This is a genomic window from Arsenophonus endosymbiont of Crataerina pallida, assembly GCF_964020125.1.
Lineage (GTDB): Bacteria > Pseudomonadota > Gammaproteobacteria > Enterobacterales > Enterobacteriaceae > Arsenophonus > Arsenophonus nilaparvatae.
Map to the genome: position 1 here is coordinate 858,647 of NZ_OZ026540.1, position 55,639 is coordinate 914,285.

A 55,639-nucleotide genomic window follows, 5' to 3' on the forward strand; every position below is an offset into this window, starting at 1 on the left:
TCTTGTTCACTTATTTGTGTTAGCTGTTCTATGTTCTCAGGATCTAATTGGTTGTGGATTATGGCAGGTAAATTAAAATAGCGATACTATTCGGCTGGCGTTTTTCCTGCCAGCAAAAGACTTTCCAGTAACATGCCAATAGTGATAATGTCATCCAGCAGCATTTGATCAAGGTTAGATAAAAATTTCATACTGAAACCTCCGCAAATTTTTTAAAGACCAAAATGGAGTAAGAGAACCCCCAACCAATAGCAAAAGCCGAGAATAAATAAACGATTTCCATTACCTCTGTCCTCCTGCTATAAATCCAAGACCGAAACATAAGACAATTCCAATCTCGAAAATCAGGTTATATACTTCCGGTAACCCTACTGTTGCCATAGCGATTACCTATTCTGCTAAATCAAGGAACATTTCAACGTTATACCCAAGTGTCATTTACCCTGTTTTTTTATCAGGATATCTAAAGGAACGCTCATAACCTGAAATACGACAAACCAGTTCATTGATTTCTGAGTCAATCACACCCACACGTCGTTTAGAACGAATTTTGACTATAGGCGGTTTAGAATAAGGGTCAGGCGCAGGTAAAATAACAGTGGTATAAACGTGTCCATCATCAGAAGTACTGACACGGGTCACTTTTCCACTAATCACCGTTTGATATAAGGGCAATGCAGCCATAATGGTTCACCTTTCTTGATTTAAGCATTTGCAACTTGTTTAAATGGATAAATAGTATTTTGACGTTCAAAAACACTCACTGGCTCGACATACCAGTCAGGACGTTGTTGAGAAAAATCGATATGGATAACTTTATAAAAAGGAATGACGTTAGATTTATCGCCCGTGAGATTTTGTAATTGTGATTTACTGATACCAACATCAGTTAATAAAGTTAAGTAACGCCAAAACGTCACTCGACTCATGGAATTAAGGACATTGTAAAATCCTTCATTGACTAAACGGCGATAAAAACCGAATATCCGTTGGGCTTTGGCATAGGAAATGTTGCCTTTTGGCGTGGTAGAATAATAATGAGATTTTAATCGTTCAAAAATATGTTCATCATCATAAATATTCATTTCCATTCCCCTCAATGCCGTCAGCAAATCATCAAAACTTTTCATCCACAGATCGTAAATTAAATTAGCCCCACCACGTTCATATTGTTGTTGATAAAGACAAAGTGCCGAAAAATTAACCGGAATCGAGTTATCTTTTAAAAAACGTTTTTTTAATCGCCCTTCTAATCTCAACAGGTTATTGGCAAAATCAATCAGGCGTTTATCATTTAAAATGGCATACTGATTAAGCAACACGTCATCATTAGGATTAGCCAGCAATTTTCTTTGTATTTCACCCAAACGTTTTGCCAGTTCAAGCGCTTTATAATAAATGCACAGTTCCCTGAGTTTAGAACCACGATTAAAATAAACGGTTGATTCATGATCATTGGATTTTGTCGCTTTGGTTTGTCCATGACTGATATTTTTGAAATAAGCGATCACCTGTTTACAAATACTTTCCGTCGGTAATCTCACTGATAACGTTGTATGAAGCTCAGAAACTTCGGTATTCGTTACATCTAACAAATTAAAAAGATGTGGCATGGAAGCCGCTAAATTAGTGATTAACTCCAAACCACATAATGCAATATTGGTTGAACCAAATACGTTATGCCCCTGTAAGAGCTTGGCAGGTGAAGCCTTAAGATTGACTCGCGGGAAAATCAAATGAGTTCCCTGATAAATCTTCATGCCCAAACTGGCAAAATGCGTTGGTAACGATTCAAAAGGATGCGCTAATCCCTGAACAGATAAATCCCCTTTTATTTCAAATTCCACATCACGAGCAGACAAGCGAATACCACTTAATTTAGCAATCTGTATAAAATCGATAGATCCTCCTCCATGCTCCCTATCACGAGATGTTCTAGTTACATACTCGTCTTTGAATGGAATTTGGAGTTCAAGATGGCAATCATACAAAGCAAATAACACTAAACGAACATGAAATACCGTTAATAATCCCGTCAATGACGCTGGCTCAAATTTCATTCTGGCTTCCGTTATCGTCTGTCTCACCACTTTATACGCCACTGAACGCAACACCGAGATTTCTTTTTGCGGAATACCAAAAGCAAATAACAATGCCGTTTCAAACTGAACTGGCGTTAATTCAGGAAAAAGATTGCGTAACTCTGGATATTGAGTAGGATCGAACACAGTCATATAGACCTCCTATTAGGTTTATGTGATAGCTGTATAGTCAGATTGTACGTCTGGCTATACAGCGCTAAAAAACAACTTAACGCATAACAAACAACATGTAATACAACAAAACCGACGTTTTATTCTCTTACCGACTACGTCGGTTCGCCTCTTCAGACAGGCCGCGTTCCTCGCTAATGCTGTGGTACGCGGCCTGCCTTCATCGTTGAACCTTCTTCACCTGTAAAATCACTAAAATATCGGTTTTATTATTTTCTGTCGAAGCACCCGTGAACCAGCCCTTCGGCAAAAATGAAAATCCGGTATCGGCTTCTGTTACTTTATTTTCAGCCAAACCACCTAATAAGATAATATCGCCATCAGCAACGCTCACTTGCGTATTGACCTGACGTTTAATCAACGTTGGACTGTTATTCACGCCCGTCTCTGTTTTAGCAAAATTTGACAATTGCTGGTCAATGGTTAAATCAACACCGTTTTGTCGAATTTGCGGACGTACATTCAGAATAACACCACTAGAACGATATTCTATCGACTGAACAGGCTTATTATCAGCATAACTCACCTTACCTAACACAGGCACATCTGAGCCGACAGAAAATGATGCTTGCGCCCCATTTTTTACCCGTAGTCTGGGCGAGCTCACCACATGAAAACGGCTATCAGTACGGAACAATTCATATAACGCATCTAATGAACCTAAATTAAAGCGAACAAAATTGTCAAATCCTGCCTCTTTACCGATACCAACATTAAATTTACCGGAAACCAATTTGGCAGCCAATGCCAAGCCTGACCCATTACGCTCAGCGGTTTGTACCTCAAAGACATAGGCAGAAACCACCACTTCATCCGTTACAATATCGATTTTAGGTAACAATACTTTTAATCGCGCAATATCGGCTTTAGTACCATAATAAACCAGTACATTTGCCAGCAATACGCCATTGAGCCGATAAATTTTGTTGCGACGGATTTTGATGTAATTTTTCCATAGTGACTGAATTAATAGCCGATTCATGGCCAGGAGGACTTTTGTGCGTTATCCGGTTACCGCCAAAAAATTGATAAAGAAAATAGACGGAAGCAATGACCAGCAACAACAATCCTGATGTTAATAACCAAAATTTAGATTGACTAAAAAGACTCTGTCGCTTATCCACTACCTGTTCTTGACCATGCCCCCCTTCATAAGCGTGATAAAGCGGAAAGATAGCCTTGTCATAACTGCACTGATAGGATGAAGTACGGTTATTTTTAAACAGTTTAATCCCTGAATAAACATCGACCCGATAGCGATTTCGTAACCCTAACGCCACCAGTTTGGTCATTCTGTAAGTAGTCTCAATCCTATCTTTGATAAACCGCGGTAAATTGACCACCGACTGATTTAATACCACCAAATCACAGGTGATACCTTTTGTATTTACAAAATGGCCATGTTCGGCAATAAATGAGCGGTGTTGTTGCGGAATTTTATCGTTTTCCCAAATGCGCCAGGCTTCATCAACGCAAATCAAATCGCCAGCCTGACAAAAAGTCTCTTCTGCGATACCCGTTTCTGTTTTAAATGGAAAAAAATTGGCCTCTTTAACCTGTTCATTATCAACGCAGATAATCTTGCCTAATTGATGCACATCCGCTTTTTTCTTCTCTAAACAATAAGTGGTAATTTTCGCTACCGAAATGCCATAGATATTCGTTACAATTCGGCGACCTTTCATAAAAGCCGGAATAATCACGTTACAAACCACTTCGTAGGATTTACCGCTTCTTGGAATCCCCACATAGGCTGAAATCGCCATATATCACCCTATCACCGGAATCCGTCGCACAATAAAACGGGTCAGATAAGCCGAAATCACAATCTTAATCCCCGTTATCACAGCAAACAGATTCATGAAATACCAGACATTATCAGGAAGTTGACCAATCAACTCCGGCAAATTCGTTGACGTGGGTAGTAAAGCTAATAAAACAGGGACAAATTCGGTGACCACTAAAAACAGCGCCGAAAACACAATAAATTTAATTGCCAGCGTTCTAAAAACGAACCCTAATAAAAAATTAAATGCGGACACAATCAAGGCATACATCACTTAATCCCCTTAAGAAGACAATACAATCCGTAACCCCATAAATGACCAGATAATCATTGAAAACAGGGTCAACAAATCACGAATGCTTTCAAACAAGGTGCAATGAGCATCAATGACAAAACGCTGCTCAAACACTTCAAAAGTCGCTACCGGACATGACGCTGCCCGTTCTGGTAAATTAAAATTTTTCAAAAAAGGAAAGAGATGCTGTAATGGCGATAATACCGATTCTGCCGTCGGTGAATCTAAATCCGGCTCATTATTATCAGGATGCGATAAATCGGTTCCCTGACCATTACCTTTTGAACCAGAAGATTGCCCAAAATTTGAAGAAGCACCCGAAGATGAACTGACACCCGATTGACTTGTTCCTGATGAGGCAAAATATTAGTCGTACTCCCTAAACGACTAGAACCCGCTTCACTGTTAGAACTTCCCGTATCAGAATGACCGATATTATTTATGCCAGTACTACCAGAGGATTTAGTTGAATCTGTATGTGTTTTAGGACGCTCACCACGATAAGAACAGTTATGAACCTCCGTAAAACCACTCTTCCAAATACAATCATTTAACTTACCCGTATCAAAAGCCTCATAAACTGCACGAGATGTACTCGGCTTATACCCTACTGATGTACGTACATATAAACAACCATATTTTTGGAGATAATTATTCCCCATAAAATTAAAGGTATTATAAAATTTATGAGGCTCTTTACGAATAACAGAATTGCCCGAATCGTCATAACTCGTCACATTTTCATACGTTGGATAGACAATGTCAGCACATTCTCTTTCGCTTGGTGAAATAAAATCAGATTGACCAAAAACCGGATTATAAACTTGCTGTGTAGACGGAAAATTAGAAGGTGATTCTAAAACTTTATTGACATTTGGCAATTGCCCCAAAATTTTATTATCACTTTTTTCTTTTTCATCATCTCCTCCATTTCCATCTTCTACCGTTTTTCCTGTTGGATTCCATTTAGCATGACAAGTGCCCTCCTTTTCACTACAAAGCAATAAATCATCATCAGCAATATATTCACAACCATCAACATTAGCATAATAATTACTACCCACTTTTTTTGTATGAAACGAACCCGATAGCGAACTTTTATTCATACAAACTTCTTCCGGCGTTTGTAAATCCTTATTATTATTTTCAGTACCAGAAACAGTTCTTTTAATCTCACCAACAACACGGGCTTTTAATCAAAAACTATCACCGTAAGAATCAACAATTTTCTCAGTTGGCGAACCATCATAAGAACACTCGCTAACCTCAAGTTTAAACTGCGAACTAGGCCACATCTGTTGAAAAGTAGATTGCATATGGTCAAAAAGATCCTGAGCAGATTGTTTAGCTTTACTACAAGCTTCCTGCTGCATAGTGGAATTAATATATTCAACGCGTTTAAATGTTCCGTCTTCTCCCTTAACATCCTTTGATTTAGAAATAACAGAATGATCAAACGTATTTTTATACTCAGTTTTCCACGTTTCAGCATAAGAATAAGACGTTAAAAACAACAATATCAATCCAACCCTTGTATGACTGCCCAGGCGCATAACAGCCCCACAAAAAACACAGGAAATAAAATCCGATTGTCAGCATCGATATAAAGGGGCATTAATTTGCCCCTCTCCTTGTTACGCACCGCGAACCATACGTAAAACCCACTTAACGCCTGCCATACCTGCATAAACGGCAATAAGACCGCCTGCAACGGCTAAAATACCGGTCATGACAGAGTTAAAGTTAAGCGAATTAGTTAACGTACTGTAGTCAACAGTTGCACCACCTGCAGGTGGATTAGCAAGCACCCATCCAGAACTAAAAGCACCGAATAAACCAATACCTATACTTAAATATAAAGTGCGGAGATTAAGTTTGTTAAAAAACTTATTTAAACCTAATTTAATCAACATAAAGAAATCTCCGTACTGCGTTCAGTGGCTTATAAAGTGGTGAGACAGACGATAACAGAAGCGAGAATGAAATTTGAGCCAGCGTCATTAACTGGATTATTAACGGTATTTCATGTTCGTTTAGTGTTATTTGCTTTGTATGATTGCCAGCAACGCATTTGTAAGACATAAAAAAGCGGATTAGTCTAGGTGCGTTAAACGCACCTAGGGTATTTTATTCGATGAGATAATATCGATTTGGTATTAGGTCATAACTTCTAAAATTAATCGTAAATACCGCCACTTCTGATTTTGAGTCGCATCACACCAGATATCAGGGAAACCCGCTACTTTATGGCGGGTTTTTTTATGCTTTAAAATGTCCGTCAGGACATGTAAGGCGGCAGATTGCAATCACAAAGATAACCGAATGGAAAACCGCCGAAGCCAGGGGGGGACTTATCGGGTAGCAAGGAACCCCCGCGTTAGCGTTCCTGCCAAGCCATCTTTTTACGATAAATAAAGCGACTCAGCAGTTTGAGGGTCGAAGACAAGCGAATTGTTTAGCGATGATTGATTTTTTATTTGCTTTTGTTTGTTGTTTAATTTTACAAAAAATCAATAAAATTATTATTTGTAGATAAGCTTCGGTAAAATGCCATTAAGGTTCGCATAATGCACTCTATGTTAAAGACGAACCTTGCCCATTCCGGCTGGCGACATTTTGCCGGAATGGGCAAGAACCCTTTTGTAATTTTGTTGCAAAATAGGACTTTCAATGCCAGAGATTTTGGCTAATGGTAATAATAAATCATGTAATGGCCCCTTTATATCCTTATAAATAACATATCGGTGTTGTTGATCAACTTTGATACATGGCGATTGTAAGCTGCCATTTTTAAACTCAGGAATACATTGTTGATTAATAGTTTGCCATAACTTATTTTTAAATAGGCAAAATAAATTAATATTGATAAGAGTAAAGCAAAAAATATCTTGAGCAGTAATTTGATAGTTTTTTTCATAAAAAATCCTATTATAAAAATTTTCCTTGAAAGCATTTTAGAATGACTGATTTAGTGGCTATCTGCGTTTTTTACTCAGCTAGTATAAGGTATGTGTAAGTTTATTCTATCTATTTGTTAATTTAATGTTCTAAATGTTTTTCTTTTTTGACGGAATATAACTTTATTGAGTAGTTCGCATGTTTAAAAGATATCTCTTGACTCTTTTTATGTGAGGTTTTTTACTTACGTCTAATTAGAATCAAGATAACAAAAGAAGGTTAATAATGATAATTTTTATCACTGGCGTTGCTGCGGGTTCCGGCAAAGCAATAACGAAAAAATTCATTGCTAATGGCCACATTGTAATTGGTACAGGTCGACGGGAAACAAGGTTAAAAAAATTGCAGCAACAGCTAGGAAAAAATTTTCACCCTATCCTGCTAGATATAAGGGATAAGCAAGCTATTAATGATGTAGTGAACAACTTAAATTTCAAAAAAATTGATGTACTGGTAAATAATGCCGGGCTGGCTTTAGGCTTAGATACGGCTGAAATGGCTGATACAGATGACTGGGATATTATGATTGATACCAATGTGAAAGGATTAGTTCATATGACCCGCGCAATATTACCAGGAATGGTGGCGGCCAACCATGGTCATATCATCAACATTGGTTCTATTGCGGCTAACTGGCCATACAAGCATTTGTTAAATTTTATCCCGCCATTAATTTAACCAGCAGAGAACCATTATATAAGGCATCTTTAATAATAGCGGTTGCCAATATTGTTCCTTCATTATTAAATTTAGTTGCTACTAGGGATACATTATTTTGGTAACAGGGTAAGGATTTTTGTCGAATTTGTTTGCTAATGACAGGAAATAGCTGATTTTTTACCTCGTTTAGCGGTGAGCCAATTAAAATTAATTGGGGATTGAAAATATTAACCATTACAGCAAGGGTATTACCGATTTGTCGCCCTATTTTTTCAAGAATATCAACAGCAATTGGATCTTGTAGATTAATAGCCTGACAAAAATCATTAATAGAGATTTTTTCTTTATTAAGGCTAGAATCGGGATATTGTTTAGCGATGGATTGCGCTTTTTTTAATATTTGTGGGATCGCAATATGGGTTTCCAAACAGCCTTGATTACCACAATAGCAATCTAAACCCGCAAAATTGATATTAATATGACCAATTTCAATCGCATGACTATTACCTAAAGCTAGAATACTCCCTTTGGTAATGATACAAGCGTTAATATGATCATCAATCACAATTTGAATAATGTTTTTTGTATACTTAGATGCACCGGAAAAAAATTCACTCATAGTCCAGGCAGTAGTACAGCTTTGTAAATAAATAGGTAAACCAATGCGAGCTTCTAATCGTTCTTTTAGTGGAAAATTTTTAATATTGTAATACGGTGAGCTAACTATAATGCCGTCGATTAAATTAATAATAGCATTAGTAATTACACTAATTGCTACCAACCGCTCTAAACAGCCTTGATAACAGGTAAAAAAATACTCTATTTTTGTTAATAACTGCTCGTTAAATGAATGATTATCGTTGGCAATTAGCTCGGTAATATCTTCATGTAAAAGTTTATTATTGAGTTCATATAGCGATAAAATTAATGAACCCTTATTAATTCTAACACATAAAAATTGCCAACCTTGGCTAACAATTTCTAAGCCAGTTATTGGTCTTCCCCTAAAACCTAAATCAGGAAATTCAACCTCCTTTATTAAGTGTGAATTGATAAGTTCTCTGGTAATTTTTGTGATACTCGCTGGCGCTAGTTGAGCTTTTTTTGCCAAGGAAATTCTAGAAATAGATCCAAGTTGATCGATAAGTCGATAGACAAGCTTTAAGTTGATCTGTTTTATTTGATCAGTATGCCCTACTTGCTCATTCATATAAATTTCACTCAATTTATTAAAACCAACTGCAATTATGAAGAGCATTTTTTTTATATGTGAATTTGGGCTTATATTTTGTGATCTGGAGTGCAGTTATAAAAAAAACATCTTATAGAAACGGCTATTGATAGCAATTATCTTAATCGTGTGTAGTGCTATTTTGGGCTGCAATTTATGGCATAAAGTATAAGTTTTTATGCCATAAATAAATATTATTCTAATAAAAACCTACAGCTTTCCACCATAATAGACCAATTGTAAGGAAAATAGCCTGATTGACTAAACTAATAATAAAGCCAACCTTCCACCATACACCTGTTGGTACGTAACCTGCGCCAAAAAGAATAGGTCCACGAGCATGAGAATATTGAGTTAAAGAGCAATAAAGGCTGCTAGAAAAGGCAAGCATCAATGCCGTTGGAACAGTAGGAATACCTAAATTGATACCGACTCCTAAGAAGACGGCATATAGTGCAGCTATTTGAGCATTACCGCTGGCAAAGAAATAGTGAATATAAAGATAGTCGGCATTAAGCATTAATAAAATAATAACCCAATTAGTATCTTGCATGCTATGACTAAGACTGTCACCAATAAGATTGCCGAACCAAGTTGTAAATCCCAGAATTTTTAGTTCATTGGCCATCATTAATAGCGCAGCGAACCAGATAAGAGTATCCCAAGCATCTTTTTCTTTTTTTACATCTTCCCAAGTTAATACCCCGGTAAGTAGTAATACAGATAAACCAGTAAAAGAAGCGGTTGTGGGATCAATTCCTAATATATCACCAAATATCCATAGTATAAGTAGCAGCAATACCGTAGCTAACATTAACCATTCATTACGTGTCACTGGCCCCATTTTTTTTAATTCATCATGTGCAATTTTAGGGGCATCTGGAGTATGACGAATAGTTGGCCGAACTAACCAATAGATTAATAATGGAATAATAATGAATGAGATCAGGCAAGGAACAATAGCTGCTAATAACCAGCTACCCCAGGTTAAGGTAACACCTGCGTTGGCGGCGAGTTTGACAGCGAGTAAGTTACCAGTATAAGCAGTCATAAACATTGCCGCAGTAATATCATTAATATTGCCAATACAAGTGATCAGAAAAGTTCCTATTTTACGGCGTGATTCATTTTCTGGATGGGAGTCAAAACTACGTGCTAATGAATCAGCGATCGGATAAATAACACCCCCACAGCGTGAGGTGTTACTTGGCATAGCAGGAGATAAAATCAAATCAGCCACCGCCAGACCATATGCCAATCCTAGCGTTCTTTTGCCTAATAGTCGGATCATCTGCAATGCAATTCGTCTGCCTAAGCCGGTTTTAATAAAACCTCTGGCTATCATAAAAGCAATTACGATAAGCCAAATTAAACTGCTATTAAGTTCACTTAGTGCAGTCATAATGGCATCACTTGCACTTTCATCTCCAGCGGTGTGACTAAGAGCAAAGATGGTAATTCCAATTAGGCCAATTGCACCAATGGGTAATACTTTAGCAACAATCGAAGCTATAGTTGCTACAAAAATAATTACTGTTTGCCAGGCAGCAATACTTAATCCTGTTGGTGGTTTTTGAAACCAAAAAAATGTTGCGACTATAGTGATAATTACTAGGGGTAACCATTTTACTTGACTGGTTATTTTACTCGCCATAACTGTTCCTTCCTTCTGCTCAGTTCTATTTTCATCAATAGTATAATAGCGCAGTAAAAGTTTTAGAATGTTAAGATTTTAATGTATATCTTTTAATATAAAAATAAATAAGAAATTTATAGAAAAAATAATAATAAAAATTAAAGTATCTGAATATAGAGAATTTTACTTATGCTTGGTTAAATATTTTTAGTACATTTTAATTAAATGGCTAATAAATTGTTTTTGATGATTAAAAAATGATAAATATCTAGGTATTTTATGATGACGATTAATTAAATTTCATTCAAAGTTATTAACTTAATGGCTTATATTAAAATTAATTAGTAAATATATAAGAAAACAGAAGAAAAATAGTATTCAATAAAAAATTTACCAGTTATTTTAATTGGGTTTTATTAAGTTAAATAACGTCAGATTTTGTATGTTGTTATTTTTAATAAGCTTATTCAATTTATATATTGGACAAAATATGCCGTTTTATTTATTCTGGTATCAATTATTAGTGAATAATTATCAGGTATTAGATGAAAATATCTCAACAAGATAACAAAGAGAACGTTGGTTGCCAAAAGGATAATTTTCAGCATCATATAAAATATCGTGATGCACTTTATATACGGGTGACTTTGTCATTCTTTATGGTGGGATTATCGACTTTTGCTTTACTCTATTTTGTGCAACCAATACTACCCATTTTATCAAGTGAATTTAAAATATCACCTGCTCAATCTAGCATGTCACTTTCACTTTGCACTGGCCTTCTCGCATTGGGATTGCTAGTAACTGGCCCTCTTTCCGATGCGCTAGGCCGCAAGAATATTATGGTGATCTCTTTACTAAGCGCAGCTATTTTTACCTTTATCAGTGCTTTTATGCAAAGTTGGGATGGTATTTTATTAACCAGAGCATTAGTTGGATTTGCTTTAAGTGGTGTTGCAGCAGTTGCCATGACTTACCTCAGTGAGGAAATTCATCCCAATTATTTAGCACTTTCTATGGGATTATATATTAGTGGTAACTCTATAGGTGGTATGAGTGGACGCTTAATTACCGGTATTTTAATTGATCATTTTTCTTGGCGTATAGCTACCATTGTATTCAGTTTGTTTGCGTTTATTGCCGCGATTATTTTTTGGCGCTTATTACCGCCTTCACAACATTTTAGAGCTTCTTCAGTCCGTCCACTTTTCCTATGGATTAATTTTAGAGTGCATCTTAGAGATAAGGGATTGCCTTTTTTATTTATGATTGGTTTTATCATTATGGGAAGTTTTATAACACTTTATAATTATATAGGTTATCGATTATTGGAAGCTCCTTATAATTTTAGTCAGACTATGATTGGTCTATTAGCTTTTATCTTTTTAGCCGGTACCTATAGTGCTTCTAAAGCAGGATTTTTAGCATTAAAGTATAACTATTCCGATATTTTATTTATTGCAATTTGTTTAATGTTTATTGGTATCGCGATTACTTTTTTCTCTCCAATTTTACTTATTTTATTGGGCATGGTGATTATGACGGTAGGGTTTTTTGCAGCTCATGCTATTGTCAGTAGCTGGATTGGGAAACGTGCAAAGCGAGCAAAAGCCCAGGCATCTTCATGGTATTTGTTCAGCTATTATGGCGGATCCAGCATCGCCGGTACATTAGGTGGTATATTTTGGAGTAATTGGAAATGGAATGGAATTATTGGTTTTATTATATTTTTAACATCTCTAGGATTAATTATTAGTATCAAATTAAGGAAAATATAAACTGCTTTGACAGGAAAAGCTGCCTTAAACTTAGCGTTAACAAACTACAATCGATTATTTATTCATGATAGCCCGCAACACATTAGTAATAAAACTGCAATAAGGCTACCTGGTGCCCTATGTTTTAATCTTTCAGTAGAAAATTATTTAGGCATAAAACAGCAACTGGAAACAATTAATAAGTTAAAAACAGAATTAAAAAATATTGTCACTCATCAATCGGGGATAAAAAAAGAGCAACGATTTGAATTTATTCACCAACAATTACATGGCTTAATTACTCTCAATGCCTATCGTAAAATCAATTATGTTGAATCACCTAGTAGCATTAATTTTGGCTGGGCCAATAAAAATATCGTCAATAAAGTAACAAAAGAGCAAATACTTGAGCGATTATATAAAAACTATCAATCTGAAAAAGCAATGTCGGCATATACTAAACAACAATGGCGTACTTTAATTGAAAAAGAGATCCAAGACTTAAATAGCATCTCTAATGATGCCATATTAAAAATACAACGCCCTGTAAAAGTTCAGCCGATTGCCAGAGTTTGGTACACGAATGAAAAACAACAAGTACAATACGCTTGCCCTCTTCCACTGTTATCATTTAGTAGTGATACAAACCATTTGACAAAATTAGGTACGCTTACTGACTATGATATTAATAATATAAAAATAAAACATAAACCAAAAAATAAAAAACTAAAATTAATTATTGCTCGATTACATCTCTATCAAGAAATTTAAGTAAAAAAAACCGAGGTTATTAACTCGGTTTTCTTTTTTTATAAATATAAAAACTACTTTTTGATACTACCAACCATATTTTCAGGTCGCACCCAACTATCAAACTCTTCGGCTGTTAAATAAGCCAGTTTTAATGCTGCTTGCTTCAGCGTCAACCCTTCTTTATGTGCTTTTTTAGCAATTTCAGCGGCTTTATCATAACCAATATGCGTATTTAGTGCAGTAACTAGCATTAATGATTCATGTAATAATTTATCTATCCGTTGGCGATTAGGCTCAATACCTTTAGCACAATGATCATTAAAACTAAGCATACCATCCGCCAATAAACGAATTGATTGTAAAAAATTATCAATAATCATAGGGCGGAAAACATTGAGTTCAAAATTACCTGATGCTCCACCAATATTAATAGCAACATCATTCCCCATAACTTGAGCACAAAGCATAGTTAAAGCTTCACACTGAGTCGGATTAACTTTTCCTGGCATTATCGAACTACCAGGTTCATTTTCTGGGATCATAATTTCCCCAATGCCACAACGCGGACCTGATGCTAACCACCTTACATCATTAGCGATTTTCATTAATGAAGCTGCTAAACCTTTTAAAGCACCATGGGCATGAACTAAAGCATCACAAGTAGCTAAAGATTCAAATTTATTAGGCGCAGTGACAAATGGTAGGCCGGATAATTTTGCAATTTTACTGGCAACTTTAATGGCATATTCAGGATGGGTATTTAAACCGGTACCTACCGCCGTTCCGCCTAATGCCAGTTCAGATAGATGCGGAATACTCTCTTCGATATGGCGGACATTATGAGCTAGCATTGCTCCCCACCCTGATATTTCTTGGCCTAACGTTAATGGTGTTGCATCTTGAAGATGCGTACGGCCAATTTTGACAATATCATTAAAGGCATTAGATTTTTGCTTAAAAGTAGTTTGTAGTTCTTTTAATCTAGGTAACAGATGTTGATGTAAAGCAATAACAGCAGCTACATGCATTGCAGTAGGAAATACATCATTAGAACTCTGGCTTTTATTTACATCATCATTCGGGTGAATTAAGCGTTGCTGACCTCTTTTCCCACCTAAAATTTCACTCGCTCTGTTCGCCAATACTTCATTTATATTCATGTTAGTTTGCGTACCAGAGCCGGTCTGCCAGACTGCTAATGGAAATTCAGCCATATGCTTATCCGCTAAGACTTCATCAGCTGCGGCGATAATAGCATTAGCCTTATCCTTTGCTATCAAACCTAAATCGCTATTTACTTCAGCTGCTGCTTTTTTAGTTAATGCCAATGCATGGATCAAGGCAACAGGCATTTTTTCCACTGAGATATGGAAATGTTGCAGCGAACGTTGCGTTTGAGCGCCCCATAGCCTATCTGCTGGGACTTTAATTTCACCCATTGAGTCTTTTTCAATGCGATATTCTGACATTATTATTATCTCCTTAGCATAAAATAATTGGATATGCATAATCCATCTTTGCAGATAAACTGATTGTACTTGAAATCATGCACTATTTTTAATTTAAAATGTGAGAGATAAGCGAGTTTATTGCATTACAGTTAAAAATAAATTTTTATCAACTAAGAGCCGTATTATATGTTTAAAATGATCAATAAAATTCAACACTATGATTGGGGTAGTAAAGATGCCCTAACTAAGCTTTACCATATCAAAAATCCTCAGCATTTACCGATGGCTGAATTATGGATGGGAGCACATCCTAAAGCCAGCTCTATGGTTGAAGATTTAAATAGCCAGCAAAAAATATCGTTAGATAAACTAATCGCAACCGATCCAAGCTATTATCTCGGTGAAAAAATTGCCCAAAAATTTCATCGATTACCTTTTTTATTCAAAGTGCTCTGCGCGGCTCAACCACTTTCTATCCAGGTACACCCAGATAAAATCGCTGCCGAAATTGGGTTTAAGCGTGAAAACGCAGCTGGAATTGCGCTCGATTGTCCTAATCGTAATTATAAAGATGATAATCATAAGCCTGAATTGATTTATGCTTTAACACCTTTCAAAGCGCTTAATTCATTTCGCCCTTTAAAGGAGATCGCTAATTTATTGCTGCCGATTGCCGAAGCTTCACCAGTTATTCAACTATTTTTAAAGACCCCAACAGAAACTCAACTGGCACAACTTTTTAAACATTTGTTAAGCCTGACAACAAAAGAAAAGCAGCCGCTACTTGCAGCCTTAAAATCTGTTCTACAGCAAGAAAAAGGGGAACCTTGGAGCACGATAGAAAAAATGTTGCCATTATACCCTGAAGATAATGGATTATTTGCACCATTGTTACTGAATATTATTGAATTACAACCAGGTGAAGCGATGTTTCTCTATGCCAGAACGCCGCATGCTTATATTGAAGGTGTTGGTTTAGAAGTAATGGCCAATTCTGACAATGTACTGCGCGCGGGATTAACTAACAAACATATTGATATTGCTGAATTACTGGCTAATTTAGATTTCATTGCCAAACCCTGCGACACATTATTGCTACAACCGAATATACATAATAATGAATTTTGTTATCCTATTCCGGTAGATGATTTTGCTTTTTCATTATATCTAATTGATAATCAATTGACTACGATAGCAAACAATTCTGCCACGATTTTATTTTGTGTTGAAGGTAAGATATCTATCACCTCAGAAAATCAAACTGCCGAGATCCTATCTGGGGAATCCATATTTATATCTGCATCCGAAAGACAAATTATGCTTAATGGAAAAGGTAAACTGGCCAGAGTTTTTAATTATTAGCAAAAATTAAAATACATGCAAAGCTGTATATAATATATTTTATTAAATTTGATCACTTTTACCCGCTAAAATCCTTAAGGGATGGATATATGAAGAAATCGTTAATAGCTGTAGGTGTCATTGTAATTGTTGCCGTAATTTGGACAATTGGCTCTTGGTATACCGGAAAAAAAATTGAGGGAGAGTTTGATACTTTCATTGAACGTACTAATACCACACTAAAAAATAATGCACCAGAAGCTGGTATTAATGTTAAAACAGAAAATTATCAGCGAGGAATTTTCACTTCTAACGCAGACATCGTTATTGATATAAAAGAGAATAGCGAAAGAAAAAATACCATTGTTAAGTTTGCCACAAAAATCTTTCATGGCCCCTTTCCTATTAACAAAATAGTTAAACTTAATCTGTTACCAAGATTAGCCTCAACCACTATTGAACTGGTTAAAAATGAAACCACTGAAGAACTATTCAAATATACTCAGGAGCAAGCATTCATAACTGGTGATGTTGACGTCGGTTTTAATGAAGGCCTAGATGCAAATTTAAATTTAAGTCCACTAGACGGTAATCCTTATGGAAAAAATATAACGTTTAGCGGTGGTGCAATTAATTATGTGGGCAATACCGATCTTAAAGATATAAAAATTTCCGTTGTTAGTGATAATTTTGTTATCGGCAATAAAGAGAAAACGGAAAGCATGATCCTTAAAGGGCTCAATATCCAAAGTGATTTATCACTGACTCCGTTTAATTTCTACTACGGCAAACAGACGCTTAATATTTCCGATATTAATTTTAATAGCGATGACATTAAATTTTCATTTAAAAATTTTGCTATTAACTTAGATTCTGTACTAAAGGACGATAGCATTGACGGTAAAATTTCTTATAGCATTAATGATCTTATCGCCAAAGAACAAAACTTAGGTTCTGGAGAACTTACGTTATTAATCGAAAGAATGGATGCTAAAGCGTTTGGTAATTTCCTAAAAAGTTATAATGATGAAATTGCTCACAACTTAGCAAATGGCAACCCTCTTTATAATGCGGATACTATTTTCGCCCAGTTATTAGTTGAGAACTTACCTAGCTTGTTGAAGAATAGTCCGAGAATTGTCATCGAACCTTTTTATTGGAAAAATAGTGCCGGTCAAAGCAATATCAAAATAGATATCGATATGAAGCCTTGGACATTGAATCAACTCTCTGTTTATAGCCAAAATAACCAATATGATCAGGTCATCAAAGCACTATTCAATCATTTTAATATCAATGTTAATTTATCAAAACCGATGTTGATAGAAATGCTTACCCAAACAGAAATACTAAGCTCAGATGATAAAGTAACCACCCCGGAACAAAAAACATTATTTAGTCAGAAAGCAACTGCACAAATTAGTGAATTTGAAAGTTCAGCTAAGCAAAATGTCTTTACATCAGCAACAGAATACTTCCTCAGTGATGAGAAAAAAGCACAATTGAATGAAGATAGACCAATTTTGCCATGGATGCTGGTAACCAAAGATAATATGACGATGGATATTCATTACGCCGGTGACGAACTGAAGATGAATAATCAAGCATTTAAATTAGTTGAGTTTTTAATTAATATTGGCTTGATGGACAATCCATCGTCTCAGCCTGCAACAACGCCGAAAACCACCCCGCAATCAAATTAAACCTTAGTAAAATGACAAAAGCCAGTTAAGATACTGGCTCTTTTGGATCAATTTTTAATACCGAGGAGTTCTATGTCGAATAAAATTAATATCATAAAAGATCGACCTTTAATAAAACCTAGCCAGCAACATAATCAGCTAAAAACAAACTCATTAATTAGTAAAATAAAAAAAATAAAAAACTGTTTTGTAAAAAATAATATTCATATTTCAACTAAAATTGGTTCAAGTAAGGCTAAATTTTATCACCAACTCATGTTACGTCTAAATCTTGACAGTTCAATTCAAATAAAGAATTATCATCATTATCATCTCACTTCACGACTTAATCAGGAATATAATTTCACGATAGAAAGTGTCGCCCTACAAGAATCGCCAAAAAACTTACATTCAACTGAAAGCTTGTCTTTACCTGTTTGCCCCTTTCTATTGAGCCAAAAACTACTACAAGTTAAGCAAATGCAATGTGAAGAAAAGACACAAAATGAAAGAGTTAAATTAAATGGCTATGTATCATCAATTAAATAAGCTGAATAATTTTCATATTAACGACTTTTTTTAGCATAGCGTTGTGCCAATAGCGCACATACCATTAATTGAATTTGATGAAAAATCATCACTGGCAGTAAAATAATACCAACTAGATGAGCAGGAAAAAGTATATTAGCCATAGGGACACCATTAACTAAACTCTTTTTAGAGCCACAAAATACTATTTTGATCTCATCGGCTTTACTAAAACCAAAATAACGAGCGGTGTAAATATTAAATAAAACCACTATAGCAAGTAAAAAACCGCTAACAATCGCAATCATTAATAGCGACCAGCCATCAACTTTATACCATATCCCTTCAATAACCGCCTCACTAAAAGCGACATAAACCACTAATAAAATAGATGAACGATCAGAAATAGTAATTAATTTTCGATAGCGATTAATCCATTGTACCAGTAACGGCCTAAGTAAATGGCCTAATATAAATGGCAGCATAATTTGCAACAAAATAGCACCAATATTTGACAACAGCTCAATCTGTTGATGATTATCAATATCTATTAAGAAACTGACTAATATTGGCGACAAAAACACCCCTAACAAACTGGAAGCTGATGCGCTACAAATGGCAGCGGCAATATTGCCGCCGGCAACAGAAGTAAACGCAATCGCAGACTGCACTGTCGCAGGTAAGGCGCAAAGGTAAAGAAATCCGATATAAACAATCGGTGACATCCACTCAGGTACTAACGGCTTTAACGCTAAGCCAATAATCGGAAACAAAATAAAGGTACTGCAAAAAATTAGCAGATGTAATCGCCAATGACCGATACCGGCAAAAATAGCCTGGCGTGAAAGTTTTGCGCCATGGAGAAAAAAAAGTAACGCAATAGCTATAGTCGTTAAATGTTGAAAGACGATTTTCACCTTACCTTGACAAGGAAAAAAGCAAGCAAGCATGATAGTCATTAACATAAACAGCAAAAAATAATCAATTTGTAAACGACGCCACCAACACATAACGCTTCCTTTAATATTTAAAAATATGAATAAACAAAATGAATAAAATTAAAGCGCCAGCTCTACTGTGTGTTGCATTTTTGCCGACTCGATTCCCGCTTCAATCAATTTTATCACCAAAATAGCTTCTTCGGCGCTAACTGGATTAGGTGCACCATTAGTAATTGCCTGACAAATAGCACGATAATAGTGACATAATTACCCGGTTTAGTTTCTAATGGCTTAACGATCAACTCACCGTTTTGTGACAACGTCACATTTCCATCATGACTATCCTTACCCCAATCTTTTGCTGTTGGTAATTGCCCTGCTTTTAAACACTCTTCTTGTGGATCGAGACCATATTTTACATAACTGCCTTCCATACCATGTAGTAGATAAATCGGCGACTCTGCTGCTGCGATGGTGGTGGCATGTAAAACAACCTTTAAGGTTGGATAATTTAAGCAAACATGAAAATAATCAACTGCTTCAGCTTGTGGCCGGATCATCGCTATATCGGCAAAAATCGATTTAGGTTGGCCAAAAAGTTGCAATACTTGATCAAGCATGTGAGGCGCCAAATCATACCATAGACCACTGCCGGCCTCTTTTGACTCTCGCCACCGTTGACGCACATCAGGCCGATAACGATCAAAATGCGATTCATAATATTTTAGCTCACCCAATATTTGCTTTTCTAACAACGATTTCACCGTTAAAAAACCTGAGTCCCAGCGGCGATTGTGATAAACAGATAATAACTTACCTTTTGTTTGCGCTAATTGATTTAACGTTACAGCTTCTTGCACAGTCAAGGTAAACGGTTTATCGACGATTACATGTTTACCGGCTTCGAGTGCTTGTTTAGCCAATGGGAAATGTGTTTTATTTGGTGTTGGAATAACAACAAAAGATAAAATAAATATATTAGTCAAAAGGTTAATTAAAAAATATGTATCTTAATTTATTTTTATATACACATTTATGTACAAATTATTTTTCATACCCCCGTGTTATCTTTGCCATAATACCAAAAACAAAACCGCAATCTCTCACAAAGCCACTTACACTCAACCAACAACTAATAGTTAACAACTTCCGCCAACGCTGCTAATATCATGCCCCTGAAATGGGGCTAATTTGTTATTCGGGCTTCTTAGGCCAGTCAATCTCGGGTGCGGTGGCGGTATCAATATCATTGAGTTTTACGCTGTACATTTCCCAAGCCCGTAGCGCGGTTTTCTCGCTATTGGTGGCCATCCCTAATCGCACTTTACGCTCAAGCAAGGTAATTTTTGATTCCGCTTCGTCGATTAACTGGTGTTTTGTTTGATTTGCGGTGTTGATTTGGTCTGCTTTCATCGCCTGATTATCCGTTACCCATTTTTTGCCATCCCATTTATCGAATTTCGTTACCGGTGCTAACAAGGTGAAGCCGGTTTTTATCTCGCCGAGATAATCAACGGGATAGGAAGCACGATTATTGGTATCGTATACCGTCTTGCCGCGGTGGTCTGGTACGTATCGCCACTGTTTGCCGTCATCACTGCGGACAACGGCAATGTCGTCATTATCGGGTATCTCTGGTGCATCGATATAGGAATATTGACCGACACTCACCCCTTTATAGAGCAATTCCATTGTCGCGCCAAAATATTCATACGGCGGTTCATTCCTCGACATATAGGTTTTTATCCAGCCTCTGTTTTTCGCAAAACCGTTTTCATCGATTTCCGCTTTGGGTATTTCTGTACTGTATTTCATCATGCTGCCCTTACGATGTATAAAAATGCGATATTTCGCGGCCTTGTTTCTGAAGCGGTTCTCAAACCAGACTGAAAACTGGTTGAGCAATCAACAGCGAATACGCCACTGGATCCTCCAGTAATGTCACTACCGTTAACCTTTTTTCCTATTTTGAAAATCCCACCGCTTGAGGATGAGCCTACAAACTGAATGCCGGTTATTTTTCCGGTGAAATTTTGTAAAGCGTCTCCCTGGTTAGTTAAAATTTTTCTACCTGGATCGACTTTGCCCCCTAAATCCAGCCCACGAATAAATTCACCGTACAAATTTGGTAATTTTCCAGAAGGGTAAGCGAGGGCTAATTGGGGATAGTCGGCTTTAGTAAACGTTTGACCGTCACAAATTAAATAACCTTCTGGTGGGTTTGCTTGAGGCCAAGGAATGGGCGCGCCGACCGGATAATTGTTAATCGCGTCCACATCAGACGTTAAAGCAAGTTCACCGGATTTTTGCGGAAACAAAACCGTTGTTTTTGTGTTTGTATCGTGAACCTGGGTTCTTTTTGAATTTCTGACGTAAGCAAACTCAGCACCGCTAGAACCATTAGTGCCACCTAAATTGAAAACCGTATCACCCGTTGGTGATTCAATGTTCAGTCTTCCAACTTTGAGAGCTTCTTCTGAACTTTTCTTAGCATAATTATCGTCACAGGCTTTTTGGCTCAGCACTTTATCGGTCGAATTCCCCGTTGTTTGCAAGACGCTTGCTTTATCGAGTTTTTTATTGACTTCATCAATACTCACCGTTTTCGCCAAGTCATAAGCAATTTTAACCGCTTTAGGTGTGGCTGCTAGCGTTTCGTCATTGCTGTCAGTGGCGCTACTGAGTTTCGTTATCCCTGCTACTGTTTTTGTGGCAGTTGGCACCGTGTTGTTAACGTTTTTTGATAAGGCACTGATGAGTCCGGCTTTCAGTTTGCCAACGTTGCCGTCGTCCAGTACATCACTGTTATTAGTCTCTGCAATAAATTGCGCCACCACGTGCGCTATCATGGATGCCTGTCGCCAAACGGTATTGAGCTCCTGTGAGCGCGCCACCCCTGCACTAAACCCATTATTGCGTGCGGTGAGTTTCTGATACTCCTCCGCTGGCAATACGTTAGCCCCGTCTGCAATCCCAAACGGTAATATTTCATTTTTTGCCATGATTATTCCTATAATTTGACCGACCAGCTACCGACATCAAACCCGTCGATATAACGATTATTGACATCAAAACCAAAAATACCGTTATCCCCTTCGGAACCGTTATAGGCATTGAGTCTTACGCCTTCGGGTTTGATATTGAGATATCCCTGTTTGATAACCGCTTTTGTCACTTCCGGTATGACGCCACCGGTTAGATACACAGCCATCGACATATCTTGATTGTCGATAAAAAAGATTTTTACCGTTTCATCGAGGATTACGCCCTGGTAAATTTCTGAAAGCATCTCGCTTGTGCCGTCCCAGTGATTTGCGCGTATTTTTGCTCTCAATATAAAGCGGTAGGTTTCATCATCCAGTTCGGTAAAACCCCTGTCAGCATCAAAGCGCCGTTTCCAGCTCCCCTGGTCAAAGCCCACCTTTTCGGTATCCAGTGAAAAATAGACACCTTTTATCGGCGTTTTGACAAAACGTGATAAGCCTATCCATTCGCCGACAGCATCCAGTTGTTTACCCGTTGCCGTATCAATACTGAAAAAGGCATTAAGCTGTGAGGCCAAAGCTGAAATATCACTTAGCGCGCGCGTCATCAGCGCAATATGTTGCGTAAACTTTTCCGCTTGACGATGTTGCGGGGTAATGTATTCGGTGTAATCTCTCATGAGGTCACCACCAGTTTGACGTTATTCTCGCGACAACTGACGGCTTCGTTAAACGCAACAAGTAAATTGGCTTCTGTAACTGTTCCTTCCTTCCGTCCGATTTTTATTGCGGTGATATCAAACGTTTTTCCTTCTTCATCACCAGCTAGATTAGCCGGTGAATAAAGACGGGTCAGATAGAGATTATCGCCAATCAGTTGCTGATTGATATAGTCTGAGACTTTCTGCCGGATTTTATCGCCAGTTAACGTGGTAAATCCTAAAAACGCCGTTAAGTCAATTTCCACATGCACATCAAACGTTTTGGGGCGTGAAAAGCGAATGGTAATTGGCATATCGTAACGGTCTTTAACTGTCACGGCGGTATCGCCAAATGTTCCAGCGCCAGGGGTTTTCTTTTGTGCTATGGCGTTGGCAATCGTGGTGACATCGCCACCATCGACTATCATGGCGATTGAATGCGGCGGAATGCCATTTTTATCCGTTTCATTAGTGTCATTTTCAAAACCGCGCTGCCTTGTCACCCCCTGATATCAAGCTAATCGCGCCCTGTATCCCTTCTAATACGGTACGTGATGGCAGTGAGACCGATTTTCGTTGCCGTTCACGCAATTGGTTATCCGTTTCAATCGGTCTGCCTTGTGTTGCGGGTTTAGGATTGCTCACCGTCTGCCATCCTCGCGTGGGGGTGGCTATCTCGGTAATTTCTTCGGACAATGCAGTAACACTCCCTGCAACCAGACAAACTGCCGTCACCGTCGCTTCGCCGTGCGTATCGAGCATAACCGTTTCCGGTAACCGCCAGATATTGCCGTTTTTATCGCACACACGGCCATTTTTTATCACCGTACCCACTTGCCCCGTTAATACGACATCCACATTCGAGTACCCCGATGCATGACGGGAAATGCCGTTAATGGCGACATTATTTGAAAGTGCAGCCCCTGTACTGGTACTCGGGCTAAAACTGTTGTAGGTGGCGATAAGCGCATTATTGGCATCGTGGATAGCGAGTGCGTAAATGGCTATCATCTGGCCGTCTTTGCTATCCGGCGTTAAATACGCATCCTGCCCATAAATTTCATGAAAAAAATCGGTTAATCGCATCAGTATCGTCTGATAATCCGGCGCACTGATGCCGTCGTCAGTCACTTTCGCTGACAACACTAACGTATCAAGATTTAACATTATGCCTCGTGGGTAAAAGAAGTTTCGCCGTATTGGGTTTGTACTTTTGTGCTGATAGTCAGTTTTCGCGTCGTTGAATTTTGATTGACATTGAAATCGGTTAATGTGGTTACACCCTGCGTGTCCAGTATGCGCTGTTTGAGGGTCATACCGTAAGCCTCCCGATAAGGCTTACCCAATACCGATTGCAACCAAGGCGTACCTTTCTTCACGGTCTAAAAACCATTGCCCCTGCCAGAGGGACAAGCGGGTTTTAATTGCAAGGGCGACGGCATCAGGGGTGTTGGTTAAAAACGTGTTATCCCCTTGACTAAAGCTGTAGTCGCCTTTAGTCGTTTCTCGTCGATAACGCATCAATAGAGTCCTTTTACTGTTGCTTTTTATTTTTTTCAACTACCTTGATGTCTTCTAACTTTAAGGATGGCTCTTCATTGATGATTAATAAAAAAATCACGCCCAGAAGTCGCCATGAGGTTTTTAGTTTGTGTAAATATGAACCACCGAAAAAAATATTAACGCTTTCTTTCATTTAATTTACCTCACCTGAATTATCCCCACCGGCTTTGACACCTTTGTGGGTATGTGTGTCGTCAATCCGTTTGCCGTTGGCGGTCAATGTGCCCAAAAACTCAATCGCACCGGTGATTTTTGCAGCCACACCGGAGGCCGTTGAACCTACCATGCCACCTAGCCAACTCAATAGTCCTTTTACGGTAATTCTCTCCGAAAAAATAGCTTCCGGTGTGATAATTTCAAGCCCCCCAGGGGCGACAATTTTCATTTTTTGCGTTGTCGGGTTTACTTCAAAATAGGTTGCGCCATCGTCACTTCTTAACTGCATCGCATCGGTGCTAATTTGGCTTATCTTCTGTTTTTGTGATTGCACACCGACGAAAGCGAAGGCATCTGATAAATCATGCTGTCTGGGGTCGATCGCTTCTTGTATCCCGCCGTTTTGCCACCAAAAATCAATACATCTATCTGCAAACACCACCAGACACTCATCACCGCTTTTAATGGGGAAGGTCATTGTGACACCGCCACCGCGCGGGAACACAACCGGTACATCAACTAGCAGGGGCAAATTCACCGACTGGCTATTCCCTTTGGTATCCGTAAAGGCTCCCTTTATCGCTGGTTGTACAACACAAGTGACTTTGCTGGCATCGAAGGATTGAACAATAGCCGGCATCGCGACGCGAAGTTGTGACGAAATCGCATGGCGAAAGACTTCAAGCAGTTGTTGTTGGTCGCCGGTGCGCGCTGATACGGAAATCGCCATCATCCCACCTTCTTGATATCGATTCGGTCATTTGATCCCTTGGCAATACACACCAAATCCATATACCACGGCTTGCCGCGCGTATCGCCGGAATACGTGATGTTTTTCACAATATAATCCCCATCGGTGGAAAGACTGGCCGGTTGTGAAACAGCGCCTTGGGTTTGCTGTAAGCCGCCGTCATCGTTTTCGCTTAACTTGCTGTACCCCAAAGCGATATCGCTGTTGGGCAACATCGTGCGATAGATTAACGCCTGGTCAAGACGAATAAGCCCATTGATTTGAATGTTTGGGTTAATCAAACAACGCACATTCACCCCCGCCTCAATCGTTTGTTGCGGTAAGCCAATCAAGCCCGTTGCGCTATTCAGGACAATCGCTTCATGGATATAATTCTTCTCCGGCACCATCACGAGCTGGCCGTTAATGTATTGCCACGAGGCAAGGCATTGCCCTGCCAGATTATCAGCGGCGTCCCTAACCATACCAAAATAGACTTTACCCCTTGGAAAGCGGATACTATCAAACTCAGGCGTCACGCCTTTGACAATCCCGTAAGGGGTAAGCCCTGTCAGTAACGTATTGTGTTGCTCTGCCTGAGTATGCCCTGCGCTTAAGGTAGTATTTAGCGTGGCGTAGTCATAGGCCTCATGAGAATCAATCGCCTGAACAATAACAAACGTGTCAGTAGGATTATCTCTACCTGAAATCGTGTAGCGGATTTTTCCAGTAAATATCAGACCCGTATTATCCTGATAGCCTGCCATGAGCTGAATGTTAACAAACTCCTTCGCCTGAATTTGACTGACGGTTTCTTTTCTCAGATTCCAGACTTTAAACACCCCCGCACGAGGGTAACGCGTATCTGGCCACGTGATATTGAACGTGGCGCGAAAATCCGATAGCTCAATACCTTCCCCGTTTTTATCAGAAACAATCAGTGAGCATTTTCGTATCCAGTTTTTTGACATAACAATCAGTCCGTGATCCAGTATAATTTTACGGTTGCGCCCAACGTATCCGCGTTGATATCGCTTTCTTCATCTGATAGCAAAACGAGATTTCCTTTACTGATAAGGTGACTATATTGAGCCAGTAGATTTTCACCCACGATCAGCGGAATACCCTGTATCACCGGTTGATTGTCAACCGTGAGCATATCCAGCACCCAGCCCGCACTATCACGCCAGATAAGGCGAAACTGCCAAACAGTATCAGATAGCTTAATCGTAAATTGCTGGTTGGTGGGGGTAAGCGGTATTTCGTTAATTTCCATTGAAAAATGCGGCTCCTCGCTGTAATAGGCTGCGATTATCAACGGGTTTTGGCGTTTTCATACCGGTATTACTCACGCCACTCGTTGTATTCCCTTCCCGCATATTTTTTGCATCGGTAGATTTGATATTAACCGTTTGGGTTTGGGTGATGTTAAGCTCCCGCAAGGTTAATATCGCCATCAACACGGTTTCTGTGTGCTTATCCGTGGTCACCTCGATAGCGCGAATGAGCATATTCTTATACTTGCGCTTACCTGTTATGACATCAAACGGTTGACGGCTGGCTTGAAGCGCTAAAATTTGCTGGTAGATTTCCGGTGCGCTTAACCCTGCGCGAATAGCCACTTTTGCCGTGTCCCAAAAATCCAGTAGAGATCCACCACTTGAAAAACCCACCTCCATGGTCACTTCCGCCGGACGTTTGTAAGCGTGATCGGCAATTTCCGCGCCCAGTTCAACCGGATGTTCTGTGATTTCAAGGGTGTCGTGATGTTTTTCTGAGATAATGACATCCGGCACCAGCAAACCGATTTTGCGCGATCGTTGTGAAAAAAGCGTAGAAAGGATATCCATCAGTAGGCTCGCTGGGTTAATTGTCCAATCAGTCTGGCGTTAACGCCCGTTTGTTTATCGGCAATCGCATTGGCGGTAGCGTGGGGGTCTAATGCGCCTTCAACATTGATCGTGATATTCTGGTCAATATTATTTCGCATACCCGCATTTGCGGCATGATAGAGCATTGCCTGACTATACGGCTGTCTGCCATTTTCGTGCTCAACGATGCCAGACATGAGCGATGTCATGACCGTCGGATTGGACAGATTCAACACGGTGTCAGGGGAAACCCCTAATTTACCGGATATTTTATCAATGTAGGCACGAGTATTATTTTCACTGGCGGGAGCCCAGGTGCTAATAATTTTTTCAACGGTATTTAATCCCCTTTCAGCGTAGCGATTAAGCTGTGAAGAAAGTGCTTGTAAGCCCTCAAATGCGGTATTGAATTTGGCGAATCTTCCGTTAGGTGATTCACGTACTGCACCGCGTTGTCCAACAAAATTCAAATTACCCGGATTGTTATTACGAATACCCCGTGGAATATCGCCGGTAGGCACATCAGCGATATTATCCGGTATATTGCTGCCTTGATTTTTGTTTGCCCAGTCATTATCAATACCAAAAAAACGCAAACCGTTACCGATCGCACGTTTGACTTGACGGGTGTTGTAATCCCATGATGCGCTTGCGCTATCACTAATATTATCTTTATCTGAAATCAGATACCCCGCATAGAGACTCCACAATTTCAGCCAAGGTGGGATAGGTAACTTCGCTATTTTACTAAAAGCGCCCAATACCTTACTTACCCACGCGCCCGCAATAAAGATTGCTAAGATTTCAAGTGCATTTTTCCATCCACCCACCAGGTCAACCAATCCCGTTAATTTTTCACCTAACCATTTAAATGCCGCTTTTGCCTGGTTGATTTCACCTTCCCACTTAGACCAGTTGATAAAGGATTTTCCACCTTCTTTCCACGTCTGGTAGTCTTCCCAAAGTAACAATAAGGCCGCGATAAGACCGGTGATAATCCCGATGGGCGAAGCAAAGAATGCCCGATTGAGCCCCCAGATAGCCACTGCCAATCCGCTAAAGGTAGTGATGAGTTTTTTAGATTTTCCGTCTAAATTGCGCCACCAGTCAAAAATCTGCTCGATCGCCTGACTCATTCGCCAGATAACGCGCCCCACCATTTCACCGGCTCGAATAATGCCACTAATGAGACGGGTTAATACTCTCTCAATTTTAGGAAAATTATCCAGCAGTCTTTTGCGCAGATTGTCTATCTCTTTAGTCAACCCCCCTGCTAGGTTTGATCCGACTTTATCGCGTAAAATACCAAATAACCCGGTCAATCCTTTCATCGAGGTCATAAACTGGTTGGACTGTTTGGCAGCAACGTCTGCGTTAAATCCGGTTTGTTTAAGCATACGCTGGTAATCAGCAGAAAATTTGTTCAACCCTCTACGCATGGCCATTAGCGTATTTTCATCAATACCTAACAGTTGGGCATATTGATTGGCGCGGTAATAGGGCATTGAGGCCAGTTTATTCCCCACACGGGTAAAAATAGCGCTCATATCCTGCAAATTGCCATTGGCATCACGGGTCTGCACCCCAAGACGATTTAAAAACCCCTCAGCACCCGGACTGTTTCTCAAAAATCGTGCCAGATTTTCAAGTGAACCTCTTGCCGCTTCTGAGCTACTGCCGGTGAGACTGGCGGCATACCCTAATGCTTTCATGCCGTTAACACTAGCGCCTGTACGCTGTGACGCCCAGTACATCTTATCAAGACCGGCGGCAATTTGTGTGATAAATCCCACGACGGCAAGCGCTGCCCCCTCAACCGACGCACCTAGTTTGATAACATTGGCACTCACCCCCGTAACAACGGACTGAAATTTTCGCAGGCCACTGTCATCAACCTTAAAACCTAAGCTGATGAGAAAATCTTGCAACGTTTCAGCATTCGCCATGGCGATTTCTCCAACGCGCAATTCGCGCTTCGTTATCCTGTTCGATATCTATCCACTCATTCATTTCTGCTAAATCTGCCAAATCGATTGAACCATCTTTTAATTTGTCGAATTTTATGTACCCATACTTAACAGGAAGGCGTAAAAAGTCTTTACCATCCGGCATTGAATCCAGGGTTAATCCTGCGACAGGAGGCTGGCTGTCTCGTCGCCTTGGGGTGCGTGAAAAAAATTACCGAGGGAATCTCCAATCACCTGCGCCACAATCTCAAGCAGGGTTTTTAAGTCAATATCATCAAACATCAATTCGCCCTGGCGAAAAATCGGCGTCCATGCCTTGGCATTTTTGCGTGAAACCACGGCTAAACAAGGGTGCAAAATCGCGTTACAGTCTTCATCGCTCATTTGGGCAATGGAATTTGCCATAATGGGTAACACCGCTGCCATTGGCATTTCCCCTTGCTGTAATTTTTGCAGTTCACCCGTTAAACCGGATAACACCGGCAATAACTTTCGCGTCACCTTAAGCTGGTCAAACACATTGAGTTTTTGACTTCGATATTCATGACCGTTAATTTCAATTTCCACTAGAATTCTCCTAATAAGGCGTCGATCTTAATGCAGTCAAAGACCCAGGCTAAAACATTCGCCTCTTTTGCATTTTGCAAATCCGGTATTTTTTGAAACGCACAACTGCGCGCGGTGATCATATCGCCAGATACCGGATTACGGATCACAATCACGTTATTACCCCAAAGGGTAGATGACACGCTTTGCGCGTTATAGGCGATCATCAGTTTTTTGTTAACCGGTGAGGCTTTAATCAGACTGACCGTAACGGTGCCGGATTTTCCGCCATGTCGGGTATGCATCCCTTCACCATCAGCACCAATGGTCATGGTGTTTTTGGCTTCGGTCATTGTCACCACTATTCCTTCTTCCGAGTTCGCCGAGCCAGAGCCCAAATCTATCACCCCCGTGGGGCCGGTTAGCGTGGCGGAAACATCAGCAAAACTATAAGCGGCCATTTTCTCTCCTTATCGAACAATGGTGATTAAGACATCCGCGAAATGCACGGCACCCGCTAACTTACAGGCAACCTGAATCGGCGGTGCCTTGCGTTTTTCGCGCTCAGATTGCGCCTGCTCTGCCAGCGGTTGAATATAAACGTAATATCCTTTGGTGAGCGTATCCCCGCTTGTTAATTGACCTATACTGCCACCGTTCCATACCCCCGGTGCCAGTAGCCCATTAGTGACCACCTGCGCTAACGATTGCTCAACATTGGTCAGAAGCTGCGTGCTGCCTTGCTCCGTTTGAGGGACTTTGGTGGGGCTGGTATACAAAAGATTATACAGATTGGTTTGCACAAAGTTTTGCAACCAGTCCAGCCCATGGCGTTCATCGAAAAAATCACCATTGGCCATCACGCCTTCTTGTATAAAAAATCACCATTGGCCATCACGCCTTTTTGTATAATGGCGGTGTCGTTATCGTAATTGACAAACACGTTGCAGTTTTTGGCCGCCAGCGTATTCGCCTGTGACGTAGTCAACGTCTCCGCTTTAACACCCGGTTCCTGTTTAAATTTGAGGGTGATCGTGGTGTTATTGCCGTTGAAATTCACTGAAAACGCCCGTCCAAAAGCAGAGGCTGCTGCATAGGGGGTTGATGAAGAATATTGTGTAAAGACCCGTTGATATTTCGCTTTTTTCAAAACAGAAGCGATATCATCCGCTTTCGTACTATCCAGTACGGCGGTATCTTGGGTGGTAAACCCAAAAACGCGGGAACTTCCGGCCGCGCCAATAAAGTTGGCGATACCTTTCACTTCATCGGTAGAAAGCGCAGCGGTTACCACCAGTCCATACCAGCCGCTCGAAAAATCCGCCAATGTTGAAACCGCATCAACGATAGTTTCACCGTCCATACCTAAAACAGGGGTTGCGCCACTCTCTTGGGTTAGTTTCAACAACGCCGATAAATCGGTACCTGATTCCGGTGCGGAAGCAAAACCCACTGCGCTTGTTTTATCTGCCGTATTCGATGTCATCACAAATCGACTATCGTTATTATTCCACGTTATTGTAGACGTGCTCATTTTTTCACCAATTCGGGCGGCAACACCGTTTAAATTGGTTTCTTGCGAAAAATCAATGGCACTTAACTTAACCGTTCTTCCGTTTACACTGATATTCATCGCGCCATCGGTAATCGCCTTAAAATTGTTAATTTTTGTCTCTTCTTCGGACAAAATGCCACTGCGCAATAATGCGGGTGAGGCTGCTTTTACCCAGCGTCCCACGTATAAATCGACGGGTTTTGGTGACTGCTGGTAATAGAGTGAAGCCGCCTGATACTCGGGTGCGGTTGTACCAAAATCATTGGCGACTTCCTCAATATTGGAATACGCCCGTAATCGCTCAAGCGGATCGATAACGGGTGAATCACCTAAAATGAGTAGTGAACCAAAATTACGGCTACTTGCGGCACGCGGTGACATATCAAGCGTGACCTTAACCACCCTTGAAACGGGTAAACCTGTTGACATTATTTGTCTCCCAAAAACGTGACGTGGGCATCTGTCACTGATTTTATGTGATAGCGACGCACCACTTTGCGACGTAGATGAACGGTTATATCAAACCGGTTCACCCACTGATTGTTGATAAGCTCAGGAAACGCGGTAATTTGGCTGTGGCTACCGAGGGTAAGATTGGACTTATTCAGTTCGGCGTTATTTTGACTGAGCATAATGCCATCCCGAAATCGGGCGGCGTAAACCATACCTTCTCTTCCGTAGAAAGAAGCCATACAGGTTAAGGTTTCGTACTGCCAAAGTTCGCTCGATTCATCGCTTTGTTTTACCAAAGCGGGATTTGGCTCACTGGTAATATCAATGATACCGAAGGCACACCAGTTAGTATCAGGGGATGGCAATGGCGCGGGCTTTGACTGCCAACGCGGTAATACCTGTTTTGCGGGCAACCCCGATACGCCACCAACCCAACGACTTAACAGACGATTTAAGCCTTCATTATACAGGGCATTATCATCAAAGGGCGTTAGCCATCCCGCCTCCGTACTGCTGTTATTGCTCATGAGCGATGCCTCCGTCAAACGGCATCAGTTCACAATGCGCCTGCACAAATCCCGCACCATAAGCGGTGTAAGGATCGACGGATTTGACCAGATATTTGCGACCCTGATAGGTGACAATATCGCCAATATGATGGGTTTCACCGGCTATTAATCGGGTGGTGGTCACCACCAATATTCGACCACTGACCAGTTGACCAGACGTTCTTATTTGTGCCTCAATTGAACTATCCACCGTTACTACACCTGAAAAAGGATACGTACTTTCTTTTGTCGAAGTAATACCTTCATCATCAATCAAAATTTCCCGTCGTGTGTAAGTGAGCGAGGTATCGCAAAAATCCGGATCAAAAAGCACATCGGTTACATCAAGCATTGGCATTTTTCTTTCTCACAACATAGGTAATTGAACGACGATAGATACCGGTGTCAATCAGCGGTCTCGCGTTAGTATTATCCGGCGGTAAACCGGTTTTTCGATTCTCAAGCTCTTTCGCTGCGCCTTTACGTCCTCGTCGTGCTCTGGCAGCTAATGTACTGTCCGCCAGTGGCACAAATTTGCTTTGAGTAATGACGGCTTGCACGCCTTGAACGGCGATCTGACCTGCTCGATTTAACGCTTGCTCTGCTTTATCCGGCTGATCATCCAAAATGGCTTTAGCGGCAGATTTCAATTCAGCGGTGGTTTTAGTTTCCACTGAACGAATACCCGGTATTAAATGTGGCCTTGCCGGAATGTTTTTAGCCGGTGAGCCAAACTCGTTGAGATAACCAATCGCTGCATTGCTAAAGGGAATATCCTCGCGTTCACCCTTTTCAGCCGGAATACCGACCAGTACCTCTTTTTTACCAAGTTGAACGAGGGCATCAAACAATTTACCCGTGTTGTCAATACGTAAGGTGACGCCACTTTTCATAATTGCCGGCCTCCAGCCCCAAACATAAGCACCCATTGGTAAAACTCCGCACCAAAACGGGTGTTATTCCAAAATCCGGCATTGGGGTTTAGCGTCATGCTGTTATCGTAACTGACGCTGACCTTATCAACCGACTTGGATGTTGCCACCCCTGAACTTGAACCGCCAACACCGCCCGCCTGTAAATAACGCGAATCCATGGCATAAAGCGTGAGGTAATGCGCGACAAATAACCCCACCCAGTAAGGAAAAACATCACTACCGGACACATTTTCACTGAGGAATTTGTCGGCTAAATTTAAACGAAACTGAATTTGCGCATCTGGAAATTTAACCTCATCGTTAAACGGGGGAAAATCATTGCGAAATTGTTGTACCGTTGGCAGGTTTTTGTTCCGTTGACGCATCGATATCCTCTTTATTTTCAGTTTCCTTTTTTCCCTTCGCTTTTTTCTTGGTATGCCCGTTTTCTTTGGTTAACGCTTTAACGGGAGTAAGCACAATGCTATGCGCCTCGGTAAACCAATGTTCTGCCGTGCTTTTGCTTACGTCGTGAATACCGACATCAAAATGGGTTCGCTCGCCGGATTCATGGGTAAGCGTAAAGGGTGTGTGTACTTGAATCCGCATAAATAGACTCCAAAAAGAAAGCCTCATATAGGGACTTAAATGCCATCACAGTAAGCTAGCGTTTCCCGATAAACGGGCTCGACGGCACCTAGACGACCATAATAGGTGGTCAGTTGATACAATCCGCGGTATTGAATGGGAATACTTTGTAGTGGCACCATCGGAAAGCGTACATATTGCTTTTCGTTGGTATAGGCCACCATTCTATCTTTATTACCTACCCCACGGCCTTTTAACCATTTTACCGCCCGGATATTCAGCGGGATACCGTTTTGATGATACGCAATGGTATTGGTTTTCAGGTAAGTCAGTAAGGACTGGTTACCCGCACTAGACACCAAAATAGTGGATAACAATGCAAATTGTTCAGGTGGAATAAGTAAATCTGTGGGAACCATCGAGTACGCCGATGCTGCCCACGCATCGCTTAATATTTTATTGATGCTGTCGCGAATTTCATCGGCGGTTGATTCGCTCCACTTTTTGGCAGCGTTATTGGTCTTGATATTATCAAGATTGAGCAACCCTTTTACATTCATTGCGGTGTCACCAATATAGACTTGCTCGTCAATGTCCATATTCCATTTCAGACGCATACCGTCATATTTTTGCGAATCTACCGGACGACCAATTTGTCTTGCGGCTTCAAGTTCGACGACCGTCCAGCCAAGCTCCATCCCCCAAAGTTGCAGTGGGAACCCTTCTTTTTGAATATCGATATTCACGCCGGCGATCGCGGTAGAATCCTTCCCTATCCAGTTTTTACCGTTTGGATTGGCGCCTGTCCCTGCGGCGGCAAATCCGGTACGGGTAAAACTTGAAATATCATCCGCAATTGAAACATCTTCTCGTAACTGAATATCACGACTATAGGTATATTGCACCAAAGGGAGATTAATCGTCTGGTCTAAACGCTCAAGCTCACCAATCAAAAAAGCGCCGGTTGAGTCAATCGTACGCTGGTCAAATGTTAACATGGGTTATTCCTTAAATTTTGTACGATATTTCAACGTTGCCGTCAGCATCACCGTGTCCGGTGAATTCCGCATAGCCAATATCACGGTATTTATGTTTTCTGACGCCCCTGACCCCGTTTTTTCTTCAGCAATTAAAATAGCACCCAGTGGGCTTTTATCCGTTGCCCCTGCCACTCGCACATAGACCTTGGCACCTTTTTTAACCTGTTCGCTATCCACACCCACATTCACCATCACATAGCCTCGCTTTAGCGCATCACCGGTGAAATTTTTATCTTTCCCGACTTGTTGAATAAAATCTTGCGTTTGCGTTGTTGGATAAGGGCGAATATAGATGCCTTTGATAACATCAGCGGTATCACCTTCGGCAAGCGGCACAAAATAATCGCCGTCATATTTCCCGGCTAATCCATAGGCGGGAAAACCGTCTTTAGATTTCAACAAGACAGGTTCAGTGGTCAAATCCCGATAGCGTGAGATAGCACCGGCGATACCCACTGGCATCCGATAAAGATAAGGTTTCATCATTTTTATTTCCCTCGTGTTGCCCAAAATTCGGCATTTGCCTTGTTTAAATCGGCGATAGTATTGCCGGATTTTCGGATTGAATCGATAGTGGGGGTATTGGCGGTATTGCGGTTTTTCGAAAGTTCTGCGACCGCATTAAACGCCATATCCACCGTGCGCTTAGGTAATCGGTTAATTTCTGCATCTCCCACAATAGAGCGAACAATAGTTTGGTCTGCATTGGCTAACACCTGACGTTTAAAGGCCGTGGGTTTCACTGGTGTTGAAAGGGCTATCCCTGGCATAATCAACTCTGCTTTATACGCCGCATCGCCGGTAATGGTTTCTGCCTTTTCGTTTTTTTCCTCGTCATCAACGGTACCGGCTGTTTTATCCTCCTGTTTATCGCCACTATCAGCGGTTTTACCCTCAAGAGCATCTAACCGGGTCAAAATAGTCTGAATGTAATCCGGTACCCCCTCATCACGGGTCTCGACTTCGGGTTTTTCGGCTGGCATCGGGGTTTGAGGGCTGATAGTAATATTAATCGCCTTCGGTAACTCGCCGGTGCCTTCATCACCGGTGAGGGATTCAGGCGGATTATTTAGGACTGATTCCATTGCCACGGCGTCTTTCGTGCGATGGGCACTTAGCAGCCGTTTGAACCAGGTTTGTGTTTTGTTTGACATACTGTCTCCAATTGCACATCGTATTCCCGCTCTGCCTTTAGGTACCAGAGCGACATGATTGCCAACGATTTCATACTGACGTGCGATGCCAGGCGCAATCTGTTCGTATTGCGCATCATAGCCACACGAGACTTCGTCGTTGCCGTTGTTAATTTCCTCGATTGCGAGCGCATCTTTGATAATTAAATCCGCGATTATCAAATCCGCCTGTTCACCTTCTCCGCGCCTCACATTTTGTACATGCCCCTGCGCCAAATCGCGCCAATTGTCGGTATCAACAAAAATGACATTGCCTTCTTCATCTTCGGGATGCAGTAGTGTGACACTCATCCCTTCAAACGAGGCCAGCGTTTCGGGACGAAAGACGTCACTTTCCTCTCTTTCTACCAGGATTTGTCCGCGGCTATCCGGTTTGACCTTCGGCAAATCCAAGGCGGAATAAACCTGCGTGCCCGTTCGGGCAATCGGTACGTTTTTACACAATAGCGAGCCGTCCGCCATCTGGTAACGGGTGTTACCAAGACGGGTTTCAAAATAATATTTCATGGGTTTTATCTGTCAGAAAAAGAGACTTCACAGTAGCAACGGCAATTGGGTAATGCGCCCGCGTGCCCTGTCATACCATCCAGGGTAGGTGGGTTGTGCCAATCGATAAATTGACCTTCCAGTTTTTTGTGTGATGGCCTTACATCACCATCATGGGCGGTACGCCAAATATAGCCGGTTGAGCCAATTGCCAATGCTCTCGCTTGAGTTAAGGCTTGCGTTGCTCGGCCTAGTTCGGTACGGGCTAGCATCTTTGCCCGCGATGCCGCCACCTGACCGGATTGCGCTATCATTGTGGTAAAATGTTCAGGTCTTTCGGCGTTCACTACCGCTTCAATCGCTCTGTTTTGGATATCGTAGACTCTATCAGCGGCATCCATTGGCAGCGATTTAATGTACTTGATTTGCTCATGGACAATAGACTGCATGACATGCCCCACGGGTGCTTGAGCAATTAACTGTTTGAGTTCCCCGCTCATTTCATGGCTATTTTGTTGCCACAATTTCGCGTTATCTTGTGATACCGTGTCGACAAATTTTGTCGCTACCCGCCTTGCCCAACTCTCGATAAGTTCGCTGTAATCCTCTAATGCTTGCTGAATGTCCAGCACTGAATCATTCGAACCGTCGTAGCGTTGGTTGATAATAGCGCCAATTTCGCGGGCAACCTTACTCAGGCTCGTTCGATATTGGGTTTCCGCCCGTTTTGACCGTCGCTGCGTGGACAGCACTGAGCCTTGGCGGCGGTTCGTCTTCCGCATGATTGATATCCTCATCGGTGATGGTACTGCCAATACTGATAACATCGGACAAATCCCGTAGCGAGGACATGGCCGCTTTCACTGACAGCATGCCGCCATCCTGTGCGGCATTGAGCGCATTAATCATGTTAACCGCGACGGTAGACTTATCCATGTCTGACATTTGCCAAAGGGGATTAAACGCAAAACTAAAATCATCGGGTAAGGGTTTACCTAATGCCGATTGATGCGCTATCTCAAATAGCTTCCTTAACGGTTGCTTTAATCGCCTTGATTGTTGCGTGGCGATATTGTCGTAGTAATTGGCTAAATCGGCATCGCCAGTATTGAACCCTGACGGGGATTGACCAAACAGCCGGACTAAGGGAATACCTGTCGCTCCGCTAATCTGTTCAGCAAACCGCGTCAGCACGTTATCTAATCCTGAAAACGAATAGCTATGCGTTTCAAAGTCATCGTCCGTATCCATGAGCGTCATCCCTTCGTTGCTCTGGTACTGACGTATCATGTCCATGTGCTTCATCAGCGATTCGTATGGCTTGCCGCCAAAACCGATGATTTCACGGAGCTTATTCACTTTGAATGTTCGTAAATGCGCTTTATACACCAATTGCGCAATACCGGTTGTGGTGCTATCAAAGGCGGTTAACCGGTCAAAAATACGTTCAATGACCGACATGCCCCACTCATTCTCGGTTTTGGCTTGCTGGTAAGGGAGTGTCACCCCATCAAAACGGATTAATCGACTATGATGCACTTTCCAGGCGGGAATGCCGTTCTCAACGGTCACAATGTCGTAGAATTCTGGTCTACCTAGGTCCTTGCTTAACGTTTTGATACGACGATTCAAATCCGGGTTAACCTGCCAACGGTCAAGCGGTAAAATACCTTTGAATTTACCTTGTCCTATCGTCTCGATACGTAATGGTGTAAAAGCGCTTGCCCTTCTATCATAATAATCCCTAATGCGCCGCCGTAAAGCCGTGACCACTTGATCGCGTTATTGAGACTCTCCCAGATTTCCAGTTCATGGTTAGGAAATTGAATGTTAATTATTTCTTTTTTTCTGACCTTAATTGCTGATACGGATGACCGATCTCTAGTTTCACCATCAAGTAGTCGCCTGGCTTTTCGTCAACCAGAGGTTTTTTTATACAATAAATTGAATTTAGTTAGATCTTCCCTACGCGGTTTTCCGTAACCATCGCGCCTTTTTGACTATCTTACGGCGCATTTCCAGTAATACTTCTGCTCTGATACCCACCTGTACGCTGTTAAAAATCATCCGGCTCCCACATAATATGCATTGATACGGATCCACATTCGTAAAGTGTTTCATCAGCGACGCAAAGCCCGGTTTATGCGGTTTTTTCTTCACCTGCATACCCAGTGCCGCATAGACTTTCGGCAGCAAAATCCCCCGTTTCCGGTTGGCCAGAAAGCCGTAATACCGCACCATCTTAAAATGCTGTGACGGGATATGGCTGATGTAGCGCAACAACATTGCTTCCTGGCTCAGATATTGGGTGCGGTGCTTTCCCGTCCGGTGATCATAGTAATGATGGACAACAGTGCCTCCGTTATAATGACGCAGTTTTGAGGCTGCAACCGGCGGGCGTTTCAGGTAACGGCCAAGATAATTGACATTTTGTCGGGCATGTTTGGTTTTTTTCGCAAAGTGAATTTTCCAGCGCCGCTGGTACTGTGATTCCAGAAACTGACACCATTCCCGGTAGTCGCGGATATGCACATAGCCGGCAGCAGGTAAATTCAGCCCGCCGTAATTCTCTCGAAGTAACGCGATGACAGCCCGGCGCCAGTACCGCTCTACTACTTTCTTTTTGAAGAAAACCGGTCGCCAGACGTCGTGTTTGCGGCATAATCCGCCGCGGGTCACCGATAAATGGATATGCGGGTGTTGGTTAAGCTGACGCCCGTAAGTATGTAGGGCGACAAACAACCCGATTTCGATATTGAGTTTTTCTGCCCATTTCAGCAGGGTTCGAGCGGCACAGGCAAACAACTGATTCAGTAATGGCCAGTTGTGATTAAATGCCGGCCAGAGTTTATCAGGCATAGTGAAAGTGATGTGCTGCCATTCGCAGTCTGGCAAAATGTGTTGCTGCTCGGCTATCCACTGTTCGGTGGCTTTCATCCCGCAGGCGCTGCAGCCTTTGCTTTTGCAGCTCTGACAGAAATATTTGGTGTGCGGGCAGTCAGGGGAGTCGCAGCAATAACGACGGATACCCATAGCACCGGTGCCACAGGCGAGCATCCGTTCGACGACCAGTTTAGTCCATTCGGGAACGGAAGAGCCGTATTTCATGAGTAACCGGTTCCAGCCGTCATCTATCTGGAAGAGAAGTTTTGCGGGTCGGGGAATATACATACACCGGATTATAACGGGAGGCGGTTACTAAGGACAGCCATTTACTTACAGCGTCTTAGCTCCCGACGCAGGCGGGCTACTGTCCATCAAATAAAGATTCGATTTCCCCTTTGTCGCTCGACTCCATTTGTGAAGTAATGCGAACACCTTTTCGGGTCATATCATCGGCGACGGTATAGACCGCCGCACCAATGATCCACGATGAGCGATAAGCATATTCGAGTAATAACCGGTTTCGACTTGTCCAGTCAGGGCGATAAGTTGAATCCGCATGTTGATTGGGGGTTTGCATCCCGACACGGGCGGTAAAATTCTCATACCCGTCAGCCGTTTTTTGAGAGTGTGATTTTTTCTTTTTTGTCATGCGCTTCTACCCAGTAGTGTCCAGATTTCAAGTGCCGTGTTCATTGGGGCAAAGTTGATCATCACTGAATCGGCTAGATTGGGTGACTTTGTCCCATCGGGTTGTTTATCTATTACGATTTTTCCCACCGCGTTAATGGAATAGGTTGGCTGCGATAATTCAACGATGAGTTTGTCTTTGAGTCGCATTGCGCCATTAATGGCAATCAGTTCATCCGGTTTGAAGGGTTGTTTTTCGACTACCGCTCGGTAAACATTTTGGAAGCGTTTGCGTAAATGCCACCAACTTTGCGCTTTGGCATTGGCAAAAAAATCCTTGTTTAATCGCGCATTCTGGCCGTCAAATCCGGCGATCGCTTCTTTGTCTGGGTCAAACACCCCGCCACTGCCGCGAAACGGCACGGCGTCAATACGTACGGCTCTTCTTTGTCTGCGCTGGTCATTGATAATTCGCGCATCCCCTCTTACGCCCGCACCTAACCCATCCTCATCAAAGCGAAAACTCTCAAGCTGATACTTATCCGCTAACTGAAAAACGGTTTCAACGCTGCCGAAAATATCGCTGCCTTTTCCTGACCACTCTTCGATACCCTCAAGCAAAAAACCATGCCGCCAAGAAAAGGCGTTCTTGTCTCTGCCCTCATCCGCCACATCAAAGGCCCCTAGACGTATTCCGGTTGGGTTAATGCCAAGTTTCGTATGGGCATCAATTGCTGCTTGTACCCACTCTGCCGGAATCAGCACCCCTTCAACCGACGCCTGATAGTTCAAATCCAACTCTTGCGCCACAATGACCGGATTATCAATTTTCTGGCATTCTTTCTCGTACCATCCATCATCCTTGCGCGGGTCACTTCGCCAGTGAAAGGTAAACACCGGAATACGGCCACTATGACGTTTTTGGGCAAACGGATTAGCCATGCCGTTAACCGAGCTCAAATCAATGCGGCAACGGGTGGTTTGAGATAAGGCAGCATCAATCAGTAACGGTCTGGGCAAAAAGGCGGCTTCATCGACGAAATAGAGTGTCGTGCGGTCACCCCGTCCGATATTGTCCCCTGCTTCACCCTTGATAATGGCGCCTGTGTTTGGGAAATTGACCCGCATGTAGGGGGCGTGTTTTTTCGCTTCCCAACCGCCCCTAAACTCTTGAGGTAACGATTCCACAAACTTGCGCGCTTTCCAAAATAGCGCTTTCGGATCACCGGTGCTGTCAACGTACTCTTCTTTGCGGGAGCCAAAGCCAATCACCATTTCCTTGTTGAAGAGACATAACGCACAGGCTAACGCAATTGACGTCCAGCTTAAGCCCATTTCGCGGCTTTTTTCGGTAATGCCATTTTCACGCCCACGCCAGCGGGTCATTATCCAGTCAATCCAGGCTTCCTGTTTCGGGAACAGCAAAAAAGGAATAGTCACCGGTAGTCCATAATCAATATTGCGCGGATCTGTTGTCATGCCCCAGTCGATAATAAACTGCGCGGGATTATCCTTGTAAAATCGGGTTAATAGTTCAAAACTTTCCGGCTGCTCCCGAAGACGTTGTAGTCGCTCCGCGCGCCACTTAAACACCTGGACATAATCCGGCTTTTTAAAGTCAAAAGGGAACGGTAATGGCATAGGGATTTGTCCAGAAAAAAGCGAGTCAAAAAAATATATCGCACATAACTGCGTACATAAAAAATAAAAACAGGAAATTAATTAACGTAGTATATTGATATTAATACATAATATTTATCTAAATATTATTTCTAGTAAAAATAAGTAAGCGATTTTTAGCCCTTTACCCCATCAATTTTTTATAGGCTTCTGCCGCCTGTTCGGGGGTCATCTCATGCGTGATTAATTCAACCTGATTATGTGAAGTTCCTGAATGTTCTATTTTCTGTTTATTGGTATACGCGTCACCACATTCTTTAGCTGCTTGCTCTATCATTTGCGCCGTGAGTAAAAAATTATCCATCGACTCTGTTCGAATCGCCATACGGTTTAACACACGCAGTCGATACGCTTTATTGGCAATAGGAATATCACTAATCTCTTTTTTGAATCGCTCTCGCGTGAAGTGAAAGAGATCAACCCATTTTTGACCAAGGCTTTTTCCAATCGCTTTTGTGGGGTCATAGGAAGAGACCTGTTGTACGGTGAGCGTTAATCCAAATTCCAGTTTCACCTGTTTGAGCACCTGAGTTGGGCTATCGAAACAGGCTAACGACTGCACGATGAAGGCCTTAACCTCTGGAGATAATGCCGCCATTGGTTACCCCTCCTACTAAGTTAATATAATTTATTCTGGTTAATTTCAATCGAAAACACGTTTACTGATTTATTGACACTGTGTTTTGATGTACTGCTGTAAATATTCTGTCTGCTTTTCGTTCTCAACTATCATTTCTCTGCTCTTCAATTCGCTTTATTGCCTGTTTGTCAAGATTACACTGTTCAATCACTGTCAGTAACTGCTCATTGAGTATCAGGCTATCACGCCATGTCATCATACCCGCAATCGCTGGCGGCAAGCAGTCAGCGAGTAGGTGAGAGGGTATCGGAATGTGAGGAATCTGAACGTATTCGATTTGTGTGCTGCTGCAACTCGACAACAGCACCATTAGGGATAATGCGATTGGCGCAATCCCGATTGGCGACATGCGTTTTAATTGCTACTTGTGTTGCTTCAGAGTCAACCGCTTTACGCTGACGGGTTTCACTATTAATTCGTGCAATATCATTGATTACCCTTATTGACTGAAAAGCATTAGTCGTGATGGCTACCTGTTTATTGAGGTCAACAGTGAGTTTTTTATTTAATGCCCTGACTTCGTTTAAGGATGTCAACAACCAAGATGCCCATAAGATTAGTCCTGCAATAATCACTACGACAAATGCGTAAGGTCGCCATAACATATTACGCTCTCTATTTCTCGACGGGTCATTAACCCTTTCCAAACTTCGCCTTTTACATAAACCCATCGTTTCATCTCGTCACAAGCACCCGTTCGGTCATTTGTGTTAAGCTTTTTAAGCAAGGTGGATTTAGCAAAATTGCCGACGCCCACGTTGTAGGCAAATGAGTAAAGGGCTGCCTGAGTGAGCGTATTGATACTGACCTTAATCAACGGGTCAACATAACGTTTAACCACTTTCAAATCGTCATCAAGCCACTTGTTGCAATCTTCTTTGGTGTAAGTTCGGTTACGCTCAATATCGTTGCCTGTGTGCCCGTAACAGACGGAAAGCACACCACCCCCATCGAAATAGGGTTTGAGTCTCAACCCTTCAAAATGGGTTATCATGCTTGAGGCTAGAAACAACGCACTACCGCCTGTTGCCATCACTATTTTTTTCGGTATTTTCATACTGACGCTCCTTGAGTTTGTACTCCTTTTTGCGGTAGTACACGTTGATTAAAAATGTCCCTATCGTGCAGACAATACCGACAATAGCCACCCACTCCCCAAGGGTAAAAAAACCTAAAATGGTCGTCATAATGCCCCAGAGATAGGCCGTTGGGGTTGAGTATTTTTCAGGCATGCGCATATACCCTCCTTGTTGAGGGTTCCATTGCTTGGATTAAACAGGGGAGCCAACCACCTTACTCGTTTCGATTATTAGATTTGTCAGTATTGCGGTGGCGTAAATGCCAAAGCGAAATAAAGCCAGTTAAGCGACTGGCGGCACATATCCGTATTTGATATTGTTAAATCGTCAAATAAACCAATGTCAAAATAAGGAAAATTATGTCTGACCAAAAACAATCACCAAGTGAAAACAACACCCAATCTTCTAACGCCGGAAAAACCACGCCAGAACAAGGTGCTAAAGACTTCACAACAAAACGTATGGTTGTCGGGGATTCAGCGAAAAATATCAAAAAAAGTAATAAGTAATTGCAGATATTGTCATTGATAATATTGGAGTGAGGATTGTTGCGATCCTCACTCTATTTAAATGTTTTCTAATTTTGATGTTAATATCAATCAATTCATCTGCGGTAGCACATAAATCAATTAGCCGGTAACGCCGTATGAGCGTTAAGGGTTTTCTTTGCGCTTTGAACCCTTTGATTTCTAAATTTTTATAATCGGTATCACAAATGGCTTTGTAAGGTTGCGTATACAATCTGTTTGGCGAAGTAAACACAGCACCTCTAATATTTGGTCGTAAGCAGAACAAGACCAGATACCCTGCACAGAGCACCCAACACATCAGGAAGGTAGCTAAACCCATCGTTAAATACGCAAAAATTGGCTTTTGCGTTAAGAGCAAGAAAGCGGAGCCAATGCCTACTATCAAAATGTTTAGCAATTTATACGCGTTTTCAATATTAACCGTATTCGACTTGTAAATTTCTTTAGCGCACTCCTCACCTTGTTTTTCAAGAAATGCCAATAGGTCATCATCCACATCAAGGAAATAATCACTTGGAAGTTTGTTCATCCCCACCCCACAAAAAAGAAAACCTCGCAAAAGCGAGGTGAGCAAAAAATACTTAATCGAGGTTTTATTTATCAGCGTACATTTCGGCTGGACGCAAAAATTCATCATGGGCACTTTAGCATACCTTTTGCGGCCGCACCAGTGTTTGATAACTGTTTGTATGATATTTGTACAACACATCGATATCTAATTGAATATCAAGGGTTTCTAAGCATCCCAAAATAAAGCCTTCCGCAATTTGCATTCTTTTTCGCACCTCATCCTCTCGTACCGCAAACTTTCGCGCGATAGCACGCTTGGATATCCCACGGATATAATAATCCTCGATGTAATTCAGCTCTCTCGCCATCCCCACCGTGTTAAGGCGACTGACGCACACATCAATCACTAACCCATCTGCATCACTGCATGATAAACGATTTGCCCCGGTAAACGGCATGAAGCGATCAAAGCCCGATGCCACCGGCAACCAACTTACCGCGGCATACGGATTACCCGCACACCACCCGCCCCAGTGGAGTAGTATTTTCTCGATGTCTCTGCTCATGATCTTTGTCGCTCCTGTTGTGAACGGGAATGTTTTTGCCGCTCGCGTTTAAACTTCAATTCAGGCATTTCAGGTTTTGCATATTCATTTGAACTGAATAAAACCGGAACGGCTCAGGCGCAACACAATACCCCTCTCACCCCCTTTAGGGGGTGAGAGGGGTATTGTGTTGCGCCTTCTCGCTAGCCGTCATGTTGCGCTTTGTTGCGCTAAAAAACCTTTTAAAATCAATGATATTATTTTTTGTTGCGCTTTGTTGCGCTTCATGTTGCGCCTTACTTCCAATTAACCTTAAAAATTGCATATCTATGTATAATAATTGCATATTTATATAATCTCTTCTCTTGGTTGATTTTGGCTTTTTTGTTTTTCTTGCAAACTGTGAAAATTTTTCCGCTCATCTTTTTGGTCGTTTTCACGTTCGAGTGCTAGTATCGAATCATAAATAATGCCATCAGACGACTCAGAAACACCTTGCGACTTTTTCATTCTTGAGATAACCGTTCGCAGAATATTTGATTCCATACCTAAATCTTTCCATCTTTCTCGTAGTACTGCCCGTTCAATACGTCCGCCTGCACTGTCTAATTGCTCCCAAACCCAAGCTTCATGTGTATCACGCTTTGTGGGCTTGCTTTCATCATCAAAAGTGGTGATAATTTCAGCGAAAGGAACATCTTCAAACACACGTTCGGTTGTTAAACGTACCGGCTCGTAGATCTCTCCTTCTGTACTGGTATAGTCGTTATTAACGCTTTCGTTTTGCTCAATAACGTAATCGGGTAGTGGTACCGTAGGGACGTGATAGCTTTTAGTCGGTTGGGTGGGGCCAGTACGCTGTTTCTCATTGATAAGGTTAACGGACTCACCCACTAGCTCTACCTTAATAACCGAGTCGACGTTTGCAAAAGCCGCAGAAGAGCCACGCATCCCTTTATTACTGTCTTTCCCTGTGTGGTGGATGAAAACTACCGCTGCTTCAATTTCTGAAGCAACTCTGGTTGCGCCCGCCAGAAATTTAGCCATATCCCCAGCACTATTTTCATCACCGGAGTTCATCGACTGCGATAACGTATCCACCACAACCATACGTACCGGCTCTCCGGTTACATCTTTTATACGCTTAATTTCTTTCAATACACCATTAACCACCTTTGGCTCTGCTAAATCAACCGCACGCGGTAACGTGTAAAAGTTTTTGATAGGGTTACCATTATTATATTTATCTGCCCATACGCCTACCCGTGGCGAAATCGAGCTTCCACCTTCTGCGGCAATATAGAGAACAGAACCGCCCTTTATGTTCCTTCCCGCCCAACGGTGTTTCATCAGGGCAACGCGCAAGCTAATAGACAAGGCGGTATAGGATTTAAAGGTAGAAGAAGCGCCATAAATCGCCGTCACACCCACAGGAATAAGCCCCTCAACAATAAATTTTCCAGGGGTTCCGTAACCGCCTAAATGCGGTTGCGATACAGGTAATTCAATCTCACTGGCAACCCCCGTTTTCAATCGCGCTGCCCCGGGATTTACCCATCCTGCTTTTTGCGCTAAACTGAATATTGCTTGATAGCCTGTTCTTTCGGCGCGTAGTTCAGGCCATTTGGCTTCTGCGGCGGATAAGTTTCCTTTATCGGCGGCCGAAGACCAATCAAGCCACATCTTTTTAGCTTCCTCCTCAAAGGGTGTGTCTTTAAACCAGGCGAGGCGATTGCCCATATCCACCCATGAAGGGTAATTCTCCGCCTGGTTTATCATTTTCGGATACCATAGTGCGGAACGTAAATCTTCGAACGTCTGATCATTAATATTTTGCAAATCGACTAGACGGGTTAGATCGTCATTATCGGATTTAGGCACATCGATATGCTCAATAACAGGCGTATTATCGGAGGCTAAAAGCGTATCCACATCAACCACGGTACCTTCAAAACTTTGGTACTTAGCGCCTTCATGAGGAGCAAAAACCATATGCGAAGGCTCATAGACAGAGCGATCCCACTTGATCGCCAGATCACTGAGCAATTCGAAACAATCCATCAACTCCTGCTCAATCCGTGGTCCTAGTTGTGCATATTCGGAGGCAGTCACCTCACGAGATAACAAAAAACCAATACGCCAGCGTTGCTCACCCTGCACAACGGGATGTTCATGACTGGCAGTGGTATAGGCAAAACATTGATAAAATCCGAGAATGCCTGTAAGCATTTCCCACGCGTCTAAGGCACAACCATCCATGTCAAGCCATAACACGCTGCGGTTACCCGCATTAAGCGCATTACGCCCTTTCTTGACATTTTTCATCGCACCCCAGATATAATTAAGCGCTTTTTTCTTTTTGTCGAAAACCGCTTTTGGATCGGAGGGACTAATATTAATATGTTTGGTTAATTTTTTTATCGCCTGCTGATACTCAGCAAAAGAGCCAGCAACAGCAGGACTCGGGCGCTGATCAGTAACACTACGCCCGACGGAATAATTGATTTGCATGGGTTATTTGGCCTTTGACTTATTTAATTTTGACTTGGTAGAAGAATTAGTCATTTTCTTTAAATAAAATTTTTCTAGGGCAATCATCGTAGATATACGCGAATCCTTAGTCTTTCCAGTCAGTATTCTGCTTATTGAAGGCTGTTTAATACCCGTATTAGCTTCTATTTCTGATTGAGTTAAGCCCAATGCTAATAATGCTTTGACAATTTCTATAGGTGATTTCTCATACATGGTATTTCTCCAATTTAATTTCATTTAATCGTCAAAAATACCAATTCGCATAAATATTTGCAATGCGAAAAATTTATTTAAATTCAATTATAATATACGTAAAAGTATATTATGAATTTAATATATAATTTATAGGGGATAACATAATGGGGATGGGGACTCAAAATTTAAATAAAAATATCAAGATATTAATGGATGAAAAGGGGGTAAAGAGCGTTGCTGAACTATCACGTCGAATTGGGATGCCACAACCAACGCTACATAGAATGTTAAGTGGAGAAGTTAAAAGTCCACGATTAGAAATAGTTCAAAAAATTGCTAATTTTTTTAGAGTCGAAGCAAATGAATTGCTATATAAAGATTTAAGTACAACAAATATCTATGAAGAAAGAGATATAACATCATTCACAAGGATCGAACTCAATGCTATTCCGTTTAATTTTTGTAAGGTTCCTGTGTTAGGAACAACACAGTTGGGCGGCGGTGGATATTGGAATTCCAAAGAATCATCGATCGAACATGACTATGGTTATATTGTTTGGCCGACGGAGGATAAAGATGCTTTTGCGCTTCGTTGCCAAGGCGAATCGATGATGCCACGAATTCAACATGGAGAATTCGTTGTTATGGAACCCAACTATAAATATAAACCCGGTGACGAGGTTCTAGTTCAAGATGATAACGGTCAGGTTATGGTAAAAACATTTCTTTATCAAAGAGATGACGTTATTCATTTGCTTTCTATTAACGCTGATCATCCACCGATACGTCTTGCAGCGTCAACCATTAAAAAAATCATTTACGTGGCAGGCATTGCTAAGGATTCTCTTTACCATAGAGACTAAGTGAGTACTTCTACTCAAAGCCCAATACGATTTATCAAAAAAATAATGCGAAAAATAATTGACTAAATGTATTTTTCGCATAATATTATCTATGCGATTATGAATAAAATAATTTATATGAATACCTGCTCTTTAACAATTTAGAAAGTCGGAACCGCACAGATTTTTCTGTATAGACCCCTGCGCATAAAATGCGATGTACCGTCAAACGCGATCCGGTTGGCGAGAAGATTAGCCCCATTTGATAAAAATGGTCGTGAAAGGGCAACACTGACAGAAAAAGAAATGCAAACGCAAAAAACACTAATTATAGGTCATTTTGCGAAGTGGCCTATGGTGGGTGACGACAGTTAAACGCTAAATTACATTAAATTAAGAGGTCAAACATGGATAACGAACAGTTAAGTAGGAAAACCGTGATTATTGACGGGAAAGAAATTGATAAAGAAATTGTTCATCACTGTATGGATACGGTGGAGCAAGCGGTTTTAGACGTTGTGACACATTTAGTGAAAAACGGTGCAGAAAAAGAAGACGTGATTAACGCTGCAAAAACTACCGCCGAGGCGATAGTAGTTGGAATGGTTTTTAATCTTTCTGGCTTAGCTTCTTCCAAATAGCTAAAGACTTCTTGCTGCCAGCATCCTCAATAATTTTTTGATAAACATCTTCTAGTTTAAGAACTTCAATAAGATATTCTTCAGGGGTAAATTTTTTATCACAACGTCTAAGGTATTCGACCGCTAAAGCGCGAGCATCGTATTTATAGCATACAAATTTTTCATTTTTATTGGACATTACTTTTTCCTTATAAGTTAATCGAACCATAAGGATACCACCTCGCCTGACGTGGTTAAAAGCAGGCAATGAATAAATTACGTTAACAAGCACCGCGCTTTAGCCCTTTTTACGGTGAACAAAATGCTCAGATATATCAATATTTCGATTAGGTTTTTATTTATAATTCTTGCTCTCCCAATCGTTTTTTATCTTGGTGTAGTTCAAAATACTGATTTGAGTTTTTTTATTGGTAGATGGGAAGCCAAGGCTGAAAAACTCCTCGCTTTACTACAAACATTCTTGGATAAATATTTCCCTGTAGCGTCAGAGCAAGAAAGATGATGCGCCAAACAGTCGGTTTTGGGGTGTGTGAATAACCAAAATACAGCCATTAAGTTAAAAACCAACACCAGGGCACTACCAATATGGCTGTAGATATAATCCGGATACCTCCGGCACACACCGCCAAAACCGATTGGTATTTAGGAGAAATGATGAAATTTGAAGAATTGAGTGAAAAATCTCAAGAGAAAGCCAGCGAAGCGCTACTGTATGCATTACAGGCAGAAATGGATTCAAATCGCGCTATCGATAATGTCAGGGCGAAAGCACTTGCATCGGCTATCAGAGACGGTTTTATTGCACTTGAAACAGAAGAGCTAGAAAAAAGAGCTAGTAAAGATCCTGGTAAAAACAATAAGAATTTTGGGTTTGCCAATTCATGATGTATACGGTAACCAGGCTTCCCAATCGTCAACCAGGCTAGTCACTCATTATTGATATACCTGTTTTGTGTGTTGTCGTAAACCACAAAGGGGGCGAGCCTGACGCGCCAGAAATATCAGGCAACTCAATAAAATAGTTGATCACTTGTAATCCCTAACATACTCATAAGGGAAATCATAATAGGCATTGCATCTATGACAATGGAAAAGCGCATCGTGAAGAGAAGTATCACCTGGTTTAATGACAGCATATTGAAGTATCGATTTCACGCCAGACTCATAGCAATGAATACAAAGATAGTGAGGTTTTTGCTCAGCACTTTCAGGTATTTTGCTACGGTAGACTACCGTACCCGGTTTAGGGTTATAAAGTTCATAATTAGATTTTTCAATCAACCATTGCTCTTTGTTATTAACCTCTTTTTCAAGCTCAATGATGCGATTCTTTGCCATCATCAAAAGTTCTTGAAGTAGTATTTGTTGTTGGGATACCGCACCTAATTTATTTAATAAATCTATCGTTTTTGATTTGACTTCATAATCGATTTTCATACTGAGAATAGCCCGTCCAGCACTAAAAGCCTGACCAACAGATGAAGTCGTATTTGTTAACACCTCAGTTATTTTAGTAATAATGTTTTTATCTTCTGACATAAAACTCTCTCACTCTGTAAGGGTGAAATTATTTTAGCCGATTTCTCTCTGTAGGGGTACAAGAGGAACCACTGCGGCCTGAAGTGGCAAAATAATCAGGCATACCCTATCTAGCCCATTCCATCGGAAAAACCACCATGCAAAAAGCAAAAATCCTGTCATCGGAGCGATTTCCGATGAACAACAACGTCCGGCGTTTACGCTATTTACAAAAATTAGAAGCGTTAAAACGTAATAGCAATCACCAATTCCCTGTCACTGTATATCGTTGAGGTCGACGCAAAATGCTTACCGCAAATAGCCCCCTGCTGGCAAGACTGGCAGAAAACCACACGCAAATGATCATGGCGCACAATCAACTGGCCGAAGCCCATAAAATGTTAATCAGTCAGTTGGTCGGACATACTGAAAATGACCCCAGTGACCCAAATGAACCGACAGGGGTGAAAAAGCCGAAACCCTTCACACCGGATGTTAAGCCACAACCTGTTGCGCCATCGGTTACCTTTGAACCTCAAGAAGCGATTGAACCTGAGCCTGTTGTCAAAGCACACACTAAAGCCGAAGACAAACCAGCCCCCGTTGTCGCCGAGAAAAAGGTTCAAGCCCCAAAGACCGAAACGAAACCTGCTAAAGCCGTTAAACCAATTGAGCCGATTATTGAAGCGCCTGAAGTAGCGCCTAAGCCCGAACCGGTGGATATTGAATCACTTGATTTGCGTCACGTGGTCGCCCTGTCTGTCTTGTTTGGGGATAAAGCGCTTAAACCTGACAATACGCAAGTTGCTAAAGCCAAAGCGACTTTTGCGTCCGAAAAAGCAGATAGCGTTACCGGGCAAATTGATGCACTTTATTGCGCCTTAAACGGGTTACCTAAAGTGACATTTCTTCCTAAAGCCAAAACCTTCGACGTATGCCTAAAAATACTGGCTAACTGGGATAATCTCTTTGGCATTACCGATCGTCGCGAATTTGCCTTGTCATTACTGCGTGAATTGCCTACCCCAGCAGAAGTCAAACCAATTGATTTTAAGGCACTTCGCAGTGAGGCTTCGGCCTGCATTACTCAACTGGTCAAAGGCGGATATCGCAATGAAGCGGTGGATATCCTCGCCTCATTCAACGCTAAAAAAACGGGTGACGTTACCGATGACAATCTGGTTCAGTTTATCGAGAAAGCCCAACGCGTTTTAGCCGATGATAATGCCGAGGGTAGCGATGGCTGAACATGCAAAACTTTCTCCCTCCTCAGCGCATAGGTGGATGAGATGCGCAGCTAGTCTCGCAGTCGAGGCCACCTTACCCGATAAAACATCGCCGTTTGCGGAAGAAGGAAGCGCGGCGCATGCGTTAGCGGAAAGTATCTTAACAATGCGCCAAAACCCGTTTAGTGACGGGCGTAGACGAACATCTGGATTTGATGCGAAAGACTATATCGGCACGTATCCATTGTTAAAAGCCAACTCGCCACAAGTGGATGAGGAGATGATTGAGCACGTCCAGACCTATATCGATACCGTCTGGAGGCTTGCGGACGGGAAAATCTTACAGGTTGAGGAGCGAGTTGACTTTTCAGCCGTCATTGACGTAGAGAATTCGTTTGGTACCGCCGATGCGATTATTGTCAGCGAGGATGAGTTACAAATCCATGACCTGAAATACGGTAAAGGCGTTAAAGTCGATGCCAGGCAAAATGCGCAACTTATGCTCTATGCGCTAGGGGCGTTACATCAGTTTGACCTTATTTATGATTTTAACACGGTTCGTCTTTTTATTCATCAGCCCAGACTTAACCATCTGTCCGAATGGGCGCTATCGGTTGAGGACTTAAAAGACTTTGGGGACTTAGCCAGATTGAGGGCGCAAAAAGCCATGGAGATGGTAACCCTTGCCGAGCGCAACGGGCTTGATGCGCTACCGGATAGTGCCTTTTCACCGGGCATCAGGCAATGCCAGTTCTGCAAAGCAAAAGGCGGATTGTGTTTTGCCCAGGCGCAATTTGTCCATAATGAAGTCAAAGGCGATTTTGTCGATTTGACCCAACCGCTCGCACCACAATTAAGCGATGCGCCGAAACGTATTACGTTACTAACCCCTGGGCAAATGGCAACACTCTACCCGCATATCGATTTGATAGAGAGTTTTTGTAAAGCCCTGCGAAATCGGGTCGCTGAGGCATTACATACGGGGCAATCGGTACCGGGCTTTAAACTGGTTACCGGCAAACAGGGTAATCGCACCTGGTGTGATGAACGTGAAGCCGAAACGCTGTTAAAAGCCGCCAAACTTAAACAGGAACAAATCTACCACAAGAAAATTATTAGTCCGCCACAGGCTGAGAAACTACTTAAAAAAGACAAACCGAGTCGCTGGGCAAAACTGGAAGCACTTATTGAGCGAGCAGACGGGAAACCCGTTATCGCACCGGAATCTGACCCTCGCCCTGCCCTTGTTATTAATCCCTTAAACGACTTTGACGATGTGACCGAAGCGGCACTCGCTGATAAATCCATCTAATTAAAAGGTAACGTGATGAAAATTAAATTAAACAACGTACGTCTGGCTTTTCCTGAATTATTTGAACCTACGCAAGTCAGTGGTCAAGGAGCGTTCATGGTTAGGAAATTGAATGTTAATTATTTCTTTTTTTCTGACCTTAATTGCTGATACGGATGACCGATCTCTAGTTTCACCATCAAGTAGTCGCCTGGCTTTTCGTCAACCAGAGGTTTTTTTATACAATAAATTGAATTTAGTTAGATCTTCCCTACGCGGTTTTCCGTAACCCTCGCGCCTTTTTGACTATCTTACGGCGCATTTCCAGTAATACTTCTGCTCTGATACCCACCTGTACGCTGTTAAAAATCATCCGGCTCCCACATAATATGCATTGATACGGATCCACATTCGTAAAGTGTTTCATCAGCGACGCAAAGCCCGGTTTATGCGGTTTTTTCTTCACCTGCATACCCAGTGCCGCATAGACTTTCGGCAGCAAAATCCCCCGTTTCCGGTTGGCCAGAAAGCCGTAATACCGCACCATCTTAAAATGCTGTGACGGGATATGGCTGATGTAGCGCAACAACATTGCTTCCTGGCTCAGATATTGGGTGCGGTGCTTTCCCGTCCGGTGATCATAGTAATGATGGACAACAGTGCCTCCGTTATAATGACGCAGTTTTGAGGCTGCAACCGGCGGGCGTTTCAGGTAACGGCCAAGATAATTGACATTTTGTCGGGCATGTTTGGTTTTTTTCGCAAAGTGAATTTTCCAGCGCCGCTGGTACTGTGATTCCAGAAACTGACACCATTCCCGGTAGTCGCGGATATGCACATAGCCGGCAGCAGGTAAATTCAGCCCGCCGTAATTCTCTCGAAGTAACGCGATGACAGCCCGGCGCCAGTACCGCTCTACTACTTTCTTTTTGAAGAAAACCGGTCGCCAGACGTCGTGTTTGCGGCATAATCCGCCGCGGGTCACCGATAAATGGATATGCGGGTGTTGGTTAAGCTGACGCCCGTAAGTATGTAGGGCGACAAACAACCCGATTTCGATATTGAGTTTTTCTGCCCATTTCAGCAGGGTTCGAGCGGCACAGGCAAACAACTGATTCAGTAATGGCCAGTTGTGATTAAATGCCGGCCAGAGTTTATCAGGCATAGTGAAAGTGATGTGCTGCCATTCGCAGTCTGGCAAAATGTGTTGCTGCTCGGCTATCCACTGTTCGGTGGCTTTCATCCCGCAGGCGCTGCAGCCTTTGCTTTTGCAGCTCTGACAGAAATATTTGGTGTGCGGGCAGTCAGGGGAGTCGCAGCAATAACGACGGATACCCATAGCACCGGTGCCACAGGCGAGCATCCGTTCGACGACCAGTTTAGTCCATTCGGGAACGGAAGAGCCGTATTTCATGAGTAACCGGTTCCAGCCGTCATCTATCTGGAAGAGAAGTTTTGCGGGTCGGGGAATATACATACACCGGATTATAACGGGAGGCGGTTACTAAGGACAGCCATTTACTTACAGCGTCTTAGCTCCCGACGCAGGCGGGCTACTGTCCAAATACCGTGCCAATTTCCTTATCGCCAAAAGCCGTACTGACCTGATTGAAGAAATCAAAACGGGGATTAAGGCGGTCATTAAGGAAAAATGGGGAGCCAAAGAGGTAGAAAAAATTTATAACAGCATCTGCCACTCCAACAACCGTTTTTGCTTCCGCGATGGCGACAATAAAGAATACGATGGCTATGCCGGAAATATGTACATCACCGCCAGTAATAAAGATCGTCCGTTAGTCATTGACGTAAATCGTACACCACTCACCGCACAGGACGGTCGTCCCTACTCTGGCTGTTACGTTAACGCCACCATTGAATTTTATGCCTATGACAATAATGGTAAAGGGGTTTCAGCCTCCTTAAGAGGGGTTCAGTTTTTCCGGGATGGCGATGCCTTTAGCGGTGGAAGCGTGGCCTCCGTTGACGAGTTTGACGACCTGAGCATGGCTGAGGAAGAAGACGATATCGCCTTTTAAAACACCAGAGAAACCACTGCGGCCTGAGGTGGTTAAACATTCAGGCAATCTAATCAATTTAAGGATGTGTGAATACGGCTCTGCGCTCGTGGGACAGTCAACACTATAAATTATCTTTCAAATAGCTAATAGCGTTTGATTGCGTTTACCCGTCCGTCATGACTGTAAGCGGACACCGAGAGGCACTCGGCATACATCCTATCTCACACAAATGTATAAGACCTAATCAGGTCTTTTTTATTGCCTAAATTAAGGGTAAAAAATGAACAGCGAT

Annotated in this window: 63 protein-coding genes and 11 pseudogenes (1 of these 74 only partly in view); 18 read left to right on the forward strand and 56 right to left on the reverse strand. The window is 41.9% G+C overall.

Features of this window, described 5'->3' with window-relative positions; translation table 11 throughout:
• Positions 1-282: 282 nt before the first annotated feature.
• The 6 genes and pseudogenes from AACL31_RS20910 to AACL31_RS04400 all read right to left on the reverse strand — a co-directional run bounded on the left by AACL31_RS20910 (position 283) and on the right by AACL31_RS04400 (position 4,330).
• Positions 283-381, reverse strand: a complete 99-nt coding sequence (locus AACL31_RS20910) for a tail virion protein G7P-2 (protein WP_310513615.1) — start codon at positions 379-381, stop codon at positions 283-285.
• 57 nt (positions 382-438) lie between these two features.
• Positions 439-684 (reverse strand): DNA-binding protein G5P, encoded by a 246-nt coding sequence (locus AACL31_RS04380; protein WP_339053770.1) that lies wholly within the window; start codon positions 682-684, stop codon positions 439-441.
• Positions 685-704: 20 nt separating this feature from the next.
• Positions 705-2,234 carry a phage/plasmid replication protein, II/X family gene (locus AACL31_RS04385; protein WP_339053771.1) on the reverse strand — a complete coding sequence of 510 codons (1,530 nt, stop codon included), beginning with the start codon at positions 2,232-2,234 and terminating at the stop codon, positions 705-707.
• A 199-nt stretch (positions 2,235-2,433) separates the two neighbouring features.
• Positions 2,434-3,165: pseudogene (locus tag AACL31_RS04390) on the reverse strand (type II secretion system protein GspD); the annotation flags it as partial.
• Positions 3,140-4,039: a zonular occludens toxin family protein gene (locus tag AACL31_RS04395; protein ID WP_339053772.1), complete on the reverse strand. Its 900-nt coding sequence runs from the start codon at positions 4,037-4,039 to the stop codon at positions 3,140-3,142. The gene AACL31_RS04395 and the pseudogene AACL31_RS04390, both read right to left, overlap by 26 nt.
• Positions 4,040-4,042: 3 nt before the next feature.
• Positions 4,043-4,330, reverse strand: a complete 288-nt coding sequence (locus AACL31_RS04400; RefSeq protein WP_339053773.1) for a DUF2523 family protein — start codon at positions 4,328-4,330, stop codon at positions 4,043-4,045.
• Between the two features lie 115 nt (positions 4,331-4,445).
• Here AACL31_RS04400 and AACL31_RS04405 point away from each other — a divergent pair, with 115 nt between their 5' ends.
• On the forward strand, positions 4,446-4,625 hold the full coding sequence (locus AACL31_RS04405; protein WP_339053404.1) for a hypothetical protein: 180 nt from the start codon (positions 4,446-4,448) through the stop codon (positions 4,623-4,625).
• Here the strand turns inward: AACL31_RS04405 and AACL31_RS04410 are convergent.
• The 4 genes from AACL31_RS04410 to AACL31_RS20915 form a co-directional block, all read right to left on the reverse strand.
• A complete protein-coding gene (locus tag AACL31_RS04410; RefSeq protein ID WP_339053774.1) occupies positions 4,579-5,460 on the reverse strand; it encodes a hypothetical protein in 882 nt (293 codons plus the stop codon). The genes AACL31_RS04405 and AACL31_RS04410 overlap by 47 nt on opposite strands.
• Positions 5,461-5,550: 90 nt before the next feature.
• On the reverse strand, positions 5,551-5,907 hold the full coding sequence (locus AACL31_RS04415; protein ID WP_339053775.1) for a hypothetical protein: 357 nt from the start codon (positions 5,905-5,907) through the stop codon (positions 5,551-5,553).
• A gap of 81 nt (positions 5,908-5,988) precedes the next feature.
• On the reverse strand, positions 5,989-6,267 hold the full coding sequence (locus tag AACL31_RS04420; RefSeq protein ID WP_310512970.1) for a major capsid protein: 279 nt from the start codon (positions 6,265-6,267) through the stop codon (positions 5,989-5,991).
• Between the two features lie 666 nt (positions 6,268-6,933).
• Positions 6,934-7,278, reverse strand: coding sequence for a CDP-diacylglycerol diphosphatase (locus tag AACL31_RS20915; protein WP_409013952.1), 345 nt, complete (start codon positions 7,276-7,278; stop codon positions 6,934-6,936).
• Between the two features lie 259 nt (positions 7,279-7,537).
• On the opposite strand from AACL31_RS20915, the pseudogene AACL31_RS04425 reads away from it, so the two are divergent.
• Positions 7,538-7,954: pseudogene (locus tag AACL31_RS04425) on the forward strand (SDR family NAD(P)-dependent oxidoreductase); the annotation flags it as partial.
• 16 nt (positions 7,955-7,970) lie between these two features.
• Here the strand turns inward: AACL31_RS04425 and AACL31_RS04430 are convergent.
• Both AACL31_RS04430 and AACL31_RS04435 read right to left on the reverse strand, forming a co-directional pair.
• Positions 7,971-9,182: an ROK family protein gene (locus AACL31_RS04430; RefSeq protein ID WP_310512817.1), complete on the reverse strand. Its 1,212-nt coding sequence runs from the start codon at positions 9,180-9,182 to the stop codon at positions 7,971-7,973.
• Between the two features lie 220 nt (positions 9,183-9,402).
• Positions 9,403-10,857, reverse strand: a complete 1,455-nt coding sequence (locus AACL31_RS04435; protein ID WP_310512818.1) for a DASS family sodium-coupled anion symporter — start codon at positions 10,855-10,857, stop codon at positions 9,403-9,405.
• Positions 10,858-11,384: 527 nt separating this feature from the next.
• Here AACL31_RS04435 and AACL31_RS04440 point away from each other — a divergent pair.
• A complete protein-coding gene (locus AACL31_RS04440; RefSeq protein ID WP_310512819.1) occupies positions 11,385-12,617 on the forward strand; it encodes an MFS transporter in 1,233 nt (410 codons plus the stop codon).
• Positions 12,618-12,623: 6 nt separating this feature from the next.
• Positions 12,624-13,367 carry a DNA replication terminus site-binding protein gene (gene tus / locus AACL31_RS04445; protein WP_310512820.1) on the forward strand — a complete coding sequence of 248 codons (744 nt, stop codon included), beginning with the start codon at positions 12,624-12,626 and terminating at the stop codon, positions 13,365-13,367.
• A gap of 53 nt (positions 13,368-13,420) precedes the next feature.
• On the opposite strand, the gene fumC is transcribed toward tus, so the two are convergent.
• The gene (gene fumC / locus AACL31_RS04450) at positions 13,421-14,818 is read right to left on the reverse strand and encodes a class II fumarate hydratase (protein ID WP_310512821.1); all 1,398 of its coding nucleotides are present in this window, start codon (positions 14,816-14,818) and stop codon (positions 13,421-13,423) included.
• A 168-nt stretch (positions 14,819-14,986) separates the two neighbouring features.
• Here fumC and manA point away from each other — a divergent pair, with 168 nt between their 5' ends.
• From manA to AACL31_RS04465, 3 genes are all read left to right on the forward strand, one after another.
• Complete coding sequence (gene manA / locus AACL31_RS04455) at positions 14,987-16,162, forward strand: mannose-6-phosphate isomerase (protein ID WP_310512822.1); 1,176 nt, start codon at positions 14,987-14,989, stop codon at positions 16,160-16,162.
• An 89-nt stretch (positions 16,163-16,251) separates the two neighbouring features.
• Complete coding sequence (locus AACL31_RS04460; RefSeq protein ID WP_339053776.1) at positions 16,252-17,844, forward strand: YdgA family protein; 1,593 nt, start codon at positions 16,252-16,254, stop codon at positions 17,842-17,844.
• Between the two features lie 72 nt (positions 17,845-17,916).
• Entirely contained in the window at positions 17,917-18,372 is a 456-nt protein-coding gene (locus AACL31_RS04465) for a hypothetical protein (protein ID WP_310512824.1), read from the forward strand.
• Between the two features lie 17 nt (positions 18,373-18,389).
• Here AACL31_RS04465 and AACL31_RS04470 read toward each other — a convergent pair whose 3' ends face one another.
• From AACL31_RS04470 to AACL31_RS04635, 36 genes and pseudogenes are all read right to left on the reverse strand, one after another.
• A complete protein-coding gene (locus AACL31_RS04470; RefSeq protein WP_339053777.1) occupies positions 18,390-19,361 on the reverse strand; it encodes a bile acid:sodium symporter family protein in 972 nt (323 codons plus the stop codon).
• A gap of 48 nt (positions 19,362-19,409) precedes the next feature.
• Positions 19,410-20,260: pseudogene (locus AACL31_RS04475) on the reverse strand (oxidoreductase); the annotation flags it as partial.
• Positions 20,261-20,486: 226 nt separating this feature from the next.
• Positions 20,487-21,107, reverse strand: a complete 621-nt coding sequence (locus tag AACL31_RS04480; protein WP_339053778.1) for a tail fiber assembly protein — start codon at positions 21,105-21,107, stop codon at positions 20,487-20,489.
• Positions 21,107-22,294 carry a phage tail protein gene (locus AACL31_RS04485; RefSeq protein WP_339053779.1) on the reverse strand — a complete coding sequence of 396 codons (1,188 nt, stop codon included), beginning with the start codon at positions 22,292-22,294 and terminating at the stop codon, positions 21,107-21,109. Before AACL31_RS04485 ends, AACL31_RS04480 begins: the two co-directional genes overlap by 1 nt.
• 8 nt (positions 22,295-22,302) lie before the next feature.
• Entirely contained in the window at positions 22,303-22,956 is a 654-nt protein-coding gene (locus AACL31_RS04490; RefSeq protein ID WP_339053780.1) for a DUF2612 domain-containing protein, read from the reverse strand.
• Positions 22,953-24,144, reverse strand: a pseudogene (locus AACL31_RS04495) (baseplate J/gp47 family protein). Before AACL31_RS04495 ends, AACL31_RS04490 begins: the two are co-directional and overlap by 4 nt.
• Positions 24,144-24,498, reverse strand: a pseudogene (locus AACL31_RS04500) (hypothetical protein). Before AACL31_RS04500 ends, AACL31_RS04495 begins: the two co-directional pseudogenes overlap by 1 nt.
• 13 nt (positions 24,499-24,511) lie before the next feature.
• The gene (locus tag AACL31_RS04505) at positions 24,512-24,673 is read right to left on the reverse strand and encodes a hypothetical protein (RefSeq protein WP_339053369.1); all 162 of its coding nucleotides are present in this window, start codon (positions 24,671-24,673) and stop codon (positions 24,512-24,514) included.
• Entirely contained in the window at positions 24,674-25,426 is a 753-nt protein-coding gene (locus AACL31_RS04510) for a Gp138 family membrane-puncturing spike protein (RefSeq protein ID WP_339053986.1), read from the reverse strand.
• Entirely contained in the window at positions 25,426-26,397 is a 972-nt protein-coding gene (locus AACL31_RS04515; RefSeq protein WP_339053482.1) for a phage protein, read from the reverse strand. Before AACL31_RS04515 ends, AACL31_RS04510 begins: the two co-directional genes overlap by 1 nt.
• A 5-nt stretch (positions 26,398-26,402) precedes the next feature.
• Positions 26,403-26,702 (reverse strand): phage baseplate plug family protein, encoded by a 300-nt coding sequence (locus AACL31_RS04520; RefSeq protein WP_339053118.1) that lies wholly within the window; start codon positions 26,700-26,702, stop codon positions 26,403-26,405.
• Positions 26,692-27,276 (reverse strand): phage baseplate protein, encoded by a 585-nt coding sequence (locus AACL31_RS04525; RefSeq protein ID WP_339053117.1) that lies wholly within the window; start codon positions 27,274-27,276, stop codon positions 26,692-26,694. The genes AACL31_RS04520 and AACL31_RS04525 overlap by 11 nt, the downstream gene beginning before the upstream one ends.
• Complete coding sequence (locus tag AACL31_RS04530) at positions 27,276-29,243, reverse strand: lytic transglycosylase catalytic (protein ID WP_339053781.1); 1,968 nt, start codon at positions 29,241-29,243, stop codon at positions 27,276-27,278. The genes AACL31_RS04525 and AACL31_RS04530 overlap by 1 nt, the downstream gene beginning before the upstream one ends.
• Complete coding sequence (locus AACL31_RS04535; protein WP_310509987.1) at positions 29,230-29,409, reverse strand: DUF6889 family protein; 180 nt, start codon at positions 29,407-29,409, stop codon at positions 29,230-29,232. The genes AACL31_RS04530 and AACL31_RS04535 overlap by 14 nt, the downstream gene beginning before the upstream one ends.
• 11 nt (positions 29,410-29,420) lie before the next feature.
• Positions 29,421-29,831, reverse strand: a complete 411-nt coding sequence (locus AACL31_RS04540) for a phage tail assembly chaperone (RefSeq protein ID WP_339053115.1) — start codon at positions 29,829-29,831, stop codon at positions 29,421-29,423.
• Positions 29,831-30,271, reverse strand: a complete 441-nt coding sequence (locus tag AACL31_RS04545) for a phage structural protein (RefSeq protein WP_339053095.1) — start codon at positions 30,269-30,271, stop codon at positions 29,831-29,833. The genes AACL31_RS04540 and AACL31_RS04545 overlap by 1 nt, the downstream gene beginning before the upstream one ends.
• 9 nt (positions 30,272-30,280) lie before the next feature.
• Positions 30,281-31,794: pseudogene (locus AACL31_RS04550) on the reverse strand (DUF3383 domain-containing protein).
• Positions 31,794-32,345 carry a phage neck terminator protein gene (locus AACL31_RS04555; RefSeq protein ID WP_339053362.1) on the reverse strand — a complete coding sequence of 184 codons (552 nt, stop codon included), beginning with the start codon at positions 32,343-32,345 and terminating at the stop codon, positions 31,794-31,796. Before AACL31_RS04555 ends, AACL31_RS04550 begins: the two are co-directional and overlap by 1 nt.
• A complete protein-coding gene (locus tag AACL31_RS04560; protein ID WP_339053485.1) occupies positions 32,335-32,724 on the reverse strand; it encodes a head-tail adaptor in 390 nt (129 codons plus the stop codon). Before AACL31_RS04560 ends, AACL31_RS04555 begins: the two co-directional genes overlap by 11 nt.
• Complete coding sequence (locus AACL31_RS04565) at positions 32,711-33,259, reverse strand: hypothetical protein (RefSeq protein ID WP_339053360.1); 549 nt, start codon at positions 33,257-33,259, stop codon at positions 32,711-32,713. The genes AACL31_RS04560 and AACL31_RS04565 overlap by 14 nt, the downstream gene beginning before the upstream one ends.
• Positions 33,256-33,666, reverse strand: coding sequence for a DUF4054 domain-containing protein (locus AACL31_RS04570; RefSeq protein ID WP_339053486.1), 411 nt, complete (start codon positions 33,664-33,666; stop codon positions 33,256-33,258). The genes AACL31_RS04565 and AACL31_RS04570 overlap by 4 nt, the downstream gene beginning before the upstream one ends.
• Entirely contained in the window at positions 33,617-33,889 is a 273-nt protein-coding gene (locus AACL31_RS04575) for an STY1053 family phage-associated protein (RefSeq protein ID WP_339053699.1), read from the reverse strand. Before AACL31_RS04575 ends, AACL31_RS04570 begins: the two co-directional genes overlap by 50 nt.
• 35 nt (positions 33,890-33,924) lie before the next feature.
• On the reverse strand, positions 33,925-34,866 hold the full coding sequence (locus AACL31_RS04580) for a DUF2184 domain-containing protein (protein WP_339053357.1): 942 nt from the start codon (positions 34,864-34,866) through the stop codon (positions 33,925-33,927).
• Positions 34,867-34,876: 10 nt separating this feature from the next.
• Positions 34,877-35,394: pseudogene (locus AACL31_RS04585) on the reverse strand (structural cement protein Gp24).
• Positions 35,395-35,396: 2 nt separating this feature from the next.
• Positions 35,397-36,608: a DUF2213 domain-containing protein gene (locus AACL31_RS04590; protein ID WP_339053782.1), complete on the reverse strand. Its 1,212-nt coding sequence runs from the start codon at positions 36,606-36,608 to the stop codon at positions 35,397-35,399.
• Between the two features lie 5 nt (positions 36,609-36,613).
• Complete coding sequence (locus AACL31_RS04595; protein WP_339053783.1) at positions 36,614-37,369, reverse strand: phage minor head protein; 756 nt, start codon at positions 37,367-37,369, stop codon at positions 36,614-36,616.
• Positions 37,278-38,452, reverse strand: a pseudogene (locus AACL31_RS04600) (DUF1073 domain-containing protein); the annotation flags it as partial. The gene AACL31_RS04595 and the pseudogene AACL31_RS04600, both read right to left, overlap by 92 nt.
• Positions 38,453-38,552: 100 nt before the next feature.
• Positions 38,553-39,758 carry an IS91 family transposase gene (locus AACL31_RS04605; protein ID WP_339053442.1) on the reverse strand — a complete coding sequence of 402 codons (1,206 nt, stop codon included), beginning with the start codon at positions 39,756-39,758 and terminating at the stop codon, positions 38,553-38,555.
• A gap of 85 nt (positions 39,759-39,843) precedes the next feature.
• Positions 39,844-40,122 (reverse strand): annotated as a pseudogene (locus AACL31_RS04610) (hypothetical protein); the annotation flags it as partial.
• Positions 40,119-41,741, reverse strand: a complete 1,623-nt coding sequence (locus AACL31_RS04615) for a TerL protein (RefSeq protein ID WP_310513534.1) — start codon at positions 41,739-41,741, stop codon at positions 40,119-40,121. The gene AACL31_RS04615 and the pseudogene AACL31_RS04610, both read right to left, overlap by 4 nt.
• A 163-nt stretch (positions 41,742-41,904) precedes the next feature.
• Positions 41,905-42,378: a DUF2280 domain-containing protein gene (locus tag AACL31_RS04620; protein WP_310513533.1), complete on the reverse strand. Its 474-nt coding sequence runs from the start codon at positions 42,376-42,378 to the stop codon at positions 41,905-41,907.
• 69 nt (positions 42,379-42,447) lie between these two features.
• Positions 42,448-42,513, reverse strand: a complete 66-nt coding sequence (locus AACL31_RS20920) for a hypothetical protein (RefSeq protein ID WP_409014156.1) — start codon at positions 42,511-42,513, stop codon at positions 42,448-42,450.
• Complete coding sequence (lysC, locus tag AACL31_RS20925) at positions 42,503-42,730, reverse strand: Rz1-like lysis system protein LysC (protein ID WP_422389257.1); 228 nt, start codon at positions 42,728-42,730, stop codon at positions 42,503-42,505. The genes AACL31_RS20920 and lysC overlap by 11 nt, the downstream gene beginning before the upstream one ends.
• Positions 42,645-43,025, reverse strand: a complete 381-nt coding sequence (locus AACL31_RS04625) for a hypothetical protein (RefSeq protein ID WP_339053696.1) — start codon at positions 43,023-43,025, stop codon at positions 42,645-42,647. Before AACL31_RS04625 ends, lysC begins: the two co-directional genes overlap by 86 nt.
• Positions 42,995-43,477, reverse strand: a complete 483-nt coding sequence (locus AACL31_RS04630; protein WP_339053638.1) for a lysozyme — start codon at positions 43,475-43,477, stop codon at positions 42,995-42,997. Before AACL31_RS04630 ends, AACL31_RS04625 begins: the two co-directional genes overlap by 31 nt.
• A complete protein-coding gene (locus AACL31_RS04635) occupies positions 43,437-43,658 on the reverse strand; it encodes a phage holin family protein (RefSeq protein ID WP_339053784.1) in 222 nt (73 codons plus the stop codon). The genes AACL31_RS04630 and AACL31_RS04635 overlap by 41 nt, the downstream gene beginning before the upstream one ends.
• Before the next feature lie 200 nt (positions 43,659-43,858).
• On the opposite strand from AACL31_RS04635, the gene AACL31_RS04640 reads away from it, so the two are divergent.
• Complete coding sequence (locus tag AACL31_RS04640) at positions 43,859-44,008, forward strand: hypothetical protein (RefSeq protein WP_339053351.1); 150 nt, start codon at positions 43,859-43,861, stop codon at positions 44,006-44,008.
• Here AACL31_RS04640 and AACL31_RS04645 read toward each other — a convergent pair.
• From AACL31_RS04645 to AACL31_RS04660, 4 genes are all read right to left on the reverse strand, one after another.
• Entirely contained in the window at positions 43,989-44,558 is a 570-nt protein-coding gene (locus AACL31_RS04645; protein WP_339053350.1) for a hypothetical protein, read from the reverse strand. The genes AACL31_RS04640 and AACL31_RS04645 overlap by 20 nt on opposite strands.
• A gap of 115 nt (positions 44,559-44,673) precedes the next feature.
• Complete coding sequence (locus tag AACL31_RS04650; RefSeq protein ID WP_310513603.1) at positions 44,674-45,105, reverse strand: antiterminator Q family protein; 432 nt, start codon at positions 45,103-45,105, stop codon at positions 44,674-44,676.
• 327 nt (positions 45,106-45,432) lie between these two features.
• Positions 45,433-47,595 carry an AAA family ATPase gene (locus AACL31_RS04655; RefSeq protein ID WP_339053785.1) on the reverse strand — a complete coding sequence of 721 codons (2,163 nt, stop codon included), beginning with the start codon at positions 47,593-47,595 and terminating at the stop codon, positions 45,433-45,435.
• 3 nt (positions 47,596-47,598) lie between these two features.
• Entirely contained in the window at positions 47,599-47,829 is a 231-nt protein-coding gene (locus AACL31_RS04660; protein ID WP_339053692.1) for a helix-turn-helix transcriptional regulator, read from the reverse strand.
• A 146-nt stretch (positions 47,830-47,975) separates the two neighbouring features.
• Here AACL31_RS04660 and AACL31_RS04665 point away from each other — a divergent pair, with 146 nt between their 5' ends.
• The 3 genes from AACL31_RS04665 to AACL31_RS04675 all read left to right on the forward strand — a co-directional run bounded on the left by AACL31_RS04665 (position 47,976) and on the right by AACL31_RS04675 (position 49,294).
• Entirely contained in the window at positions 47,976-48,674 is a 699-nt protein-coding gene (locus tag AACL31_RS04665) for a S24 family peptidase (protein ID WP_310513622.1), read from the forward strand.
• 219 nt (positions 48,675-48,893) lie between these two features.
• Complete coding sequence (locus AACL31_RS04670) at positions 48,894-49,028, forward strand: hypothetical protein (protein WP_339053345.1); 135 nt, start codon at positions 48,894-48,896, stop codon at positions 49,026-49,028.
• A gap of 32 nt (positions 49,029-49,060) precedes the next feature.
• Positions 49,061-49,294, forward strand: a complete 234-nt coding sequence (locus AACL31_RS04675) for a hypothetical protein (RefSeq protein WP_310513069.1) — start codon at positions 49,061-49,063, stop codon at positions 49,292-49,294.
• On the opposite strand, the gene AACL31_RS04680 is transcribed toward AACL31_RS04675, so the two are convergent.
• Complete coding sequence (locus AACL31_RS04680) at positions 49,263-49,502, reverse strand: hypothetical protein (RefSeq protein ID WP_339053786.1); 240 nt, start codon at positions 49,500-49,502, stop codon at positions 49,263-49,265. The two genes, AACL31_RS04675 and AACL31_RS04680, sit on opposite strands and share 32 nt — an antisense overlap.
• 377 nt (positions 49,503-49,879) lie before the next feature.
• Between AACL31_RS04680 and AACL31_RS04685 the strand changes: the two genes are divergently transcribed.
• A complete protein-coding gene (locus tag AACL31_RS04685) occupies positions 49,880-50,179 on the forward strand; it encodes a hypothetical protein (protein WP_310513657.1) in 300 nt (99 codons plus the stop codon).
• 141 nt (positions 50,180-50,320) lie between these two features.
• Here the strand turns inward: AACL31_RS04685 and AACL31_RS04690 are convergent, their stop codons facing one another.
• On the reverse strand, positions 50,321-50,833 hold the full coding sequence (locus AACL31_RS04690) for a hypothetical protein (protein WP_339053458.1): 513 nt from the start codon (positions 50,831-50,833) through the stop codon (positions 50,321-50,323).
• A gap of 137 nt (positions 50,834-50,970) precedes the next feature.
• On the opposite strand from AACL31_RS04690, the gene AACL31_RS04695 reads away from it, so the two are divergent.
• The 4 genes and pseudogenes from AACL31_RS04695 to AACL31_RS04710 all read left to right on the forward strand — a co-directional run.
• Positions 50,971-51,105 (forward strand): hypothetical protein, encoded by a 135-nt coding sequence (locus tag AACL31_RS04695; RefSeq protein WP_339053341.1) that lies wholly within the window; start codon positions 50,971-50,973, stop codon positions 51,103-51,105.
• Positions 51,106-51,117: 12 nt separating this feature from the next.
• Complete coding sequence (locus AACL31_RS04700; protein ID WP_339053787.1) at positions 51,118-52,059, forward strand: hypothetical protein; 942 nt, start codon at positions 51,118-51,120, stop codon at positions 52,057-52,059.
• A complete protein-coding gene (locus AACL31_RS04705) occupies positions 52,031-53,350 on the forward strand; it encodes a DUF2800 domain-containing protein (RefSeq protein WP_409013971.1) in 1,320 nt (439 codons plus the stop codon). Before AACL31_RS04700 ends, AACL31_RS04705 begins: the two co-directional genes overlap by 29 nt.
• A 15-nt stretch (positions 53,351-53,365) precedes the next feature.
• Positions 53,366-53,455: pseudogene (locus tag AACL31_RS04710) on the forward strand (DUF2815 domain-containing protein); the annotation flags it as partial.
• Between the two features lie 145 nt (positions 53,456-53,600).
• Here the strand turns inward: AACL31_RS04710 and AACL31_RS04715 are convergent.
• Complete coding sequence (locus AACL31_RS04715) at positions 53,601-54,806, reverse strand: IS91 family transposase (protein WP_310513469.1); 1,206 nt, start codon at positions 54,804-54,806, stop codon at positions 53,601-53,603.
• 85 nt (positions 54,807-54,891) lie between these two features.
• Here AACL31_RS04715 and AACL31_RS04720 point away from each other — a divergent pair.
• Positions 54,892-55,365, forward strand: a pseudogene (locus AACL31_RS04720) (DUF2815 family protein); the annotation flags it as partial.
• A gap of 262 nt (positions 55,366-55,627) precedes the next feature.
• On the forward strand, positions 55,628-55,639 hold the beginning of the coding sequence (locus tag AACL31_RS04725; RefSeq protein WP_339053788.1) for a pentapeptide repeat-containing protein. The gene runs 561 nt beyond the window's last position; 12 of the gene's 573 nt are visible here — the first part of the coding sequence; it begins with the start codon at positions 55,628-55,630; its stop codon lies beyond the right edge, outside the window.

What these genes read in the sequence shown, in the direction of transcription:
- AACL31_RS04625 (WP_339053696.1), bottom strand. Translation starts at nt 43,025, where the DNA reads ATGTTATGGCGACCTTACGCATTTGTCGTAGTGATTATTGCAGGACTA.
- AACL31_RS04560 (WP_339053485.1), bottom strand. Translation starts at nt 32,724, where the DNA reads ATGCCAATGCTTGATGTAACCGATGTGCTTTTTGATCCGGATTTTTGC.
- lysC (WP_422389257.1), bottom strand. Translation starts at nt 42,730, where the DNA reads ATGGTGCTGTTGTCGAGTTGCAGCAGCACACAAATCGAATACGTTCAG.
- AACL31_RS04630 (WP_339053638.1), bottom strand. Translation starts at nt 43,477, where the DNA reads ATGAAAATACCGAAAAAAATAGTGATGGCAACAGGCGGTAGTGCGTTG.
- AACL31_RS04510 (WP_339053986.1), bottom strand. Translation starts at nt 25,426, where the DNA reads ATGGCGATTTCCGTATCAGCGCGCACCGGCGACCAACAACAACTGCTT.
- AACL31_RS04635 (WP_339053784.1), bottom strand. Translation starts at nt 43,658, where the DNA reads ATGCGCATGCCTGAAAAATACTCAACCCCAACGGCCTATCTCTGGGGC.
- AACL31_RS04490 (WP_339053780.1), bottom strand. Translation starts at nt 22,956, where the DNA reads ATGAGAGATTACACCGAATACATTACCCCGCAACATCGTCAAGCGGAA.
- AACL31_RS04570 (WP_339053486.1), bottom strand. Translation starts at nt 33,666, where the DNA reads ATGCGTCAACGGAACAAAAACCTGCCAACGGTACAACAATTTCGCAAT.
- AACL31_RS04595 (WP_339053783.1), bottom strand. Translation starts at nt 37,369, where the DNA reads ATGCGGAAGACGAACCGCCGCCAAGGCTCAGTGCTGTCCACGCAGCGA.
- AACL31_RS04470 (WP_339053777.1), bottom strand. Translation starts at nt 19,361, where the DNA reads ATGTGTTGGTGGCGTCGTTTACAAATTGATTATTTTTTGCTGTTTATG.
- AACL31_RS04395 (WP_339053772.1), bottom strand. Translation starts at nt 4,039, where the DNA reads ATGGCGATTTCAGCCTATGTGGGGATTCCAAGAAGCGGTAAATCCTAC.
- AACL31_RS04420 (WP_310512970.1), bottom strand. Translation starts at nt 6,267, where the DNA reads ATGTTGATTAAATTAGGTTTAAATAAGTTTTTTAACAAACTTAATCTC.
- AACL31_RS04655 (WP_339053785.1), bottom strand. Translation starts at nt 47,595, where the DNA reads ATGCAAATCAATTATTCCGTCGGGCGTAGTGTTACTGATCAGCGCCCG.
- AACL31_RS04520 (WP_339053118.1), bottom strand. Translation starts at nt 26,702, where the DNA reads ATGGAAATTAACGAAATACCGCTTACCCCCACCAACCAGCAATTTACG.
- AACL31_RS04705 (WP_409013971.1), top strand. Translation starts at nt 52,031, where the DNA reads ATGATAATGCCGAGGGTAGCGATGGCTGAACATGCAAAACTTTCTCCC.
- AACL31_RS04530 (WP_339053781.1), bottom strand. Translation starts at nt 29,243, where the DNA reads ATGGCGAATGCTGAAACGTTGCAAGATTTTCTCATCAGCTTAGGTTTT.
- AACL31_RS04430 (WP_310512817.1), bottom strand. Translation starts at nt 9,182, where the DNA reads ATGAATGAGCAAGTAGGGCATACTGATCAAATAAAACAGATCAACTTA.
- AACL31_RS04505 (WP_339053369.1), bottom strand. Translation starts at nt 24,673, where the DNA reads ATGAAAGAAAGCGTTAATATTTTTTTCGGTGGTTCATATTTACACAAA.
- AACL31_RS04555 (WP_339053362.1), bottom strand. Translation starts at nt 32,345, where the DNA reads ATGAGCAATAACAGCAGTACGGAGGCGGGATGGCTAACGCCCTTTGAT.
- AACL31_RS04485 (WP_339053779.1), bottom strand. Translation starts at nt 22,294, where the DNA reads ATGGCAAAAAATGAAATATTACCGTTTGGGATTGCAGACGGGGCTAAC.
- fumC (WP_310512821.1), bottom strand. Translation starts at nt 14,818, where the DNA reads ATGTCAGAATATCGCATTGAAAAAGACTCAATGGGTGAAATTAAAGTC.
- AACL31_RS04575 (WP_339053699.1), bottom strand. Translation starts at nt 33,889, where the DNA reads ATGCGGATTCAAGTACACACACCCTTTACGCTTACCCATGAATCCGGC.
- manA (WP_310512822.1), top strand. Translation starts at nt 14,987, where the DNA reads ATGTTTAAAATGATCAATAAAATTCAACACTATGATTGGGGTAGTAAA.
- AACL31_RS04715 (WP_310513469.1), bottom strand. Translation starts at nt 54,806, where the DNA reads ATGTATATTCCCCGACCCGCAAAACTTCTCTTCCAGATAGATGACGGC.
- AACL31_RS04545 (WP_339053095.1), bottom strand. Translation starts at nt 30,271, where the DNA reads ATGGCCGCTTATAGTTTTGCTGATGTTTCCGCCACGCTAACCGGCCCC.
- AACL31_RS04380 (WP_339053770.1), bottom strand. Translation starts at nt 684, where the DNA reads ATGGCTGCATTGCCCTTATATCAAACGGTGATTAGTGGAAAAGTGACC.
- AACL31_RS20910 (WP_310513615.1), bottom strand. Translation starts at nt 381, where the DNA reads ATGGCAACAGTAGGGTTACCGGAAGTATATAACCTGATTTTCGAGATT.
- AACL31_RS04675 (WP_310513069.1), top strand. Translation starts at nt 49,061, where the DNA reads ATGGATAACGAACAGTTAAGTAGGAAAACCGTGATTATTGACGGGAAA.
- AACL31_RS04690 (WP_339053458.1), bottom strand. Translation starts at nt 50,833, where the DNA reads ATGTCAGAAGATAAAAACATTATTACTAAAATAACTGAGGTGTTAACA.
- AACL31_RS04465 (WP_310512824.1), top strand. Translation starts at nt 17,917, where the DNA reads ATGTCGAATAAAATTAATATCATAAAAGATCGACCTTTAATAAAACCT.
- AACL31_RS04695 (WP_339053341.1), top strand. Translation starts at nt 50,971, where the DNA reads ATGCAAAAAGCAAAAATCCTGTCATCGGAGCGATTTCCGATGAACAAC.
- AACL31_RS04435 (WP_310512818.1), bottom strand. Translation starts at nt 10,857, where the DNA reads ATGGCGAGTAAAATAACCAGTCAAGTAAAATGGTTACCCCTAGTAATT.
- AACL31_RS04405 (WP_339053404.1), top strand. Translation starts at nt 4,446, where the DNA reads ATGACAAAACGCTGCTCAAACACTTCAAAAGTCGCTACCGGACATGAC.
- AACL31_RS04700 (WP_339053787.1), top strand. Translation starts at nt 51,118, where the DNA reads ATGCTTACCGCAAATAGCCCCCTGCTGGCAAGACTGGCAGAAAACCAC.
- AACL31_RS04605 (WP_339053442.1), bottom strand. Translation starts at nt 39,758, where the DNA reads ATGTATATTCCCCGACCCGCAAAACTTCTCTTCCAGATAGATGACGGC.
- AACL31_RS04615 (WP_310513534.1), bottom strand. Translation starts at nt 41,741, where the DNA reads ATGCCATTACCGTTCCCTTTTGACTTTAAAAAGCCGGATTATGTCCAG.
- AACL31_RS04535 (WP_310509987.1), bottom strand. Translation starts at nt 29,409, where the DNA reads ATGCCGGATGGTAAAGACTTTTTACGCCTTCCTGTTAAGTATGGGTAC.
- AACL31_RS04590 (WP_339053782.1), bottom strand. Translation starts at nt 36,608, where the DNA reads ATGAAATATTATTTTGAAACCCGTCTTGGTAACACCCGTTACCAGATG.
- AACL31_RS04415 (WP_339053775.1), bottom strand. Translation starts at nt 5,907, where the DNA reads ATGCGCCTGGGCAGTCATACAAGGGTTGGATTGATATTGTTGTTTTTA.
- AACL31_RS04660 (WP_339053692.1), bottom strand. Translation starts at nt 47,829, where the DNA reads ATGTATGAGAAATCACCTATAGAAATTGTCAAAGCATTATTAGCATTG.
- AACL31_RS04650 (WP_310513603.1), bottom strand. Translation starts at nt 45,105, where the DNA reads ATGAGCAGAGACATCGAGAAAATACTACTCCACTGGGGCGGGTGGTGT.
- AACL31_RS04620 (WP_310513533.1), bottom strand. Translation starts at nt 42,378, where the DNA reads ATGGCGGCATTATCTCCAGAGGTTAAGGCCTTCATCGTGCAGTCGTTA.
- AACL31_RS04640 (WP_339053351.1), top strand. Translation starts at nt 43,859, where the DNA reads ATGTCTGACCAAAAACAATCACCAAGTGAAAACAACACCCAATCTTCT.
- AACL31_RS04440 (WP_310512819.1), top strand. Translation starts at nt 11,385, where the DNA reads ATGAAAATATCTCAACAAGATAACAAAGAGAACGTTGGTTGCCAAAAG.
- AACL31_RS04460 (WP_339053776.1), top strand. Translation starts at nt 16,252, where the DNA reads ATGAAGAAATCGTTAATAGCTGTAGGTGTCATTGTAATTGTTGCCGTA.
- AACL31_RS04565 (WP_339053360.1), bottom strand. Translation starts at nt 33,259, where the DNA reads ATGAAAAGTGGCGTCACCTTACGTATTGACAACACGGGTAAATTGTTT.
- AACL31_RS04680 (WP_339053786.1), bottom strand. Translation starts at nt 49,502, where the DNA reads ATGGTTCGATTAACTTATAAGGAAAAAGTAATGTCCAATAAAAATGAA.
- AACL31_RS04580 (WP_339053357.1), bottom strand. Translation starts at nt 34,866, where the DNA reads ATGTTAACATTTGACCAGCGTACGATTGACTCAACCGGCGCTTTTTTG.
- AACL31_RS04685 (WP_310513657.1), top strand. Translation starts at nt 49,880, where the DNA reads ATGGCTGTAGATATAATCCGGATACCTCCGGCACACACCGCCAAAACC.
- AACL31_RS04400 (WP_339053773.1), bottom strand. Translation starts at nt 4,330, where the DNA reads ATGTATGCCTTGATTGTGTCCGCATTTAATTTTTTATTAGGGTTCGTT.
- AACL31_RS04525 (WP_339053117.1), bottom strand. Translation starts at nt 27,276, where the DNA reads ATGGATATCCTTTCTACGCTTTTTTCACAACGATCGCGCAAAATCGGT.
- AACL31_RS04645 (WP_339053350.1), bottom strand. Translation starts at nt 44,558, where the DNA reads ATGAACAAACTTCCAAGTGATTATTTCCTTGATGTGGATGATGACCTA.
- AACL31_RS04665 (WP_310513622.1), top strand. Translation starts at nt 47,976, where the DNA reads ATGGGGATGGGGACTCAAAATTTAAATAAAAATATCAAGATATTAATG.
- AACL31_RS04385 (WP_339053771.1), bottom strand. Translation starts at nt 2,234, where the DNA reads ATGACTGTGTTCGATCCTACTCAATATCCAGAGTTACGCAATCTTTTT.
- AACL31_RS04515 (WP_339053482.1), bottom strand. Translation starts at nt 26,397, where the DNA reads ATGTCAAAAAACTGGATACGAAAATGCTCACTGATTGTTTCTGATAAA.
- AACL31_RS04480 (WP_339053778.1), bottom strand. Translation starts at nt 21,107, where the DNA reads ATGAAATACAGTACAGAAATACCCAAAGCGGAAATCGATGAAAACGGT.
- AACL31_RS04410 (WP_339053774.1), bottom strand. Translation starts at nt 5,460, where the DNA reads ATGAATAAAAGTTCGCTATCGGGTTCGTTTCATACAAAAAAAGTGGGT.